Origin of the sequence: Spirosoma fluviale, from assembly GCF_900230225.1 — a bacterium.
GTDB classification, from domain to species: domain Bacteria; phylum Bacteroidota; class Bacteroidia; order Cytophagales; family Spirosomataceae; genus Spirosoma; species Spirosoma fluviale.
Window position 1 is genome coordinate 1,057,244 of record NZ_OCNH01000002.1, and the last position, 57,671, is coordinate 1,114,914.

The 57,671-nt window shown below is 50.0% G+C and carries 38 protein-coding genes (1 of these 38 cut by a window edge); 20 read left to right on the plus strand and 18 right to left on the minus strand.

Annotation, left to right across the window (positions count from 1 at the left end):
* From CRO74_RS14955 to CRO74_RS14975, 5 genes are all read right to left on the minus strand, one after another.
* Positions 1-157: the beginning of a C40 family peptidase gene (locus CRO74_RS14955; protein WP_097126830.1), read on the minus strand. It extends 461 nt beyond the left edge of the window; 157 of the gene's 618 nt are visible here — the first part of the coding sequence; its start codon is at positions 155-157; its stop codon lies beyond the left edge, outside the window.
* A 549-nt stretch (positions 158-706) separates the two neighbouring features.
* Positions 707-1,144, minus strand: coding sequence for a type VI secretion system tube protein TssD (gene tssD, locus CRO74_RS14960; protein ID WP_097126831.1), 438 nt, complete (start codon positions 1,142-1,144; stop codon positions 707-709).
* 8 nt (positions 1,145-1,152) lie between these two features.
* Positions 1,153-1,578: a type VI secretion system tube protein TssD gene (tssD, locus tag CRO74_RS14965; protein ID WP_097126832.1), complete on the minus strand. Its 426-nt coding sequence runs from the start codon at positions 1,576-1,578 to the stop codon at positions 1,153-1,155.
* A gap of 36 nt (positions 1,579-1,614) precedes the next feature.
* Positions 1,615-2,985, minus strand: coding sequence for a type VI secretion system contractile sheath protein TssC (locus CRO74_RS14970; RefSeq protein WP_097126833.1), 1,371 nt, complete (start codon positions 2,983-2,985; stop codon positions 1,615-1,617).
* 48 nt (positions 2,986-3,033) lie between these two features.
* The gene (locus CRO74_RS14975) at positions 3,034-3,495 is read right to left on the minus strand and encodes a hypothetical protein (RefSeq protein WP_097126834.1); all 462 of its coding nucleotides are present in this window, start codon (positions 3,493-3,495) and stop codon (positions 3,034-3,036) included.
* A 402-nt stretch (positions 3,496-3,897) separates the two neighbouring features.
* On the opposite strand from CRO74_RS14975, the gene CRO74_RS14980 reads away from it, so the two are divergent.
* From CRO74_RS14980 to CRO74_RS14995, 4 genes are all read left to right on the plus strand, one after another.
* Positions 3,898-11,208, plus strand: coding sequence for an Ig-like domain-containing protein (locus CRO74_RS14980; RefSeq protein WP_097126835.1), 7,311 nt, complete (start codon positions 3,898-3,900; stop codon positions 11,206-11,208).
* Between the two features lie 293 nt (positions 11,209-11,501).
* Entirely contained in the window at positions 11,502-11,801 is a 300-nt protein-coding gene (locus tag CRO74_RS14985) for a PAAR domain-containing contractile injection system baseplate protein (protein ID WP_097126836.1), read from the plus strand.
* Between the two features lie 50 nt (positions 11,802-11,851).
* On the plus strand, positions 11,852-12,730 hold the full coding sequence (locus CRO74_RS14990; RefSeq protein WP_097126837.1) for a TssN family type VI secretion system protein: 879 nt from the start codon (positions 11,852-11,854) through the stop codon (positions 12,728-12,730).
* 6 nt (positions 12,731-12,736) lie between these two features.
* Positions 12,737-13,891: a hypothetical protein gene (locus CRO74_RS14995; RefSeq protein ID WP_097126838.1), complete on the plus strand. Its 1,155-nt coding sequence runs from the start codon at positions 12,737-12,739 to the stop codon at positions 13,889-13,891.
* Here CRO74_RS14995 and CRO74_RS15000 read toward each other — a convergent pair.
* The 3 genes from CRO74_RS15000 to CRO74_RS15010 all read right to left on the minus strand — a co-directional run bounded on the left by CRO74_RS15000 (position 13,785) and on the right by CRO74_RS15010 (position 19,926).
* A complete protein-coding gene (locus CRO74_RS15000; RefSeq protein WP_097126839.1) occupies positions 13,785-16,745 on the minus strand; it encodes a DUF6531 domain-containing protein in 2,961 nt (986 codons plus the stop codon). The genes CRO74_RS14995 and CRO74_RS15000 overlap by 107 nt on opposite strands.
* Positions 16,746-16,885: 140 nt before the next feature.
* Entirely contained in the window at positions 16,886-18,160 is a 1,275-nt protein-coding gene (locus CRO74_RS15005; RefSeq protein WP_097126840.1) for a tetratricopeptide repeat protein, read from the minus strand.
* Positions 18,161-18,195: 35 nt separating this feature from the next.
* The gene (locus CRO74_RS15010; protein ID WP_097126841.1) at positions 18,196-19,926 is read right to left on the minus strand and encodes a type VI secretion system Vgr family protein; all 1,731 of its coding nucleotides are present in this window, start codon (positions 19,924-19,926) and stop codon (positions 18,196-18,198) included.
* 186 nt (positions 19,927-20,112) lie between these two features.
* Here CRO74_RS15010 and CRO74_RS15015 point away from each other — a divergent pair, with 186 nt between their 5' ends.
* From CRO74_RS15015 to CRO74_RS15025, 3 genes are read left to right on the plus strand one after another with little or no spacing between them, the layout of a single operon-like run.
* Positions 20,113-20,547: a GPW/gp25 family protein gene (locus CRO74_RS15015; protein ID WP_097126842.1), complete on the plus strand. Its 435-nt coding sequence runs from the start codon at positions 20,113-20,115 to the stop codon at positions 20,545-20,547.
* Positions 20,548-20,589: 42 nt separating this feature from the next.
* Positions 20,590-22,485, plus strand: a complete 1,896-nt coding sequence (locus CRO74_RS15020; protein WP_097126843.1) for a type VI secretion system baseplate subunit TssF — start codon at positions 20,590-20,592, stop codon at positions 22,483-22,485.
* 9 nt (positions 22,486-22,494) lie between these two features.
* Entirely contained in the window at positions 22,495-24,165 is a 1,671-nt protein-coding gene (locus tag CRO74_RS15025; RefSeq protein WP_097126844.1) for a hypothetical protein, read from the plus strand.
* Here CRO74_RS15025 and CRO74_RS15030 read toward each other — a convergent pair.
* On the minus strand, positions 24,162-25,109 hold the full coding sequence (locus tag CRO74_RS15030; protein WP_097126845.1) for a type VI secretion system baseplate subunit TssG: 948 nt from the start codon (positions 25,107-25,109) through the stop codon (positions 24,162-24,164). The two genes, CRO74_RS15025 and CRO74_RS15030, sit on opposite strands and share 4 nt — an antisense overlap.
* Before the next feature lie 69 nt (positions 25,110-25,178).
* Between CRO74_RS15030 and CRO74_RS15035 the strand changes: the two genes are divergently transcribed.
* The 11 genes from CRO74_RS15035 (at position 25,179) to CRO74_RS15085 (ending at position 36,283) form a co-directional block, all read left to right on the plus strand.
* Positions 25,179-25,673: a type VI secretion system TssO gene (locus CRO74_RS15035; RefSeq protein ID WP_097126846.1), complete on the plus strand. Its 495-nt coding sequence runs from the start codon at positions 25,179-25,181 to the stop codon at positions 25,671-25,673.
* A gap of 23 nt (positions 25,674-25,696) precedes the next feature.
* A complete protein-coding gene (tssO, locus tag CRO74_RS15040; protein WP_097126847.1) occupies positions 25,697-26,221 on the plus strand; it encodes a type VI secretion system TssO in 525 nt (174 codons plus the stop codon).
* Positions 26,222-26,225: 4 nt separating this feature from the next.
* The gene (locus tag CRO74_RS15045) at positions 26,226-27,113 is read left to right on the plus strand and encodes a hypothetical protein (RefSeq protein WP_097126848.1); all 888 of its coding nucleotides are present in this window, start codon (positions 26,226-26,228) and stop codon (positions 27,111-27,113) included.
* Positions 27,110-29,599, plus strand: a complete 2,490-nt coding sequence (tssR, locus tag CRO74_RS15050) for a type VI secretion system protein TssR domain-containing protein (protein WP_097126849.1) — start codon at positions 27,110-27,112, stop codon at positions 29,597-29,599. The genes CRO74_RS15045 and tssR overlap by 4 nt, the downstream gene beginning before the upstream one ends.
* 20 nt (positions 29,600-29,619) lie before the next feature.
* Entirely contained in the window at positions 29,620-32,106 is a 2,487-nt protein-coding gene (locus tag CRO74_RS15055) for an ATP-dependent Clp protease ATP-binding subunit (protein ID WP_097126850.1), read from the plus strand.
* A gap of 165 nt (positions 32,107-32,271) precedes the next feature.
* Positions 32,272-32,730, plus strand: coding sequence for a hypothetical protein (locus CRO74_RS15060; RefSeq protein WP_097126851.1), 459 nt, complete (start codon positions 32,272-32,274; stop codon positions 32,728-32,730).
* Positions 32,731-32,831: 101 nt separating this feature from the next.
* The gene (locus CRO74_RS15065; protein WP_245877853.1) at positions 32,832-34,151 is read left to right on the plus strand and encodes a DUF5458 family protein; all 1,320 of its coding nucleotides are present in this window, start codon (positions 32,832-32,834) and stop codon (positions 34,149-34,151) included.
* 37 nt (positions 34,152-34,188) lie between these two features.
* The gene (locus CRO74_RS15070) at positions 34,189-35,046 is read left to right on the plus strand and encodes an OmpA family protein (RefSeq protein WP_097126853.1); all 858 of its coding nucleotides are present in this window, start codon (positions 34,189-34,191) and stop codon (positions 35,044-35,046) included.
* A gap of 1 nt (position 35,047) precedes the next feature.
* A complete protein-coding gene (locus CRO74_RS15075; RefSeq protein ID WP_097126854.1) occupies positions 35,048-35,542 on the plus strand; it encodes a helix-hairpin-helix domain-containing protein in 495 nt (164 codons plus the stop codon).
* Positions 35,539-35,754 carry a hypothetical protein gene (locus CRO74_RS15080; RefSeq protein ID WP_097126855.1) on the plus strand — a complete coding sequence of 72 codons (216 nt, stop codon included), beginning with the start codon at positions 35,539-35,541 and terminating at the stop codon, positions 35,752-35,754. Before CRO74_RS15075 ends, CRO74_RS15080 begins: the two co-directional genes overlap by 4 nt.
* 61 nt (positions 35,755-35,815) lie before the next feature.
* A complete protein-coding gene (locus tag CRO74_RS15085) occupies positions 35,816-36,283 on the plus strand; it encodes a hypothetical protein (RefSeq protein WP_097126856.1) in 468 nt (155 codons plus the stop codon).
* Positions 36,284-36,322: 39 nt separating this feature from the next.
* Here CRO74_RS15085 and CRO74_RS15090 read toward each other — a convergent pair whose 3' ends face one another.
* The 6 genes from CRO74_RS15090 to CRO74_RS15115 form a co-directional block, all read right to left on the minus strand.
* Positions 36,323-37,213 carry a glycosyltransferase family 2 protein gene (locus CRO74_RS15090; RefSeq protein WP_097126857.1) on the minus strand — a complete coding sequence of 297 codons (891 nt, stop codon included), beginning with the start codon at positions 37,211-37,213 and terminating at the stop codon, positions 36,323-36,325.
* A 52-nt stretch (positions 37,214-37,265) separates the two neighbouring features.
* Complete coding sequence (locus CRO74_RS15095; RefSeq protein ID WP_179830202.1) at positions 37,266-38,405, minus strand: EpsG family protein; 1,140 nt, start codon at positions 38,403-38,405, stop codon at positions 37,266-37,268.
* Between the two features lie 372 nt (positions 38,406-38,777).
* Complete coding sequence (locus tag CRO74_RS15100; protein ID WP_097126859.1) at positions 38,778-39,983, minus strand: EpsG family protein; 1,206 nt, start codon at positions 39,981-39,983, stop codon at positions 38,778-38,780.
* A gap of 8 nt (positions 39,984-39,991) precedes the next feature.
* Positions 39,992-41,467: a lipopolysaccharide biosynthesis protein gene (locus CRO74_RS15105; protein WP_097126860.1), complete on the minus strand. Its 1,476-nt coding sequence runs from the start codon at positions 41,465-41,467 to the stop codon at positions 39,992-39,994.
* Between the two features lie 23 nt (positions 41,468-41,490).
* On the minus strand, positions 41,491-43,794 hold the full coding sequence (locus CRO74_RS15110; RefSeq protein ID WP_097126861.1) for a GumC family protein: 2,304 nt from the start codon (positions 43,792-43,794) through the stop codon (positions 41,491-41,493).
* A 24-nt stretch (positions 43,795-43,818) separates the two neighbouring features.
* The gene (locus CRO74_RS15115) at positions 43,819-44,544 is read right to left on the minus strand and encodes a polysaccharide biosynthesis/export family protein (protein ID WP_179830203.1); all 726 of its coding nucleotides are present in this window, start codon (positions 44,542-44,544) and stop codon (positions 43,819-43,821) included.
* A gap of 1,128 nt (positions 44,545-45,672) precedes the next feature.
* Between CRO74_RS15115 and CRO74_RS15125 the strand changes: the two genes are divergently transcribed.
* Complete coding sequence (locus tag CRO74_RS15125) at positions 45,673-49,128, plus strand: DUF4013 domain-containing protein (protein WP_218840218.1); 3,456 nt, start codon at positions 45,673-45,675, stop codon at positions 49,126-49,128.
* Positions 49,129-49,598: 470 nt separating this feature from the next.
* A complete protein-coding gene (locus CRO74_RS15135) occupies positions 49,599-51,218 on the plus strand; it encodes an FAD-binding protein (RefSeq protein ID WP_097126865.1) in 1,620 nt (539 codons plus the stop codon).
* A gap of 94 nt (positions 51,219-51,312) precedes the next feature.
* On the opposite strand, the gene CRO74_RS15140 is transcribed toward CRO74_RS15135, so the two are convergent.
* The 3 genes from CRO74_RS15140 to gnd form a co-directional block, all read right to left on the minus strand.
* Positions 51,313-52,788 (minus strand): DUF1501 domain-containing protein, encoded by a 1,476-nt coding sequence (locus CRO74_RS15140; RefSeq protein WP_097126866.1) that lies wholly within the window; start codon positions 52,786-52,788, stop codon positions 51,313-51,315.
* Positions 52,789-52,837: 49 nt separating this feature from the next.
* A complete protein-coding gene (locus CRO74_RS15145; RefSeq protein ID WP_097126867.1) occupies positions 52,838-55,591 on the minus strand; it encodes a DUF1553 domain-containing protein in 2,754 nt (917 codons plus the stop codon).
* Between the two features lie 412 nt (positions 55,592-56,003).
* Entirely contained in the window at positions 56,004-57,458 is a 1,455-nt protein-coding gene (gene gnd / locus CRO74_RS15150; protein WP_097126868.1) for a decarboxylating NADP(+)-dependent phosphogluconate dehydrogenase, read from the minus strand.
* Positions 57,459-57,671 lie beyond the last annotated feature (213 nt).

The following is a 57,671-nucleotide window of genomic DNA, read 5'->3' on the forward strand; positions in this document are numbered from 1 at the left end:
TATCAAATAGAATACCTGCGTGAACAATAGAGGAGAACAGGTGATCAGAGGTCAGCAAATACTGTCCATAGCTAATTGCAGCACCGACGATAGAATAACCATCAAACTCTTTGAGCATGATGTCTCCTCTCTGAAGATCGGCGAGTTGGAGTGGCATAGTTTTAACGGGTTAGAAGTTTATATGTTTGTAATTCCTATTTGGGCCAACCGGATGCCGTACTACATCGCGTTGTGCTTGCCAAATGCTGGTCTCTCCCGAAACAAAATCTTCCGCGCCAGTCTCAACTTTTCCTCCTTGCCCATGTGAAAACGGCCTAAAAGCACTCCATGCATTTGACGTAGAATGTCTTACACGGCTAATGAATCCGACTTCTTTGTACTCGCTTTTTTGAATTGATAGAAAATATTTCTTGGCATAATTTATAAAGTTTCTTGGGTGAAATTCTTTGGTACGCTGACAACTCTCGCTTAGGTAGGTACTTTTTGACTTCTTCCCCACATTGGACCACTCAAATTTTTATCTGATTGTCCTCTCCTTAGCATTGCTATTTGAATCTACACAAGAATTTTAAGAATGCCATTTTATAATTTCTCAAAATTACGGATCTATTTACTTAATTGATTGAGTAAATAGATCCGTAATTTTGCAGATCAAGTCCAAAGCTAAAGTTTCTCAATATCCCTAAAATCCCAGATAGATTTAGCTTTATCCCTTCTCGTCTTCCTCGTTTTCACCATCAGCTTTTGGCCATTCTGCATTATACTTTACTATATCGTTAATAGACACATGAGCTGCCGTGATTGTTATATGACAGCTAAATGTATCTCCGTAGAATGAAGAAAAGCTTTCAGAATAGCTTGTTATAAATCCTTTTTTAAAGATAACTGTACGCATCGTTGGGTCTTCACCAGCCTGGGTAAATATCAACGTACCTTTCTCGATGGCTACATTTTGACCGTTAATCATTGTAGCAGCTAATTTTGAATTATTAGCTAGTTCAATCGTCATTGACATTTGGCCAAATGTCACTCTAGTGGATGGACGTCCTTTGTGGTCAGTTCCTCGGGAAAATGAAAAACTAAAATCCAGAACGTCATATTCTTCTTTTTCCTTAATCTTAAGTTTACCTGTGTATCCGCTCATAATTATGATTAAAATTTATCATCGGTTTCTAATCCGGGCCAACGTTGGACTAATGTTGCTTCATCCCCCACTATTACCAATGCGGCAGTAATAGTAAAGCTACAACTATAGGATTGACCTTGAACGGAAAAGCTCTCTGAATAATTGACAATAAAAGCATTTTTAAATTTAAAAATTCGATGTACTTTTTTACTGGAACCACTATCAATCATTGTAATAGTTCCTTTTAACAATACATCGTCATTATTGACCATTTGTTGTAACAAATAGGTATCCTTTGTAATTAAGGCATTACAATTCAATTGTCCTCCCATTACGTGGCTTGATGGACGGCCCTTCTCGTCTACAGAACGACTAAAGGAAGTACTCATGCTTAATAAATCAATAATAGCATCATGCTTGTCAATTTTCAGCTGTGTTGAATAGCCAGACATAGTAGATTTAATTTAGAAATTAATAATCAATATGACTTATGCTTCCGTATAATCAGAAACCCACTCAGGACTCTCCACATCATCACCCCGGCGTCCATCGAGTCGAATGACGAAGCTTTTTGCTGGAAAATAAGGTGTAATACGAATATCAAGGTAAACCCGATCTTTTTGTTTGGAGTCGCGTTCCAGCCGTGTAATCCGAAAGTTTTCCACTAGTTTGGTTGGCCCCTTCACACTGTCGAGAAAATTTATAATCTGACGACGCAGATCGGACTCTACCAATGTATTCCAGTTTTCGAAAGCCCGGCGGTTGAGGAAGTCGAACAGCACTTTGGTGATGTGATCGAATACACGCACGACGGAGTAGGTTTGCAGCCCCAGGTTGTCGCCGTTGAAGAGCGTTTTGCCACCAAAGGCCATCACGCGGCTGTATTCGTACACCATCGGCACGAGGTTGAGCCGTTCGAGCGCCGATATTTCGCTCTTGCGGAGTTCGAAGCGTACAGCCGGAACCTCGTTCATGCCGCCGTGCTTCTTGCCCGCTGTCACCTGCGACATCAGGGTATAGTAAACTTTACCGGCCAGGGCCGAGGAGGGTGGTACAAAGAGGTCTTCTGTTTCGCCAACGGCCGCCAGCTTCTCGCGCCCCAGTGCCCAGTTACAGGTCATGATCACATTGGAGCGGAACAGCTCGGCGCCGGTCATGTCGGCGGTACTGAACAGGTCAATTACATCGTCGGGGCTATCCAGATCGGCAAAGTCGGTAAAGAGCATGGCCTTATTGGCATGGGCGATTTTTGCCCATTTTTCCAGCACGGCATTTGAGCCCATAAAGCCTGGTACCACCAGCAGGGAGTAGTTTTTGCGCAGGTCCAGACGGTCGTAGTTTTGCTTTAGTTCATCGGCAATGAAATCGATGAAGCGGGAGTTATCGAGGTCGGTCAGCTGCTCGAAGCTGGCATTGACGACCGTAATATTCGATAACTTATCGGCTTCCGCATTTTTGTAGAAGAGAGAGAGGGCGCGGTAGCTCACTTCGAGGTCGTGCGTAGCGGTCAGGGCTTTCCCCAGATTTTTGTTCAGGCTGGCCTCTACTTCTGCGGCTTTTGTTTTGGCCGTGTCCTGCATCTCGTTCTGGTTGTCGGAGGAGCTCAGAACATCGACCCATAATTTCAGTTTTTCTTTCAGGATGGCCCGATCTGTGGCTTTGGTGGGGTCGCTGAGGTAGATTTTTTTACGCGCCTTACGTCCGGGGTTCAGGTTCTGCGACCCTTCCAGAAACGTTTCTAAAAAGGCATAGCCCCCAAAGGACTGTAAAATATTCATTCCGGGTAATTCGCCGGTGGCAACGGCCACGGATGGTCTGGCATCCAGTTCCGTCTGTGGGGTCAGAGATTCGCTTTCCATTAGACAAAGGGGGGAAACAAAATGGGATAGTGGGTAAAAGGTGTACGCTTAGGCAGCTGCTGCTTCCTCGTTGGCTTCCAGTTCGGTAATCAGGGCCTGAAGCGTCTGGATCATAGCGGCTTTGGCTTCGGGCTGGTTGAGGGCCGTTTGCAGGATACGGTGGCTCTTGAGTCGAGTATTGATTTGCGCGTATTCCTTGTACTGGGCATCCTGCGAACGGAGGAAAGGGCTGTTCGTAACCATGTCTTTGGCCCGGAAGTCGGCCACACTCCGGAAGTTGAGGACTTCTTTCGTCGGCATGCCATCCAGGGCTTCAAACTCAACTTCTACGCTGGGTTCAAATTTCGCGAAGACATCGGCTACTGTTTTCAAGCCGTAGACTACTTCCGGGCTGATCGGGTCCTGCTGCGTTAATTTTTGCGCCAGTAAGGTTCTGTTGTACGGAATTTGAGCAATTCCTTCAGACGATTCCGGCTTGATCTCGTTACCACCAATTTCGAATTCAAACATAAACGGTTTGGGTTATAACATGTTAGAGTCCAAAACTAGAGGTTAGAAGAGAAATGGCAAATGTGAGGATAGTCCAGAAGGTACATTTTCAAACAAACGGTATAATTAATTTAAAAAGCTAGATTTTTTTCTTTATCGTTGATTAACAAGTATACCATCATTGTGTAAACGGCTTCATTACTATGGATGAATGCCCACAAAAAAACAAATGAGACTATTTAAGTCGGTTTTGGGTACAGTTTATATTTTATGCTTACTAGAATTATAATATAGCTACCATCTGTTTGAATTAGCTTGACTTTTTAGTCTTTAGAGGGATATATATGCAGGTTTAATGACCATAAGGTCGGATTTTCCTGCCTGCTTTCCGGTTGCACGTAACTTCCCTTAATCAATTAGTTCATGACTTTACATTTACGGATAGCCCTCCTCACCTTCTTTGTTTTATCCATAGTCAGTAAACCCTTACAAGCCCAAATTACAGTTACTTCGGTTACACCTGGTACGGTCTGCGCCGGGTCTACAATTACAGTTGCCTTCGCTTCTCCTTACGATGATTATGGAATCATCTCTCTTTATTTGTATGGACCCGGTTCAACGAATATGCTATTGGATCAACAGACAGTAGTTGACGCCAGTGGAAGTATAACGGCAACGATCCCGATAGATCGTGTCACAGGAACCTATTCCTACTTTTTAACCAGAACATCGTACTTCTTTGGCGTACCTACATTTACAGCTAGTAATAGTTTTGACATCAACGCACACCCTGTTGCACCGGGGGTTACGAATGTAAGTTACTGCCAGGATGCGACAAATATACCGGCGCTAACGGCTACAGGTCAGAATGTAAAATGGTATGATACCCAGCAGGGTGGTGAGGGTACAATAGCAGTACCAACATTACCAACATCAGTGGGCACAACTAATTATTATGTTAGCCAGACCGTGAACGGTTGTGAAAGCGACCGGGCTAACCTACAGGCAACGATCAAGCCCTTGCCCGACAAGCCGATAGTAGCCGCTTCGGTTACCTATTGCCAGGATGTAACAACGGCCACTCCCCTGTCGGCCACAGCCACCGGAACGCTAAACTGGTACTATACAGCCTCGGGCGGTACAGGACAGTCTTCGATTACGCCTTTGACAAACGCCACCGCCAATTACTTCGTGAGCCAGACAGTGAACGGTTGTGAGGGCCCCCGGGCTATGATTACCGTTACCATCAATGCAAAGCCTGGCATGCCTGCGGTGATGGCCCCGGTGGCGTATTGCCAGGATGCTACCGCTATTCCCCTAAGTGCCACGGTTAGTACGGGTAACTATTCGTTGCGCTGGTATGGCACGGATGCCACCGCGGGGACCGGCTCGACAATAGCCCCCACCCCCCAAACTGGCACGCCGAGTGTACTGAGTTACTACGTGACCCAACAAGACCCAGTCGGTTGCGAAAGCGATCGGGCATCCATTCCGGTAACGGTGAACCCAACCCCGGCAAAACCGGTCATAACGGACTTAAGTGTATGCCAGAATAGCACTCCGGTTTCTGTGCTTTCGGCCGTAACGGTCACCGGTATACTCAAGTGGTATACCGCTTCAACCGAGGGAACCGGCTCTACAGTCGCCCCTACACTTTCTACAACCACAGCAGGTCAAACTACCTATTATGTTAGTCAGACCGATGGGAATGGCTGCGAGAGTGACCGGGCATCAATCAAGTATACGGTTTTTCCGCTCCCGGTCACTCCAACGGTGGCTGCCGGGCCGCTCTTCTATTGTCAGGATGCGACGCCATCTCCCTTTGTTGCTTCGGCGGCAGGCATCTTGAAATGGTATACGACGTTAACCGGTACCGTACCGCTGGTGAGTCCAGTGCCTTCAACTTCCCTGGCCGGAAGTGCTACCTATTATGTTAGCCAGACCGATGGTAATGGTTGCGAAAGCGACCGTGCCAGTGTAACGGTAGTGACGAGTTCACGGCCCGCTTTGCCATCCGTCGTGTTGCCGCCAGCCTATTGCCTCAATACTACCCCGGCGTCCCTGTCGGCTACGGCTTTTCCCGGTAACACCCTTCGCTGGTATGGAATGGATGAGACCGGCGGAACAGCATCCCTTGTATCGCCCTTGCCAGCAACCGGTAGCGCTGGTGTTTTTCGCTATTACGTTAGCCAGGTAGATGGTAACGGCTGTGAGAGTGACCGGGCTGTTATTTCCGTTACGGTGAATGCGCTCCCGTCGGCTCCGGCAACCTCGCCAATTGATATTTGCCAGAACGCAACGGTGCCCTTGATCACCTCGGCTGTATCGGCCGCCGGTTCTCTGAAGTGGTATACTTCGCCAGCCAGCTCGGCTTCGACAGTAGCGCCTGTGCTCTCAAGCTCCAGTGTAGGAGCGACTACCTATTATGTCACGCAGACCGATGGGAACGGCTGCGAGAGTAGTCAGGCGTCTATTTTGGTGACCGTTAAACCATTGCCACCGGCTCCTGTTGTACCAACAAGCCCGATCATCCTCTGCCAGAGTTCCGTAGCGGCCCCGCTGTCGGCCACCGGAACCGGTACGCTCGTTTGGTACGACCCGGCCGGTAATCCTTTCCCTTCATTAACCCCTTCTACGGCAACGGTTGCTCCGTCAACGTATAAAGTGAGTCAGATCGTTAATGGCTGCGAAGGGCCAACGGCCAGCATAACGGTTATCGTCATCGCGAAGCCAAACTTGCCACTGGTGAGCGTCCCGGCGGCCTATTGTCAGTTTGAATCGCCTGTCCAGTTATCCGCTACGGGTCTTAACTTAAACTGGTTTACGGACCCCGTGGGTGGGTCACCGTCTACCGTAGCGCCCACCCCATCGGGCAGTACACCGGGGGTTACGAGCTACTATGTTACGCAGACCGACGGCAATGGCTGCGAAAGTGACCGGGCATCCATTGCGGTGCGGGTGAAAGCGAAGCCCGCCCTGCCGGGTACCGCCCCGGTTAGTTTCTGTGCCAATCAGGTTACGGCCTTAACCGCTACGACTGCCACGGGAGGGAGCCTAACCTGGTACGGCACCGATCCCGTTGCCGGGACGCCTTCGTCAACCGCCCCTGTGCCGGCAACGGCGGTGATCGGGGCACCCGTTTTGTACTATGTCAGCCAGACTGTAGACGGTTGTGAGAGTGACAAAGCCAGCGTTGCGGTTACGATCATTGGCCTTCCTCCCGCCCCAACGGTTAGCTCCACTCCGATAACATATTGTCAGGGAGTCGTATCCGTGCCATTATCGGCCACGGCAACCGGTACGGTAAGCTGGTACACCGTGCAGGCAGGTGGAACGCCTTCGGCAACCGCTCCATCTCCGCAAACCACAAGCAGCAACCCAGGCACGAGCTATTACTACGTTAGCCAGACGGTCAATGGCTGTGAAGGGCCCAGAGCCACGATTGCGGTTACCATCAATCCTAAACCGGCGCAACCCCTGGTTACACCGTCTGTGGTGTATTGCCAGAATGCACCCGCTACCGTACTGGCTGCTACCGCCCCTGGTTTGTTGCAGTGGTATGCCGATGCTACCGGAGGGGCCGCTATTGCTGCGCCCACGCCGATAACAACCACACCGGGGGTTACGAGCTACTATGTTACGCAGACCGATGGTAATGGCTGCGAAAGTGACCGGGCATCCATTGCGGTGCAGGTGAAAGCGAAGCCCGCCCTGCCGGGTACCGCCCCGGTTAGTTTCTGTGCCAATCAGGTTACGGCCTTAACCGCTACGACTGCCACGGGAGGGAGCCTAACCTGGTACGGCACCGATCCCGTTGCCGGGACGCCTTCGTCAACCGCCCCTGTGCCGGCAACGGCGGTGATCGGGGCACCCGTTTTGTACTATGTCAGCCAGACTGTAGACGGTTGTGAGAGTGACAAAGCCAGCGTTGCGGTTACGATCATTGGCCTTCCTCCCGCCCCAACGGTTAGCTCCACTCCGATAACATATTGTCAGGGAGTCGTATCCGTGCCATTATCGGCCACGGCAACCGGTACGGTAAGCTGGTACACCGTGCAGGCAGGTGGAACGCCTTCGGCAACCGCTCCATCTCCGCAAACCACAAGCAGCAACCCAGGCACGAGCTATTACTACGTTAGCCAGACGGTCAATGGCTGTGAAGGGCCCAGAGCCACGATTGCGGTTACCATCAATCCTAAACCGGCGCAACCCCTGGTTACACCGTCTGTGGTGTATTGCCAGAATGCACCCGCTACCGTACTGGCTGCTACCGCCCCTGGTTTGTTGCAGTGGTATGCCGATGCTACCGGAGGGGCCGCTATTGCTGCGCCCACGCCGATAACAACAACACCGGGGGTTACGAGCTACTATGTCATGCAGACCGACGGCAATGGCTGTACAAGCGACCGGGCTGTAATCAACGTTTCGGTGTTGGCTACCCCCGTTGCTCCGGCAACCACGCCGTTCGTCTTCTGCCAGAATACAGCACCAACTTCGCTAACGGCTACACCAAGTTCCGGGGGTATATTGAACTGGTATACAGACCCAACTGGTGGTGTGGGCACGATTACGGCACCCGCGCCATCTACGTTTCAGGATGGTACGTTTACCTATTATGTTAGTCAGTCGATTAGTGGTTGTGAGGGCCCCCGAAACCCCATGACCGTTACCGTAAAAGCGCTGCCAACGGCACCTGGTGTTACGTCTAATCAGGTGAGTACCTGCCTGAACGCTCCTTCTGTAGCACTGGCCGCTACCCCATCGAGTGGTGGTATTCTTAACTGGTACACTACGCAAACAGGTGGTGTGCCGACCTCTACCGCTCCCCTTCCTCCCACTAATCAGGAGGGTACGCTCATTTATTATGTTAGTCAGACCGTCAATGGCTGTGAAGGCTCCCGTACGCCCATTAACGTCGTTGTCAGAGGTTTACCCGTGGCTCCGGGTGTTAGTACGAGTCCGATCGTTTATTGCCAGGGCGCTACTACGGCTGTCGCGTTAACGGCTGTACAGACAAATGGTGCCACGTTGAACTGGTATGGTTCGTCTTCAGGCAGCGTGGCGTCGACAATAGCGCCAACGCCGTCAACGACCAGTACCGGTATATTTACGTTCTATGTGAGTCAGAGTATAAACGGATGCGAAGGGCCAAAATCGCTCATTCTGGTAATCATACAGACAACGCCGACGGCTCCAACGGTTAGCAACGTGCAGTTGTACTGCCAGGGTGGTACTGCTACACCCGTGTCGGCCACGGCGTCGCCGGGGGGGGTACTAAATTGGTATACGGCGGCAACCGGTGGAGGGTCCTCGTTAACGCCACCTACGCCGGCCTTGACTTCCAGTGGTAATGTACTCTATTACGTGAGTCAAAGCATAAATGGGTGCGAAGGGCCACGGACTCCGGTGAACGTAACGATTAAGTCGGCACCACCTGTTCCTACGGTAGCGGGATCGCCGGCCTTTTGCCAGGGCACTGTCGCCAGTCCATTAGTGGCCATTCCGGCTGCCGGAGGAACTTTAAACTGGTACACCGCGCAAACGGGCGGATCGGGCACATCGGTGGCTCCCAGTCCTGTAACGACGAGTGCCGGTATCGTTATATACTATGTGAGCCAGACCGATATTACAGGCTGTGAGAGCAACCGGGCACCGGTAACGGTTCGGATTAACGCCCTGCCAACGTCACCTACAACAGCATCGGTCAGCTATTGTCAGGGGGCTACCGCTCTTCCCCTTACGGCCCTGGCTAATAGTGGCAGTTCGTTAAGCTGGTATACGGCCCAAACCGGCGGAACTGCAGTAACCGTTACCCCCGTGCCCATTACGACAAATGCCGGTGTGAATACATACTTTGTTAGCCAAACGGATGCCAATGGGTGCGAAAGTAGCCGAAGTTTGCTACTGGTTGTTGTGACGCCAACGCCAACGGCTCCTTCCGTTACGCCACTGGCGCCTGTTTGTCAAAATAGTGTTCCGATCGTGCTACAGGCTTCCGGCCAAAATCTGAAGTGGTATGCCGATGCAACGTCCATAAATAACATGGGTAGTTCGGTTACGGTGTCTACTGCTCAGGCTGGGCCCTTTTCATACTACGTCAGCCAGACCATCAATCAGTGCGAAAGTCCACGGACGTTGGTGCAGGGGGTTGTCAATGCCTTGCCGCTTCCGCCAACCGTTGCCAACCTGAATGTGTGTCAGGATGTGCCTACGCAGCCACTTACCGCCGTTGGTACCGCGTTGCAATGGTACGATAGTGCCGATAATCCAATTGCGGTCCCTACCCCTGTCACGAAGGTCGATGTGAATCAGACGTATATCTACAAGGTGACCCAAACCCTCAACGGGTGTATCAGTCAAAAGGCAACGATGATTTATACGGTCAATGTAACGCCACCGCCAACGGTTGTTACGCCCGTTGCGTATTGCCAGAATGCCGTGGCCAAACCCCTGGAGGCAACCGGAACCAGCTTACGATGGTACAGCCCAACCGGTGCGATCACCACCGTAGCGCCCATTCCGCCTACGATCGTTGTCACAGCCGGTGCCAGCTATTCGGTTAGTCAGCTGAACGCGCTGGGTTGCGAAAGTCGTAAGTCAGAGATTAAGGTGACGATCAACGCGTTGCCTACTGCCAGACTGGCCGGAACGACTAATGTTAGCCTGGGGACCTCCGCTATACTCTCGCTGACGCTCACCGGAACAGGACCTTATCGGTACGTCTTGTCTGATGGAGCCGTTGGAACTGCCGAAACAAGTACCAGTTCTGACATTACCGTTAATCAACTAACCGTTACACCCAGCACCACAACGAGTTACTCAGTAGTGAGCGTGTCGAATGCCTGTGGGAATGGAACGGTAAGCGGTGTCGCTACTATATCCGTAGAGGTGCCGTCTATTCTTACGGGTACGCTGGGAAGTTCGTCGATCTGTACGGGGACATTACTAACCGTACCGTTTGCAACATCCGGAAAGTTTACTGCCGCAAACACATTTGTGGTAGAAATCGCCAGCGCAACCGGCGATTCGCTGAGCCGGAGATACACCCCTATTGCCAACGGCTTGTTACAGGGAAACACGGTTGTAACAACCATCCCGAACACAGTAGCGGCCAGTCTTTATTACATCAGGGTGAGCGCCACAAATGCCCCTTATGCCGTTGCAGGTATCCGAAGCCCGACATTGCTGACGGTTAGAGCATTACCAACGGCTTCGTTTAGTGCGGGCAAAAAGTTGATTTACAAGAGTGAAAGCACCGAACTGCTGTTTACCTTATCCGGTGATGCACCCTGGACTGTGTCGTATGGAGCTGGTGCAGAGGTCAGATCGGTAGGGGCAACGAAAAACTTATTCCCGGTGACGGTTACACCCGCCACGACAATAACCTACAAGCTGTTGTCTGTTTCCAATAACTGCGGTGTCGGAAAAATTGAGGGTACGGATACCACCACTATTCGCGTCGATGTGCTGCTGGCTGAAGCCGATCCCTTCGGGAATCTGGTGAAAGTTTATCCGGTTCCGGCCGATGAGGTGGTTACGGTCGATATTGATCTGCCGCTGCAAAAAGAACCGGCCCAACTGCAGCTGATTAGTTTTGACGGACACATAACCGAGCAGGTGTCGACCCGGCAAAAGCAGACAACTCTACAACTGGATAAGGCATCTGCCGGAACCTATCTGCTGTACATCACCATCGGAAACAAGACAACGGTGCGTAAGATTTTGAAACGGTAACTGGTAACTGGTTATTGAGTTAATGGTTCCGCAGGGTCTTTGTCCTCACCATAGCCTGTGTCCTTACAGACCGCTCACCCGGACGGCCAACGCTGCTGGCGCGTGTGAGGACACAGGCTATGGAGAAGCTACCGGGAAAACTCAGTGAATCTCTGTGTAACAACTCAATAACCAATAACTAATAACCATTAACCAATGATTGTTGAAATAAATACCGATTGTTTGAAAAAATAGGCGTGTTATTAAAATTAATATATGTTTGTTGACATGGCCTGCAACCAAATCGTCTTTTTATGCCCCCAGCCGCTCGTTTAACCGACATGCACACCTGTATGATGGTGCAGCCAGGCCCCGTTCCGATACCGCACGTGGGTGGCCCTATAGTTGGTCCCGGCTGCCCAACGGTGATGATCGGGGGCTTGCCTGCCGCTCGTGTTGGCGACTCATTGGTGTGCGTCGGGCCACCCGATACAATCGTTAAAGGATCCGTAACCGTACTGATTGGCGGGGCACCGGCCGCCCGGATGGGTGATTCGACCGCTCATGGCGGCACTATTGTGGCTGGTTTTCCAACCGTCATGATCAATGGCTGATTGAGCCCACTGAAAACGCAGCGGATGTACCCCGGATTATCTATTCTCTAATGAACGTCACATCGCCCTTTCTCATAAACTACATTATCCTATTGCTGATCGCTGTAGGCATGACCGCCTGGGCATTCTGGATTAACCGCCAGAATGAGCTAATGGCAAACAAACGATTTCTGTTGACGATTCTGATTGGTGCGTTAATCCTTACGCTCCCTGGTTTATTTGGTTTAATTGGCCTGGAGTTTATCCCGGTAGGCTATATCGTGGTGCAGGTCGTCAGCCTTATTTTGGGGATTCTTTTTTTAAGTCGGATGCTGATCGACATGGGACCGGCTTTTGCTACCAAACCGGCTTTTGTCATTTTACTGGCGGGCAGTATTATCTGCTTTGGTGCTGCGTTGTTTACCCCGGTGTTCTATTACCTGAGCAGTTTTTTATACGGCGTTGTTCCGTATGATCTTTGGGCGGCAACCAGCCTGCTTCCTTTTGTGCTGCCTATCCTGTTCGCGTATACGTTTAATGCGTTGGTGGCCGTTCCCAGCGAGATTTACAAACTCTGGTACTACCCACGAAATGCGGAGGATGTAGATATGGAAGAGGTTGATTATTTCCGGCTTACCCTGCTGGAAATTCAGATCCATAAACATCCCGGTCGTAAAGAACCACCCATCAAAGTAAAGGCCCGCTCAACGGGCAACATGGCTTTTGGGACGTGGTTTCAAAAACTTATTGACGATTATAATGTCAAATTTCCCAACGATCCCATAAAGACGTTCGATGAGTCGGCCCACGAGTATGGCTGGTCCTTTTATAGCATCAAACCGTCTTTGTTCAGATTTCGAAACTATATTGACTTTGAAAAAACAATAGCCGAGAATAACCTTAGCGAGAACCACCTGATTGTGGCCAAGCGGGTGGAAGAACTTGCCTAACTACCTATGTTATTCCCTAAAAATCACCTGCCGGTAAACTGGGTCGATGGCATGAAGCTATCGCAACAGCATTTTGTGGATACAGATCATCAGGTTCAGGATCTGGTCCGTGATTCGATTTCCCTGTTCCTGACCAGTTATAATTACGGCTTGTTGCCGCCGGTGCGGGGAACGTCGGTTGCCCATGAGTTCGACCTGCTCGAAAAGAATGGCAACTATGTGGAAGTGCGCCTGTTTCGCTGCAACGCCATTACGCAGGGAGGCTGCCGGATCGCTATCAATCCGGATGTGCTGAAGTTTACGGTGCAGACAGCCTCGTTTGCCATTATGCAACACACAGAAAATCAGCCCCCAATCGGGTATGATATTGTACTGGCCGTTAATCCGTTCGAGAAAGTACCCGTTGGCAACCCCAACCCGGACGAGTCACCGCTGAGGCATCCTTACACCGAGTATGGTTACGAACTGATGGTCGTGGCGTCTCAGCATGTCAATGCGGATGAGCTGGGCCAGCATCATTTAATTATTGGAAAAGCGATTTACCACGAAGGCCACTATATTATCGACAGCCAGTATATTCCGCCCTGTGCGTCAATTTCCAGCCACCCCCGCCTGATTCAGTACTACAAAAACTTTGGCTGGGGGTTGAACGAGATTCAGGTTAGTTCGTTCAAGATTATCCGAAAGGTTTTCGATCAGCAGCAACCGTCCGATATTGCCCGGCACGTTCAGAATCTTTGCAACCGGATACTGGATTATTTAGGGACGGTCTTTTTCGATTACCGCAACATGGACCACCAGCACCCGCCGGTGGTGCTGGTGGGTTACTTTGCCAACCTGACCAGTATTATCTATACCGGATTGTACTGCATGCCGAGTCGGCAGAAAGAAGAACTTCTGCATTATTTCTTCGAGTGGACAAACGTAACGCCGGGCCAGTTTGAAGAACTCCTGCTGCGCTTGCTGGAACACGATTATAACCATAATCAGATTGGTGTTTCGATGCACGCAATTGAGCAGTTTCTGGGCGTTTTTACCAAACTCTGGAACAAGCTCAGTACGCTCGAATATATCGGGCAGCGGAAAGAAACGATTCTGGTGCATGAGGAGGCTCCCATCCAGATCGCGCCCAGCCGGCGGGGCTGGAATATTCTGGACTAATGGGTAGCCCGGTTTCACGATCGAAATACTTGAAATTGTTGTACACTAACCCGGCTTCCTGATCGTCAAATTGACCATTGCCCAGGAAGGTGTGCCACCGTTGGGGGCCGGTTAGCGCGCGTTTTTTGCCGAACAGGCACCATTGCCATTCCCATACCGGATCGCCCTGCCCGTCGTGCATCGACAGGGGTTGCCCCAGGTAATTACAAACCACACTATACCGGGTTTGACCTATCCGAAGCATCGTGGTTTCGGTTCCCGCCGTGTACCAGGTGAGTTGAATCGGTTCGCTGCCTGTTCGCTCATGCCATTCGTGCAGCAGCCGGTTGCCATCCCACGCCCAGCGAACGGCGTGACCGTCGCTGGTTTTCCCAATGCGACGACCGAGGGCATCGTACTGGAATGTAACGACGCTGGCATCCGGGCAGATGATCTGCTGCAAACTGCCTGATTCGTGCCACTGAAACTGCCACACTTTTCCGGCTATCTGCTTTTCGCGCAGATAGCCGTCCGGGTCGTAATAAAAACGCGTTGGTCCAATTTGTATGAGTTGCCAGCCAATTTCGCTGGTTCGGGCGGCTGGCTTTACTAATACCTGCTGATAGCGTGCCCGTTGGGGAACCCAGCGATCGATCCACCCGGCAGAGCCGCTGGCTTCGATCGGCTCATTGTCCGAATCATAAAGCAGCGTAGCCGTACCGAAACGGGAATCCTGCAAACGGGTGAGCTGGTGCTGCTGCCACTGGTAGGTTTGCGACCGGGCGGCTTGCAGGCGGCTTCCCCAAAAAAGCTGATGACTGGTGGGAAACAGCCCCTGGTCATACTGCCAGCGACTGCGCAGATTGCCGGGCATCAGGCACTCCACCAAACGCCCCTGCCGGTCGTGTGTATAGTCCAGCTGCCAATCTTCGTGTTGCTGCCGGGCCAGAAGACTTCGGCTATCGTAGGTGTAGGCGGCACTGGCCTGAGCTGATGATTGCAGACCGATTCGATTCCCGGCCTTGTCATACACCGTTTCGACCACACTATTATCCGTCGTTTCCGTAACGATTCTCCCCAGCGGGTCGCGCTCGAATTGAATCAATGTGTTGGGCGTAGTGGCTTCAATGAGCCAGCCGTCCGGGCGATACGTATAATGGTGCCAGCTTCCGTCGGAGAACAGCACTTCGGTCATGCGTCCGGCTGCATCGTAATGAAAGCGAGTTGACCGGCCATCCGGTCGGCAATAGTCGCGCACTCGTCCGGCCGCATCCCTGACGAACTGCCAGCTGAGTTTGTCTTTGCTCCGAAGCTCAATGAGCTTGCCGTCGTTGCTGTAAACGGGTTGGTACTGGCTAGTCGCTTGCGTATTATTGGCGGCAATGGGTTTGGTGTGCGGACCTTCTTCGGGCTTCGGGTCCGTTAATTGCCCCAGTACGTTGAATGCCCAGGTTGTTCGTTGGCCTGTTTCGGTGGTTTCCTCGTTCGGATTCGCGTATGAGTCGTACGCCCATCGAGTCCAGCCTGCTTGCAGGCCTTTCCGTTCCCGAAGCAATCCGTCCTTGTTATAGCTGAAGTTCGTTTCGGCACCAACCGGATTCAGGCAGGCCAGGAGCTGCCCGTTTTCGGCATACGACCACTGCCAGATGCCATTGGCCCGATCGACCAGCTCAGTTAACTGGCCATCGTCGTTGTACTGCATCCGCATCTGCCCGCCATCCGGCCAGGCCGTTTCAATCCTATTGCCTTTGGGGTCGTAGGTATAGAATGTGGCGTTGCCAAGGGTATCCTGCTCACTCAGTAGTTCGCCGTATTCGTTGAAAAACCAAACACGCTGTTGACCGCCTTCGCTGATAAATCGCTGAACAACCCCGGCTTCGTGCGTGTACTGCCTGACCCGGTCGGCGGAGTCCGTAACCAGCGTACGACCCTCATCGGGCAGGTATTGAAGGCGCAGTGCAACCGCGCGCTCATTCCATTTTACCGTATGGCACCGGTGGGTAGTCTCGACTTTTTCGTAGGTGAAGAAGGCACTTTGTCCGAAACGGTCCGTCAGCCTGATGAGTCGATTCTGACGGTAGCTGTACTGAGCGGTGCGCTTACCCGACACCAGAACATCGGTCAGATTATGCGTTTCGTCGTACCCATAGGCTACCAGCGTGAATGCATTCATGGACTGGCCGGAAGCCGCAATCGCCAACCGGGTTATGCACCCCTGCGAATCCGTTGTGACATCGATAACCCGCTGAAAATCGTCGGTTATGCGCTGTAAATGCCCCGCGCTGGTATAACTAAACTGAATACGGCAGGGTAGGTGAGGGCTTTCGACCGAGATCAGCCGACAAATGTGGCCACCCGGATTCTGTGCAAAACGATAGTCCAGTCCGTCCGTTCCCCGGAGTCGGTAGCCGTGGTCGTCATAGCTAAGCTCAAGCTTTTCTGTACGGTGTAAATACGGTTCGCCTTTCGCCAGAACCGGGAAAAGGACGCCCCGATTATCCGGTAACCGGATCACAACCCGACCGCTGGCCTGATCTTCCAGCAAGGCAAAGTCGTACGAATGACGCCACCCGAAACTCAGGGGGGCGGAGGTTAGCTTATTGGATCGGTAAAGCCGTTTCCACTGGAAGGGGAGAGGCCCCGGAATCTCTACATCGACTTCCTCAACCATCACTTCGCCGGATGCTACATCGACAAAGCGGCCATTGAATGTCCGTCGCCCCCAGGGCAGCACCTGGCAATCATCCGGCGTTAACTCCAGCCGATTCAGGAGCTGGACCAACTGTTTCCCGTTCTCTTCGTTGGCAGGCAACGCAGCATTGACTGCCGGATAAAGCAATCGACGTAAACCAGATCGAAACGCGGTTGATTCCATGGGTAATTGGTTAATGAGTTATTGAGTTGTTACACAGACCGGTACGCCGGAGCGGATTCGCTAAAAAAAAAGAGATTCACTGAGTTTTTCTTTTCCATGGCCTGTGCCCTCACAGGCCTTAGAGAACTACTAACCAGCAATTAATCACCAATCACCATCATCCATCGTCTATTTCCGAGGAGCTGTGTCAATAACTCATCGGCTTTTCGCCTTTTTTCGGGGGTTTGCTGGCGCTGCCAGTACAATTTGCCTATCTCGGGTAGCCGGGCTACCGGGTGCTGCTCGGGCGGTAAGTGCTCGGCCAGCGCAAATAACCGGAGGTAATGCTCGTCGGCCAGGCGGCTGCGGCCACTGAGATCATGGGCCACGGCCAGTCGGCGGTGACTCTCAACCGCCAGTAGCCACTCGTTCAGGAATTCCGCCCGCGCACTGGCCAACCCGTATCCATCGATGGCTCGCTGCCGTTGTCGCATAGTTTCGTAAACCTCGCCCGCTCCCAGCCAGGCCATCAGGCTGATGCGTCCGGCAAGTACATCGCCCGTATCGAATAAAGGCTCCATCTGATTAACCGCGAGCAGGTAACGGGCCAGTGCCTCTTCGTATCGGTGCTGCTCTTTGTACGCCTGTGCGATGGATAGATGGATGCCGCCCTCAAGGCCAGTCCAGCGTTCCTGTTGACAGATCAATTGACATTTCTGTGCGAAATACAACACATCCCGCAGGTTTTGCTGACTGAGGGCTGTGGTCAGTTCGGCATGATACTGCCGAAATTTTACATCGGGTGCCGTAGGCGAACCGAGCGCGGCTACCTGATGAATTACTTTTTGAAACTGAAGGTTAATTGGGCTTGAGTGAACTTCTTTCCGAAAACGGCCGGGTAAGGTGGCTAGTTGTTCAACTCCAGTGGTATCCGTAATGAGCACACGAACCGTAGGTGAAAGGCCACCCATCAACAGGGCTGTTATCATCTGGTCCAGTACGATATTGCCCGCGTTTGCCTGAGGCAGAAGGCATAACACCAGGAAACCATCCGTATAAGCCCGAAGCCGGGTATCCAGCTGATTGACAGCCGTGACAAAGCGGGCGACCGGGTCCTGTTTGGTCCCTTTCGCTTCAGACGGCCACTGGATGGTAATAGTCTGATCGGCCAGCAAGGGCAGGTCATGCCCGATCTGTTCAGAAAGGTCGGTCAGTGCCTGTTCAAAAAATGCCTGCCAGTGTTGAACGGGCGTATCGAGGGTTATGAAAATATCATTGGAGATGGCTTGCGGGCCGGTCTGTTTTTCCAGGAACAGCGCCAGAAACCAGTGTTCGTTGGGGGCAAACAACCAGCGACACAGGCGGGTATCGGGCAGCCGTCGAAATTCCTGCCAAAGCCGTTCAAGAACGGATAGGCGCTGGCTGAGCGGATTCATTATAGGCTATGGAGCGGTCTGTGAGTTACGTATTTTCAGTTAATCATAACCATTGATCCTTTGATGGCCGTCATTCCTGAACTTTTGACGTTCAGCGTACCCGATCCTTCTACATCGGTCATGGCTCCCTTGATGTTCATCTGGGCGGTTGCTTCTACTTTAACCTGCGCGCCTTTGATATTGACCGCCTGCTTGGCGTCTAACGTAATGGTGGTTCCCGACAATACGATTTCGGGGGCTTCGATGGTCACTTTAGCGGTGGCTTTTACCACAATGTTTTTTGAGGAGTTAATCGTTATGTCGCCCCCCCCGCTCGGTACGGAGATCTTGATAAAGTTCTTCTCATCCACCTGCAGATGGATTTCTTTCACGCTGGGTTTTTCGATGAATGTCAGTGTACTGCCACTACCCACGCTAATGTGCTTTTCTTCCTCGGGCTTACTGGTATCGATGGCGCTGTTTTTACCATGCGGTATGGCTCCAATGACAAAGGGGCGTTCGGGGTTGTTGTATTCAAAGCCAACCATAACCTGGTCGCCAATGGCCGGGACAAACTGAAAGCCGCGCGTTTTTTTGTTATCGGTATACGACCCAAAATGTGGCTGGGTCATTCGGATAAAGGGGGTTGTCTCCGAGCCACTCATCCACAGCAGCTTAACCTTAACCCGCCCCATGCCTTTAGGATCTTTGTTGTCCGTAACTTCGCCGATCTGGGTTTGAGCCAGCGGCCTGACCAGTTTACGCATGGGCATAGCGGCTACATCGGCCGGAATAGCCCGAAACCGGTTTCTATACTCGCCAACACCACTGATATAATGAACTACATCGGTGACGAGGTAAGGGACCGATTGCCCGCCTTGGCCAGCGGGTGAATCCTTAACGATTACTTTACAGCCCGGAAACAAGCCAGGAATCGTGGCCTGCCCTTCCATGTATTTCTCCTCGGCGGTCAGGACGGCCCGTTGATTGTCGCGGTAATTGGGCATGTCGGCAGTCGTCTGGGCGGGATGTGGCGTAATGACGCCACTCGTTTTCGGTTTGCCGTAGGGGGCCTTATCCTGGGTTGTTTCTGACTCCAGCCGCCTGTTCTCCTCCGCTAAATAGTCATACTGTTTAACGTAGCTGGGTACGGCCCGTACACCCGTGCGAAACTGCGTTAAATTGGCACCGAAAGTTAAGTTCAGCTGAGACGTTGTACCAGGGCTGGTTGTAAAGTGGAGTACTGTACCATCATAATAGAACCAGGCACCAAAATCGTAAGCCAGCCGCTTCATGAAATGCCAGACCGACTCGGAGTACCGAACGCAAAACGGTAGTTGAGCCGGTTTTGCACTGCCCGCTACCTTCTTTGGCTGCGAATAGTTACTCAGGCACTGGTTTACGATATCGGTGATCGACTTATCGATGAACGTTTCGGTGCCGGGTAACGTGAGTAAGGATTCACAATGGCCATGCCCGGTCACGATCATCTGCCCCCAGTAGCCATCATCCTGTTGTTTTAACTCAGTCTGCGTAATCACACCCTTGAATTCCAGCGGAGGAACTTCTCTCGCTCCGTTAACGGTAAGCTCTATGGACTTTCGATTCAATTTGTCAAGCTGATCGGAGAACAACGTCACTAAGTTTTCAACAGCGTCATGCTCGAAAACCACCCGAAATTCATGCGTGGTATGAATAGACTGCTGCAAGGTTATTGAGTGAAAAGTCGGGATTATTTTTCCGTCAATAAGTAAGGTCGTTTTGACATCGGTAGTGTAAACTGGCATAGCAGGAAGAAGCGAATAAAAAGAAAGTTTGCAATCAGGTTTTGAGCCGGAAGCCTAAATATGGAGGGGGGGCGATTACTGGAATTAACCGCACCGAATGTAAGAAAACGCTTGTCGATTCACAACCTATTCTGTTTATTGGTTGACATTTGTTTGATGCATGGCCTAACTTGCTGTTAACTCTCTATGAATCAGGTATTTTACCGTCATCCAATTCGTTTTGGCTCCATCATGGCCGGGCAGGAAATGCCCACCTGCGGTGTAGGTACGTCAATTGCTCAGATGCTCTACCTGTTGCTTCATACGCAGTATGGAGAGTTACGAAGTGACCGCTCGTTCGGCTGTAAAATCTGGGATTTTGACTACGACTCTACGGTTAGAAGCAGCTACTGGATTGACCAGTTGTGTGAATCGCTGGAGACCGCCATCCAGCGTCATGAACGACGGTTGAAGAAGCCACAGGTGAGTGTGCAGTTCCAGCCGGTAGTGCATCGGCTGGATGGGCTGCCCCAGGATTACCAGCAACTGGCAACGGTAACCATAAGTGCTATCCTGCAAGAAACAGAGGAGCCATTTCGGTTTACAACCCAATTGCACCTTAGTCATCTGTCGACGCGCTAAAGTAGAGTTTATACGACACACCCACTACTCGAATTACCTCCTATGCCACTGAGCGACCAGCGGTCTTTTTTTTCTAAAGAGTCTATACAGCAGCGTTTGTTATTACACATTATGCAGATGTGGGGCATTCAGGATTTGAATCATCTTGATTCATTCGTGCAGATGCTGATCGATACACTGGCTAATGAGGTTTACCGGATTAGTAATGAGTTCATGGAATCGGAAGTGCGCGTTCTGGAGCGGCTCGCCGATTTGCTGACGCCCGATTTGCTAACCATGCCCCGCCCCGCCCATGCCATTGTGCAGGCCAATCCGGGTTTGCCCGTAGTTGAGTTGTCGCCGGTTCAGAGTCTCCTTTTTCAGCAGAAATATGCCTCTCTGCAATTGGGTGAGCTGGATAGTGTGCAGGATTTGTTTTTTTCGCCCGTTGAGTCCGTAAAACTTATCGATGGCCGGGTTGCCTACCTGGCGTCGGGGTCACAACTGCACGCCATTCACCCTCAACTGGGGAAACGCCTGGTAGCCCAGACGCTGCCCCTGCAAAAACTTGCCCCTAAAACGCTGTGGATTGGCCTGGAGCTAAACCCGGCCGTCGACTCACTCGACCGGGTAAGTTTTTTCTTTAACTGGCCCGACGATGTTGAACACCAGCCCTTGTTGTCATTGCTTACGTTAAGCCGTTGGTCTGTAAACGGCCATCCACTGGCAACGGGTGACGGTCCTACCTACAAGGAAGCCGGTCAAATTGACCTGGATGATGTGGCCCAGCTATTCTCCGAATATGAGATCAATTACCAGCTCGAAAATGACATCCGGCAGAATTACCAACGTCGGTTTATTCATATTGAACAGCCGGGAACGGATTCGTTAGCGGAGTTAGCACAGCCGTATCCACCCGCGTTCCTTACAGCTTTTGGTTCCCAAAAGTTGCAGCCACTGGAAAGTGGTGCGCTGCTTTGGCTGGAGGTTACGTTTCCCGCCCGCTTTACCGAAGAGATCCTGGAGAAAGTATCGGTTGAATTGAATGCCTTTCCGGTGATGAACCGAAAGCTGAATCGCATTCTTTACCGGACGCTGGCCAATTTTAACCTGCTGCCCCTTCGCACCGACCCCTTCGAAACGCTCCTGATGGTGAAGTCCGTGATGGATAGTAAGGATCGGATTTTTATCCCTCACCCGTTTCATAAGGCAGACGATATCCGCTCGGGCGGGTATACGATTCGGCGGGGGGGCGTGGAGCGTTTCGATGTTCGGAATGCCCGTGAGCAACTGACGTTTTTGCTGGAATTGCTGCGGGATGAATCGGTGGCTTTTGCGGTGTACGGGCAGGATACCATCCGGTTGCTGCTCACGCAGCTTCAGGACCAGATCGAGCGGCTTGAACGCAAAATTCAGAATACGAACGCGCCCCCACTGGTCATTAATCAATACGTGATTTTCAAGCCTTTCGAAGCGGGCGACTCCATGCAGGTTGACTTCTGGACAACTACCTGCGAGTTGGCCAATAATATTCCGGCCGGGACCTACTTACAGGCCTATAATACCAATACCCTGGCAGGCGATAGCATTAAGCTGTTAACCAGCACGACGGGTGGGCGCAACCGTCCGTCGGCGCTGCACCGGGTTCAAACTTACCGGTATGCGCTCATGACGCATCAGCGAATCATCACGCAGGAGGATATCCGGGCCTTCTTTTTCCACGAACTGGGTCCATTGTTAAAGGGGGTAACGATTCAAAAAGGAGTTGCCATTGGTAAAACAGTAAAGGAAGGGTTAATGCGCACCGTTGATATTATCGTAAAACCGGCTGAGGATTGTACCCTAACTGAATTGGAGTGGAAAGTTGTGATGGAGAGTGTTCACCAAAAGTTGATTCAACGCTCGGGTCAGGTCACTACGTACCGACTGTTTTTGGATGAAGTGATGCTACCTGTTTAACCCTTGGTAATGTACCTACGTATCGCCCTGTTACGCGCCCTTTTCTGGATTGTTGCCACCACTGCCCTGAGCACGCTACCCAGGCAGGCGGTGGCCCAGGACTCCCTGACGTATAGTATCGATAGTTCTCTGACACTTATGCCATCGACGGTGATCGATGCCGCCATTGCCGGAAAATGGCGATTGAGTACGTTTGCTGGCTACCAAAGGCTGTATGAAAAGGGTTTTTTAAATGAACTTTATGTAAAGCATGGATTGCACGCCAGTCTGGCAACGGATTATTTCTTTAATGAACATCTGGGGGTCGGGGCACTGGTTGGGTATCAAAGTTTACGGGTCGACGGCTCGTATAATCAAGATCCGTCCATTCCGGTTAACTCATTCGCCCGCGTGCTGCCATTAACAGCGCTGCACACGTTTATGCTGACAGTCGGACCGGCTTTATCCGTTAGCCTCAGCAAGCGATTATCACTAAATGCGAATCTCCGGGGAGGGTTGTTCTACCATAGCGTTCCGGTGTTAAGTGCGTATTCCCTCAGGTATACGGAAGGCGATTTGCTGAATGGCAAACTGGTTGCCACCACCACCATGCCCACCAGTCAACGGGCTCAACTGGGGGCGAATGGGACCGTGAGTCTTAACTATCAGTTTACCAGTCAGTTTAGCCTGGGGCTAGCCGCCAGTGCTTCGTTTAGTTCCGTTCGGTATGCACGGTTAAATATCGCTGGCGATTTTAGCCAAAAAACGCTGGAATTACCTACCTACGGGGCGCAGATTACGGCCTCGTTTCGGTTATCACCGTCGTCGTCCGCGTCGCCTTCATCAGCAGGGGTATCAAGCCAGCCGAAAGTGGTTGAGGCCGGCCAGCCGGTGCCGGTCTGTTACCCGCCTTTACTGGACCCGGCCCAGTCCAATCTTTTCAAAATAGGCGGTATTGAACGGCCGGTATTTAAATGGCGCAGTAGTGCCCCGATCTACACCGAAGGAGAACAGTATACGATTCAGATTTATACCTTGCCGGGCAATAAGAAGGTCTACGAAAAAGTGCTTAAGGAGCAGCAATTCGTATGGCCATCGCAACTGCCTTTGCCAGACACCGCATCTTTTTTCTTTTACACTGTATACACGAGCCGTATCAGTGAGTACGGTCATTTGTGCCGCAGCGAACCCGCTGCCGGAACCTTTTCTTTTTACAAAGGTCAGCCAACCAATCAGCCATTAATGACTCGGCCGTCGTTTCGGACGTATGCCATTAAACTGTACGAGCTACCCCCAATTACCGTAGCCCCACCCGATTTGCAGCGGGTTAATCTGTTGTTGCGGACGTTGCAAAAAGTTGGCCTGCTAATAAGTCCCCGGACATCGTCTGCCAGCCCCGCCGATTCTGCTCAGCTGGTCACTCAACTACCGCCTAAACTTATTTATGAAGCACCCGTGGAGCAGTCGCTGTTTGTCTGGCCTGCTGGTGTACCGCTGCCAGCCAGAGCAACTGCCTACGAATACACCATCAACGCGCTTGATAATCAGGAGGTCGTTCAGCGCAACTACCTTATGGTAGAGCCGGAAGGCTGCTATACGATCATTAACGAAGACACGAAGAATACCTTTTTACGGTACAGAGGGGCATCGGCGGCTGTTGTACCGCCAGATGCACTACCTGTAAAGAAGGAAGAACGCTAGAGAAAACTGGTATAACCCAGATAAACATCGGTTGGATCGGGCGCGTCCTGTTCCTTTGGTGAGGAAGTCAGGACAGTAACAGAAAAGTCAATAGAGACAGGAAGGAAATAATTAACGAGATTATGCAACAAGGCAATCGATTGAGAATGCGGCAAAAAAAGCGGAACCTGCGCATCCGGAACGGGACCAATCTGGATCTGTATGCCGTTGCGGCCATCGTCGAAACGGTTACCCATTACCGTATCGACGCCTAACCGACAATTGGCCAGCGTGGGTAAGTTATCCTCGGCCTGGGTTGGCTGGTGGCTTTTACGGCCACCTTCAACCGTTACGGGAACGGCAAAAAAGACTCGTAAAAACTGACTTAGCCAGACAAGGTTACTGCGAACCTGGTGCATCCAGGGCAGTATTTGCAAAAAAAGACCCGTCTGCGGCCGGTTCATGTCCTTAATAATGGGCCATTGTTCGGCAAATTGATCGATCAGAGTCCTGGCCGTATCCGGGTGTTCAACGGAATTTTCATGCTGGACCGCCAATGTCCGCAGGTAATTCAGTTCAGCATCGAAGGGCAGGAAGAAAAGACGGGCCTGCCGTTCGTTGTCCCGATCCTGCCGGATGGTATCGAGGGTCTGGTCGGTATCGGCAAGGTGGGCTAAGTCTTTCGGGGGGAAGAATAGGTATTGCGGCAACATATCGAATAAGCCCTCACGGGGCGTATCGATGCGGTTGTAAATAAAGGCGGACCCTTCCAGCAGCCAGTCGCCCATCTCCAGGATGTCCTTGGAGTAAGCCCGGTTGTAAAGTCCGGTTGGGTTAATGATAATTCGTTCTGGGGGTACCTGCTGATCGGCCAGGGAGGCTGCCAGAATTTCGGCTTTGAAATCAACATCAAGCAGATCAAGGAAATAAGGCTGTAAAGTTGACGATTGATTAGATATTGTCATGGATAGAGAAGCCAGCACTGTAAATGATTAACAAGTTACCTGTTTCTGCTAAAAGAACCTTTTAGGCAAATGAAATCATTAAATTATAAGGAAATAAATCAAGCGTTCAATCGATTTCTGGTCTGGTTTGCCAGTCTGTTATTGACAACGGTTGCCTGTGTGTTTTTGTACATCAAAGCGAGTTCGAATCAGTTTAACCGGCTGGTTCAGCAGAAAGAAGATTTCGACCAGATTTTTTACAAAGATGCGCTCCTGGCCGATAAGGTCGACTCGCTGTATACGTACATGAGTTTGCTCAATACCAGCCAGATTCGGGACGACCATCAAATGCAACGGTTGATTACCAGGAAAAAAGAAGAATACACCAAACTGGTCAATCAGGAGCTGAAAAACAGGCCCTACTTCCTGGTCTACAACCGGTTGTTCAGCCATGTCAACGAGATGCTTCTGCTGAAAGACTCCCTCAACAGAGCTATGGTTGAAGAAGGCGATATGCGGAGTGTACTGAGAGATTGTCTGCAACGGGCAGTAAACGAACATCGACAGCGTAAACGGGCAAATTGACGCGGCACTTTTAACTAACCAGAATGGAAACATTTTTTCGACTTACCATGCGTGAACGGCGGCTTCAGTTTATCTATCTGCTGGCGGCACTTTGTCTGTTAACGCTCTTTATAAGCTTCGTGGCGTTCAAAAATAACACCTATTCGAGTAGTGAGTCGAAGCGGGTGTCGAACAAGATTAAACAGCAGGAGCAAATCCTGAAAAGTCAACTCCGCAATATGCCCCTGCTGGACTCCGCTTACCAGTCTATTGTTGCGTTTCAGCCCCAGGTGAATGCTGTTTTTGTTGAAGTCGAAATAGAAGAGGACCTCAATGATATCAAACGACTCTCTACCTCCCAATTGGACAACACCCGTTCACGGTCATTTGGGCAGATAGCCGATTTTTATCGGATGATGTACATCGACAAAAAGATAGTCTGGAGCAAGCAGTCCAACATTAGTCTATTCCGAACACAATTGGATAATTGCAGCGTGGGGTTGATATCGAATGCCGCCCCGGCTCCCGGCCCAACTACCGTTGCCCAACCCACTACCAGTGACCAATAATCTCATGAATAGCAAAATGACCTTATCGGTACGGGCGTTGTTCTTTACCCTGATCGTACTCTCCGGGCTCTATCAATATACGGCAGAGCCCACGATTCGGGCTAAAGTGGACCCGATACAGCAAGTAGAAGGTCAGCCAATACACTATGCCGATAGTACGGATGAGGAGGGCAGGCGGCACTGGGAGTTTGGGAATGGGCAGGAGTCGAGGGTATCTAAAGGAGATTTTTACTATTACAAGGCCGGTACGTATCTGATTCGACTAACGATCGATAATAAACTGACGAAAACGTTTTCTGTCGTGATTACGCCAAAGAAAATCGTGCAGGCCCAGGATTCGCTGGTGAAGATCAAAGGGCCGTCATCGGGTTACGAACGGGAAAAAATGGTGTTCACCGCCGAAGGGGGAGGAGCCCGGCAGTTTTCCTGGCGCTTTGGCGCAAGTGGGCAGATCGACTCCCGCGACCAGACCGCAATCTATAGCTATCCTATGGTAGAAAGCTATACGCCCTTCCAAACCTACCGAATTGAACTCATGACGGATGTAACGAAATACCCGGTTGTTAAAGAAGTTCGGGTTTTTAAGGGGTTCAATAAATTCGCGCCAACCATCGATTCGCTCGACATTACGGGCAATGATGTTAAACGGCGATTGCAACTCATTGCGGATGGTCAATCCTTTAATGTTCACTACAACTACCTGCTAAAGAGATATTTGTGTGAGAAAAATAATACAATTGTGCGCATTAACGAGGCAAAAATCAACGACTTTTATTCGTATTGTATGGGCTTGCAATTCGATCGGGGCGTGCGTATCGACGGGGTAACGGTAACTGCCGATTCACTTACATCCTGCCTTGTGCGCTTAAACGTGACCCAGCATAACCAATGAAGCACCTCGTTCGTAATGGCTATTGTCAGCTATCCGGCTGGCCTCCGTGGTTCGTATTCCTTCGGCGGTTTTTCGGCCTGGTACTGTTCTGGCTGAGCTGTCAGGAAGCGGCAATGGCTCAACTGCCTTTTTTCATGCGGGTAGCCCGCCAGCCGTATAATCTGGTGCCGCATGCGGGTAGTTCGGGGTCAACAAAAACAGCCGTAGATGTAGCCAAAGATGGGGCCGACTTAACTTTTCAACCGGCCGGTGGTACCCCCTGGATCGTTTACTCGGACCGCGTCAACAACAATACGTTCCGAAGTTCTACTGGTACAGGCCCTTTTCGAAAAATGGGGTTTCTGGAAGCTTTTTACGTCTTAAAAGAGCGAAACGGGTATTTGAAACTCATTAAATACGACCCTAAATTACCCATCGGAAATAAGTTTTCCAGCCGGGCAGTTACCGACCGAAAGTCTGTGGTGTATTACGGCTGGGCACCTAAAACCCGGTTTCTGCTGGCTAACCAGAGTATCCGGTCGGCAGACCAGCGCCGGGCACAGGTATTTAGTGCCGTACTGGCTCAGCCGATTCTCATTGCCAATCCGAGCCAGTATTTCACCAAAGATTCCGTAAAACTGTATTCGGAGCCTACCCAGCAAGCCCTGGTTGGCGATAAGCTGAAGCTCTATGATCTGACCTATATTTATAAGCTCTCCGAAACCCGTCGGCAAGCCCTTATTGGCCGGGCGTCGTGGTTTCCAACCGACAGCGCGAAACAAATTCTTTTGGGCTGGGCTCCCATCGATTTGCTACAGGCCGTTGGGAATCGACTGTTTCTCGAACCCGACACCACTACGCTACAGCAACAGGCCCTTCCGCTTTACCGATCCGTAGCGGCAGCCACCCGAAAGCTGTCCGATTCGACGGTTGTCAGCAGTCCGTTTTCAGCCGTCTCCTGGAATCAGTTCGGTACTAAATTCCCGGTGCTCAATCAATTCAAGAATAGCAAAGACAGCCAGACCGTTGTGCAGACGAATGGGATGACCCCTTTGTTAATCAGGCGGCACGTGCCCATCCTGAATGTAAACGGCCAGCCAATCAGCAGTCAGCAGTTGGCCAGCATTCGAACCCATAGCAACAACTACAACCTGATTTATGTCATTGAAGGCAGCCCGGCCATGCAGCCTTACTGGGGTGAGATGGTAAATACCATTCAGTTCACGATCTCGCAGTTGTCGCAGGATACGTCGCGGGCTATCAGTCTGCGCGCGGGGGCTGTTGTGTATAACGAGTATAAAAAAACGGACGATAATAAGCTGCGGGGCAATGTTGATTTAAGCCCGCTGACTACCAATTACGTTTACCTGCTCAATGAACTGAGAAAGCTTATGCCACCGGCCAGAGTGCAGCCGGAGCCGGAGGCCAAAAGTGTGCGGTTTGGCATTGGCAAAGCCCTGGAGTTGTTTGCCGCTCACCCCAACGAAAACAATATATTGGTATTGGTGGGTATTAATGGAGATATGCAGTCCATCGTCGATGGAATTCTGGTTCCGGCTGCTCTGAAAAGTGTAGAATGCCGATTGCTCGCATTTCAGGTGTATGCGCCCGTGGGCGATGTGGCCAATAACTTCGTTCTGCACGCCCGCGAACTAATGGTGCAGATTGCCAATCAGGGTGGTGTTCTGAAGAAGACGAGGCTGGTTCGACCGGACATGGTGACGACTGTCAATGAGTTTACCCATCGAATAGGCGATCGCAATGAATATAGCCTGGCTTATCCGCAACGGAGCATGGTGCCCGGCTGGGTTCTTTTCCCGAGAAAGAATCAGGCCCTGCCGTTTAAGGAACTCTACGCAGCTACGGATAGCCTGTTCAGGCAAGTTACCCACGAATCCGAGACGATTATAGCCGCCCTGGAGAGTACATTTCAGCATTTAGAACTGCTGGGAGATCGGGTAAATCCGAAATTAACGCCAATTTATGCGTCCCTGGGGATGAGTTTACCGGCCGTAGCGTCGACATTGATGCCCCTGGAAGCGTATCCCTTTCTGGTGCGGGCCTATACGCCAACGACCCTTAGCGATGGTCACCGGTGGAAGTTTATTGCCCTGCTGCCTTTGGATGAGTATGAGAGCATAAGTCGCTGGCTGGAACAGTTGAGCAGCGAAGACCTGGACCCGGCCGTTTATTTCGACCGGCTTAGGCTCTACCGCCGTTACCATAAGACCATTAAGGAAATTGGCCTGCCCGTGGAGACGACCTTGACACTCGACCAGATCTTAAACGGAATTTTAGATCTGCCCGCTGCCAATCCCTTATTCAAGCGAATCACCGTGAGTCAGTTAGTGAATCGTAAGCAGTTGTCCGACGCCTTACTCAGTCAGGTTTTATACCTGCTCCGGGAACGACGTGATTACTTCCGGCGGATACCTACCTTCCGAAACAGCCGGTTTACGTCGAATGGGCGGACGTATTACTGGATCAGCGAAGACCTTTTTAAATAACCCATTCCTCAGCACTACCTATGCGTCAACTACCGCTTACCGAACCGGTCGAGAAGGCCCTGCATATAGCCCGCGCTTTGGCTCGTGAATACCATAATGAGCAACTTACGGCGGCTCATCTGTTGCGCGCACTTCTCCACGACGACGTAGGCGGCAGTGCGCTCCTGAAAGCCTTAGGGCAGGATGTGGCGTATATTTTCGACTGGGCCGATGTCTGGATCGAAGAACAACCCCGCTCGGCCCAGGTCATAACGGAGCCGTTACAGGACGAATCGGTCGACCGCGTTCTGAACGAAGCCGATTTCTTTCGCATCAAGCTGGGGCTCGATTACGTTGAGCTAATTTGTGTTCTGACGGCGCTCACCAAACCCGGCGTTGGCTTCACGGCCGAACAGCTTCGCTCCCTGCCTTTGCAGGAGCGCGACCTGCTGGATCGTTTTTTACGGGACCTCTCCGCCCCCCGCGCCACTGAGAAAACAAGCCCGGGTAGCAATGGCCAGCCCGCTTTTCCGGGTATGAAGGCAAAGGGGCAATTCAGCTATTGCATCGACAAAACGGCGCAGGCCCGCGCCCACAAGCTAGACCCTGTTGTGGGGCGCAAGCAGGAAGTACGAACGATGCTCGAAATTCTGGGTCGGCGTAGCAAACCCAACGTCATGGTTGTGGGCGACCCCGGCGTGGGTAAATCCGCCCTGCTCGACGGGCTGGCCCAATTGATTGTTGACGGCCAGGTACCCGCCCGGATGAAAAATGCCATTTTGCTCGAACTGGACTCCGGTGCCCTGCTGGCGGGAGCTTCGTATAAGGGCGAAGTGGAAGACCGCCTTAAATCGGTTCTGAAAGAAGTCCGGCAGCAGGAAATGTGTATTCTCTTCATCGATGAAATTCATACCCTGCTCGACCCCAAAGGCTCCGCTGGTAACGGAATTGCCAATCTGCTCAAGCCCGAGCTGGCTCGTGGCGAACTGACCGTGGTGGGGGCTACTACACTTGAAGAATACCGAAAGCTGATCGAGCCCGATCAGGCCTTAAGCCGCCGGTTCGAGCTGCTCACCGTGACCGAGCCCACCGAGCAGGTAGCCGAACGCATGATTCGGGGACTGATACCGGTTTATGAGCAGCACCACAAGCTGGAAATTCAGCCCGACGTGATTGCCGCCTGCATCCGTCTGGCGCGTCGATACAGCAAAGAACGCCGGTTGCCCGACTCCGCCCTCGATCTGCTGGACCGCACCATGGCGGCTATCCGGATCGCGATCGAAACATCGGATACAGAACTCAGCCGACTCGAAAAAGCCGTTCAGGAGCTAAGCCAAAGTGATTTGCCGCCGGGTGAGGCACTGGAAGAATACCGGTGGATTGATACGCAGCTTCACCACCAGATCAGCCCCGTTCTACTGGGAAACTGGGAAGATAAAATTAACCCGCTCGAACTGGAAACGCCCTTTGCCTACCATGATTATATCATGGCCAAACTCATGCGGTTTCGGGAATTGGCCGGTCAGCAGGTGCCGGTCGTTACGGCCAATGACCTGGTGGCGGTAGTGGCCCACAAAACGGGTATTCCCATGGGTAAGGTACAGGGGCAGGAGAAAGAACGGCTGCTGTCGATGGAGAGTTTTCTGCAACGGCGGGTGGTGGGTCAAAATCATGCTTTGCGGGCTTTATCAGACGCTATTCTGGAGTCGCGCAGTGGGTTGCAGCGGGCGGGCCAGCCCATTGGTTCCTTCTTTTTGCTGGGTCCCACCGGAACGGGAAAAACGGAATTATCGAAATCGCTGGCCGACTTTCTGTTCAACGATGAGCGGGCACTGATTCGGTTCGACATGTCGGAGTTCAAAGAAGAGCACTCGGCGGCTTTGCTCTACGGCGCTCCTCCGGGTTACGTTGGGTACGAAGAAGGCGGCTTGCTGGTCAATAAGATCAGAAAGCAACCCTACTCTGTTGTATTGTTCGACGAAATCGAGAAAGCGCACGGGTCCGTTTTTGATGTTTTTCTCCAGATCATGGACGAAGGGCGGCTGCACGACAAACTCGGCAAGGAAGGGGACTTCACGAACGCGCTGCTCATTTTCACCTCCAATATCAGCAGCGAATGGATAACCAACGAATTTCAGGCCGGTCGGATGCCAACGTCCCAGCAACTAATGACACGCATGACGGGCCAGTTCCGACCGGAATTTCTGGCCCGGATTACGGAGATTATCCCGTTCTCGCCCATACAGGAAGAGAATGTCGTGCGGATTTTTGAGATTCAGCTCGCTCATCTGCAAAAAAGTCTTGTACAGCAGGGTGTTACCCTGACATTGACCAAAGAGGCCAACCGGCAGCTGGCCTTGCAGGGCTTTTCGCCCCAGTACGGTGCCCGGCCGCTGGCGGGTATCATTCGGAATCAGCTCCGCAGGCCAATTTCGCGGCTGCTTATTTCGGGGCAACTGCAAAAAGGACAGGCGCTGAATCTGGACTGGAATGCGCAGACAAGTGAGCTGATCTGGCAGATCGGCTGAGTATGCTGGTAACTTTCTGGTACAAGTACCGGTCCGAATCCAGTTCAGCTTGTTACCGAAGGCTGTAAAAAAACGTACCAGTTGTTTGAAACTGCCCATTTCCAGCCTTGCGGCCAAGTGGCTTATTGATAGATTTGATAATTAGAACTGTTCGTCAAAATAGGCATGTTTGAGTTCGAAATTGGGGGTAGTGAGACCAAGCCCCGGGCGCTGGAAGAAATCAGTAATATTCCCTCGAACCGGACATTGCTGGTGCTCAAACTCACTCAAAATGACCCAGTGAGTCCAAAGACGCTGTATGGCCTGAATACGGTTGAGGACGTATTAAATCACTTCAGGCCTCAGGTTGAGGTGGAGATGGAATCGCCGGAGGGTATGCCAACGAAAGAAACCATCCGGTTTCGACGAATAGCCGACTTTCGGGTCAAGGAGCTGGTAGCCCAGAGCCCGTTTCTGCAATCGCTGGATACGCAGTATCAGGAGTACACCCAGGTTGGCCGCCGACTAAAGGGACACGCGCTGTTGCGAACTATGCTGAGCCATGCAGAAACGAAGGCGGCCCTGCTTAACACGCTGCGGGCTGCGGCCGATCAAATTACAAAAACCGGCAAATCTGGTCAATAACCGGCGCAACGATCCCGATCATTTGGCGTAAACTATTTCTCTGATCAATGGAAAGTGAATCAACCGTTCCCCCAATAAGACCGACATCCAGGTATTCTTCTGTGGTTGACTCGGGAGCGTCACTGTCCGACATGCTCTCGTTGCTGGAGAATCATGGTTTCGAGTTTATAGAGAGCCTCCTGGATGGCTCCTCAAACGGAAGTCTGGATGCTGTAAGTCGGGCAACCAATTCGTTTGATAAGCCCGTCACGGAAAAAGAACAGGCTGTTTTAAGGGATAAGCTAAAAGTCTGGATTGAGGTATTGAGTTCGGCTGACGGCCCGGACGAAATGCTCGCTATCGCCAACCAAAGAGCCGCCCAGACCGAGGAAAGCCTACGTAAAAACCTGTTGACAACCCTGGACGCTACCCACGAACTTGAGACCAACTACCGGGCGCTTTCTCTTTTTTATACCAATGCCGAAACGACGGAAATTCCCAACGTGTCGGTAGTGAGTGCGGGTTTAGAGCAAGTGTGTGATCTGGATAATTCGCAGTTCATTGATCACATTACCAGTGAATTAAGGCAGAATTATGATCGCCTTGACCTGCGGGATAACTATTCCCTTCTGGTCATTCCGGGCTTTATGCGGTCCAATGTCGTGCTGGAGAAATGGGCTAAAATTGCCCACGCCAACAAGGTCATGCTCTTTACCGACTTTGCTGATCTGGACGGCCCCGACGATGTACTCGATCTCTTGAGGACCGTCAATATGGCTGGGGCCGAGTTGTACCGGTCCAATGTGATCATGACCTGCAACTGGGTGGTTGGCCGCAGCAAGGTGGCGGAAGTCGGTGAAATGGATCACCTATATGTGCCGCCATCGGCAGCGCTGGCCGGAAAAACGTACAATACGCTGATGTCGCAGGTATCGGCGGGGAAACAGCACGGCGGAATCAGCGAAGTGCTGGGCGTTCGGTTTCGGCTCTGGAAAAATGAAATTTCCGTTATGGAACGGCTTAATCTCGTCCCGATGATTGATGAGTACGGCCGGGTAATGGCCTATGGCAGTAAAACCCTGTTCAACGGGCCAAATATTGGTTTGCAGACCTCCACGGTGGTTCGGGTCTTCGATTACATTGTAAAAGTGCTGTTTGACTTTCTGAACCGGCGGGCCTTTGAAAACTGGAATACGCTCATAGAAGGTGATTTACGTCGGCAGGTTGCCGGCTTCCTGGATAGTGTGAAAGGCCCCAACAAACTCATTGAACAATTTAGAATTGTCCGACTCGAACGGGATAGTAAAGTGAAAGATCGGGTCTACCTGGATATTCGCCTGACACCCTATTATCCAGCTAAAAGTTTTATCGTTCAGCTCGATGGCCGCCGGGGTGATGATACTGACAGTCCGGAATGGGCTTCCAACTACGAGCTGGTTTAACCCCCGTTTGGGCTGATTATGAAACAATTGATTTAACATGGGTAGGCTACTGGTCTTGTGGATCGTACTGGGTATGTGGGTAACCGCATCCGTTTATATACATGTGGCTTACATTAAGCGCATTGGGTTCGCGCCGGATCCGGTGTTGCCTGCTGTTCACGTTATAGATGGCCCCCGGTTACGCGTTAAACTGCCGGGAAGCCTGTTTCATAAGGCGGAGAGCACACTCAAACAGCTTGAGAAACCCTCAACGCTGGACACACTGGCCACCTATCTGATCAATCATCCGCGCCGGTTACTAACGGTGGTAGGGTACCATACTCCGGCTGAAAATAAACTGACGCTAATGCCCAATTTAGGCTTGATGCGGGCCGATGAGGTTCGGCAGTATTTACTAAACGCCGGGGTGTCGGAAGATCAGGTGCAGATTCAGGGGCAGGCATCGGACTTACTAAGCTTCATCAAGGATTCAACCAGTGCCCTGTCCTTCTCTTTTCAGTCGATCGTTATCAATGCCGACTGGCTGGCCCGGCATCAGAAATACACCGACTTGTTTCACCCGCTTCAGTTGTATTTTCCTACGGGGAGCACGGAATACATCGTAACGCCGGATAACGAGCAGTTTGTGCGGGAAGCCATTACATACCTGTACGATCACCAGACGGAACGACTCACCATTACCGGGCATACTGATAGCACGGGTACCGAAGCATTCAATCTCAAACTGTCGCGACTGCGGGCGATGGTCGTACGCGACAAGTTGATACAACAGGGCGCATCGAAACGCTGGCTTCAGGTAGTAGCAATGGGGGATAAGGTGCCCATTGCGCCTAATAACCTGACAGAAGGCCGTGAAGCAAATCGACGGGTAACGTTACTGGTAAAAAAACGATAGTATGTTCGACCTGAATCCGTTTCACCTCGAAAATGCCAGCCTGCTGCACTTTCTGATGCTTCAGGGAACCGCCCTGCTGGCTTATTTTATTTTTCAGGAGCGTTTTAAGCGGCAACTTGGTCGCCTGAACGATAAGTGCCAGCTGCTTCAGGCCGAAGTCGACGCCCAGGAAATTATCGAGCCGGAGGTTGAGGAGGTGTTTAGCGCGGCTCCGGGCCGGGATGACCTGAAAGAGATTGCGGGTATCAACGCAAAGGCCGAGGCTATTTTGAATGGAGTTGGTATTCATACGTTTACGCAGTTGGCCAATACCCCCATCACGACCATTCGGCGGGTGCTGGCCGAGCATGGCCCGTTGATTTACACCGATGATCCGGTTACCTGGCCAAAGCAGGCCTGGCTGGCTGCGGAAGGTCGCTGGGATGAACTCAGGGCATGGCAGGAACAGATGCGTAAGGGTATTTATAACGACTTTCAACCGACGCTTTTGTCATGAACCCACTCAATCCCTGGGTAGCCTTAACCGAGATGCTGTTCCTGTTAGCTGCCGCCTTTTTTATCGGTCACCTCGTTGCTTACGGTCAATACCGCAGCCCAATACGGTCCAGAAAGCTACTGATTGCTCAGTTACAGAGAAAGTTAATATCGCCAAACCAGACCGAATCCAAACCGGATCAGGTTGAGGAGATTATACCCGAAGAAGACTAGTAAGCCATATCACAGAATTTCCCTGAACTCCACCATATCGTCACTACCTACGCATAACTTCATGAAAACGACGCTGATTTCTTCGCTTCTTGCCTATTTCACTGCCCTGATTAGTATCAGTGGTTGTAGTACCACCCCACAACCGCCTAACTCTGAACGACTCAAGCGTTCCTATGCCTTAGTATCCGTAATCGAAAATGGCACCATTGTCTATCAGGAGGGGGCTCCGTCCAACATTAAACCCGGCTACGGGCAATTCTCACTCGATTTGTCTGTCCCGCCTACGGTTCGTTATCGTATTTCGGATGGTACTTCGGGCACCGATCTAACCACGTTTGTGGGAAGCTACCGGCTGCAAAACGACAACACGTTAATTCTGGAGGGCCTGAATCCTCAGCCTACCGGAACAAACGGCACCATTACGTTTACGATCTCGGACCTGATCGACGGTACATCCGTTACCCTGACGCGCACCACATCCGACCCCAAGACGGGCAACTCAATGAATGTGTATAAGCTGAGAGGGTAGGGGAGCAAACTTCGAGCTGTTACGCTCAGGCACATCGCGCTATTTTTTCGAGTACCTGGCCTTGAACAGGTTCAGGTACGCAAAGCTGTACAACTGCTTTATTTTAAAGTAGGTTTGCTGCTTTGGCTTGGGGGCGTAAAAGCCATAAACGGCATGTAGCCCAATCATCAGGACGGCCTTAACGCACTTAGCCAAAAATCGCGCTTTACTGCGCTGAATATCAATGATGCGTTCGCTTTTGCCCAGGTAATAGGCGTAGTCGAAAATGTAAGCTTTGTTCAGTTTGTTGTTAATTTTATGGTAGACGATCAGATCGGGACGATACAGAATCCGGTAGCCTAAATCGCTGGCCCGGTTCAGGTAGTCGACTTCTTCACCGCCCATTAAATTACTCCCTTTGCGGCCCAGCTCAACATTGTACCAGCCAATTTTCTGGACGGCTTCCCGGCGCATGGAATAGTTGGCACCCATCAATTTTTGGGTATAACAAGCCGAGTTACCAATGTCGAAGATGCTCATCAGGTAGTAAAATTGCTCAGGCATCCAGTCGGGAATGGCGGATTGATAAGGAAGTACTTTTCCCCCTACGATATGGGTGTTCGGGTCACTGTATATCTGGTCGCATATGTCCAGATAGTTTGCTTCAATATCAATGTCGTCGTCCAGGAAAATAAGAACGTCATTTTTGGCTTCTTTTATGCCTCTGTTGCGGGCATACGATAATCCCTGATTCGTTTCAAGAACATACCGAACCTGCGGGAAGCGTAGAAAAGGTTTTACAACTTCGGCCGTATTATCCGTTGACTTATTGTCAATAATCAACAACTCATAATTTGAATGATCTTTGAAATGTGATAGGAGAGAATCAATCGTCTCTTTAAGAAAATCGACTCGGTTATACGTACAAATAATGATACTGTAGTTAAGCATATCGTCTCTGTTTTAAAGGTTGACTGTTACGGCACCAAATGAATTATAGGTACTAATAATCGGATAACTTTTGCGGTCTTGTCTGGAGTCGATCTTCCATAAAGACAAAACGAAACGGCGAATTATCGGCAGCCCTATTATAGATAGCCTTGTAGAAAAAAGCGACCATAATAAACGAAATGGTGTAACCGAATATTCGCTTTACCACTTTTTGGGTTTGAGTATTAAAGAGAAAATAAAAAAAGAAACTCATGATTACCACCCGGAAGTTGAGTAGATAGTCGTTGGTGCGGGCCATAATAAAATTGTCGGATACGATTCGATCCAGAATAGCCCCTACAAAGTAGAGATTATAATATTTGTAAAAGTCATACTTTTTGAAGTTTTCTTTCAGCTCGGGGCTATACCACATAATGGCAATGTCGACCACAAAAAACAACGCATTGGCCGTTCCCGCCCCTACTTTACCCTCTGCCGTTATTTCGTACATGTAGTCCAGGTTATCAATATAATAGCCATACCCCATTAGGTTGACCAGCGGAGACACAGCCGCCAGTACGATGGTCAGAATGGACGAGGCCAATGCCGTAACCACCAGCAGGATACCGATCTGCACATACTTATTTTTGGCAATGTCGGTAAACAGCAGGGGGTAGGTAAGCACGCCAATGACCATCGTTTTATGGAAGCTGTAGCCAAAGAAAATACACACCAGCACCCAACCCCATTTTTTCTCAATGGCCAGGTTAAGTGCATAGAAGAAGACGAACCAGGCCAGCGATTGGCGCATGATGTTCATGCTGCTGAACATCATCAGGCTAACGAAGAAAAAGAAGGTAAACCAGGGTAAAATGAAGGGAAACTTCTCCAGCGCTTTGTAAAAAAAGAACATCTGAAAAAAAGCCATTATGATGAAGATGAACGTAAAGTGAACGTTCAGGTAGTTCAAAAATACATTTAATAGTTCGTAGCCAAACTCAATCTCGCGGGGTACTATGCCGGTTTCTTTGAGTTCGAGGAAGATTTCCACGTAGACTTTGTAGTCGATGCCCACGTAATAGCGGCAGCCGATAATAAAGCTGTACAGAATAATTAGGCCTACAAGATTAGGCCCCCAGTAGTGGGGAAACGTGATCAGTCCGGTGCGTTCATTAACAACCGCCTTTGCAGATGGTAGTGAAAATAAAAGCATCGACCCCATTAGCAAGGTATATAGTATATATGTTTCGGGCTCGACCATGCCTATTGTTAAAGCGCTACGATTCTTTTTTCAGTTGAGTTTTATATTCCTAACCGTTAGTTACCTGCGTTCGTTGTTGTGCGTATCTAGCCGGTTGTCTATTAGTAGATGTTATTGGGTTGCATTATTTTTATTAAATAAGATAAGGGATTCATTTTTTTATTTGCGTGTTTGTTTAATGTGCTGGTGAAATGAACTTTTGCTTTTTTATTGAACTATACCGGATGGCTAATCGGTGTTTAATAAATTAATTATTTTTTTTACACAGATTGTTAAGTGTTAATCTACGATTGCTAACTTTTTTCATTGAGAACGCCTTTATGTTTAATAATTTGATAACTTTTGTGGTCTTGTCTGGAGTCGATCTTCCATAAAGACAAAACGAAACGGCGAATTATCGGCAGCTCTATTGTAGATAGCCTTGTAAAAGAAAATAACCATTATTAAAGCAATAATACAACCAAATAATCGCTTCCCGGTTTTCTGCGTTTGGGTGTTGAAAAGAAAATAAAAGAAAAAGCTCATGATCACCACCCGGAAGTTGAGTAGATAGTCGTTGGTGCGGGCCATAATAAAATTGTCGGATACGATTCGATCCAGAATAGCCCCTACAAAGTAGAGATTATAATATTTGTAAAAGTCATACTTTTTGAAGTTTTCTTTCAACTCGGGGCTATACCACATAATGGCAATGTCGACCACAAAAAATAACGCATTGGCCGTTCCCGCCCCTACTTTTTTTTCTGCAGTTATTTCGTACATGTATTCCATGTTGTCGATGTAATAACCATAACCCAGCAAGTTGACCAGCGGAGACACAGCCGCCAGTACGATGGTCAGAATGGACGAAGCCAGCACCGTAACCACCAGCAGGATACCAATCTGCACATACTTATTTTTGGCAATGTCGGTAAACAGCAGGGGGTAGGTAAGCACACCGATGAGCATCGTTTTATGGAAGCTGTAGCCGAAGAAAATGCACAGCAGTACCAAACCCCATTTTTTCTCAATGGCCAGGTTAAGTGCATAGAAGAAGACGAACCAGGCCAGCGATTGGCGCATGATGTTCATGCTGCTGAACATCATCAGGCTAACGAAGAAAAAGAAGGTAAACCAGGGTAAAATGAAGGGAAACTTCTCCAGCGCTTTGTAAAAAAAGAACATCTGGAAAAGAGCCATTAGTATGAAGATGAACGTAAAGTGAACGTTCAGAAGATTTAAAACTTTATACATAAACTCAAAGCCAAACTCGATTTCTCTGGACACTGAGCCGGTTTCTTTGAGTTCGAGGAAGATCTCCACGTAGACTTTGTAGTCGATCCCTACGTAATAGCGGCAGCCGACAATAAAGCTGTACAGAATGATTAAGCCTGCAAGGTTAGATCCCCAGTAGTGGGGAAACGTGATCAGTCCGGTACGTTCATCAATGACAGCTTTTGCAGATGGTTGTGAGAACAACAGCATCGACCCCATCAGTAAGGTATATAGTATGTATGTTCCGGGCTCAACCATGCCCCCTGGCTGTCCCATATCTTCTGCTAAGCCTCCACACTATCTTTCTTGCCTGACCGGATATTCAAAAGGCCCGTAATCATGTAGAAATCATCTTTGGTATAGATGCCCAGAAGATAGCCAACGGGTACCAGGCCGAGTAGAATCACCGTGCGGATACCATAGCTCAGCAGGTAATTGGTAGCGGGTATGAATTTATTCAGCACAAACCAGCCCACGGTCAGGGCGGTAAAGAAGAGCACCGTTCCGGGATAGAAGAACAGTCGAATTTGGGGGTCTATTTTGGCGGCATCGCGGGTGAACAGCACTCGTTCGAACAGACAGGCCAGCAATAGGGCAACGGCAACCGAAATTGGCAGATCATTGAAGAAATTGAAGTGAGCCATTGTGGTTGAAAAAAAGATAATGGCTATAATGAACAGTATCGAATTGCGGTTAAACGCCCTGAAACGGTTATTGGCAAATAAGTAATTCTGGTAAGGGATGGTCAATATTTTGATATAAGCGAACAGAATCGACAGCATCAGCACCGGAAACGCTTCGAGGTAGCGGTTCCCGAAGACCAGTGTGATCAACTCGTTGCCAAACAGCCAGGCGGCCAGAACCGCCGGTAAGAAGCTGATGGTAATGAATCGTTCATAACTGCTCAACTGGCTGATTGTCTTGTCGTTGTTGTTCTCCGTTGCGTTCTTTGAGAAAACCGATAGCAGAATACTGCCAATGCTGATGCCTAACGTCATGAGCAGTAACCCGAGCCGGTTCCCTACGTTGTAGAAACCAATTTGTTCCGGCGAAACCTTGTAAAGCCCTAGCAGTACTTTATCGAAGCTGACCAATAGTCCGTAGGCAATCGTGGATGTGGAAATCGTCATAGAATATCGGATGTACTTCTTCACAACCGTCAACGAATAAAGTCCCAAGTCCGACCGGATCAAATTGATCAGTGGGTAAACAGAACTTAACGCGCAGGCTGCTATAATGTACCAGGCAATCCCTATTTCTGACTCTCCCAGCAGAACGGCGGCAATTTTGGCAATATTGATCAGTGTCTGAGCATAAAAATCAGTCATATTGGACCGGATAATATTGAGCTTCGACGATTGATCCGTTATGTAGATATAAAAGGGCGTCATTAAGTAATCCTGAAGGATAAAAATGACGATCAGCGAGATCTGAAGATCGGTAAAGGCGCCGTTGTGGCTGAAGTGATTCCAGAGAACAAAGGATAACACCAGCAACGATGTGAGGACATTGTACAGCACAAAAACAACCATGTAGTTCTTTAACCCTACCTGATTGTTTTCATTATACATTTTCAGGTGAACACTATTGACCGTATGGGTAAAGATTGACTTCATCAGAACCTGAAAGGACATAGCCAGCCCGATATTGCCCATGATGGTTGGTCCGCCAACCCGGGCAATAAACACTGAACTAAGGATGCCCAGCCCCATCGATACAATATTGATGATAAAATTCTGACCTATCTTTTTACCTAACATTATTTAGATGCACTTTACGGTGATTATTTCACTCGGTAACTATTCTCCTTCCGGGCGTCGTTCAGTACAATAAGCGGAAGTTTTAACTTGTTTTCCTGATGTACTTCTTTAAGGCTGTCGAGCTGCTCTACGGGGGTGTAATTGTAGCGCACGACAAAAAGAGTAGTGTCGATATGGTTAGCCAGGGCGAAGGTGTCGGCCACCTTACCCACGGGAGCCGAGTCGATAATGATGTAGTCGAAGCGTTCCCGCAGCTCGGCGATTAATGTACCCACCTCGGCATTCATTATAAATTCGGGCGCGTTGGCGGGCAAAGGTCCTGTGCCAATAACCGACAAATTGGGGGTGCCCGGAAAGGGGGTCAATAGCTTATTCAGGGAAGTAATATTGCCATTCAGGTAATCCGTAACCCCCACTTCAGTCGTCAAACGGAGGTTGGTTAGAATACCGGGATTTCGGAAGTTTAAATCCAGAAGGGCTACCTTCTTGTTCAGGAAGCTGAGGCTCAGGGCCAGATTGGTACTGAAAAACGTTTTACCTTCTTTGGCGATACCAGACGTTACCAGGATAACCTGATGCGGCTGATTAGCAACTGCAAAATGTAAGTTACTTCGTATCAGCCGAAACTGATCAACGATCGGCTTTTGGCTTTCCTGAGAAATAATAAAAATCCCTCTATTCCTGAAACGAAAAATCCCCCGCTTTTGATAGTGCATGATTTCGCCCAGAATAGGCACCGCCACAGCGGTCGATACATCGCTGCGCTGACGAACCGTACCGCTCAATAAGTCGGGGACGGTAATGAACGCGATGGGTAAGATCAGGCCCAGAATGAAGGCCAATGCGTAAACGACGGGCTTTTTGGGCGAAACGGGCGCTTTAGAGGCCGATGCCGGATCAATGACGCGGGTGTTTGAAATGGTTGCCGCCAGCGATAGCGACGACTCCTCCCGCTTTTGCAGCAGAAATGAATACAGGTTTCGCTTAACGCCCTCCTGCCGGTTTATGGCGTTAAGCTGCCGTTCGATATCCGGTACCTGGGTAATGTGCTCCTGTAAGGTGTTGGTTTTGGCCGTCAGGTCGCCCTGGGTGATGAGCAGACCCCGTTTTACGGTCCGTAAGTTTTCCAGGATAGACAGTCTGAAACTGGCCAGCTGTTCATCAATGTGTACAACCAGCGGATTTGTTGTTTCGCTGGTACGTAACATACGTTCCCGCTGGAGCAGCAGGTCGTTGAATTTGCCAATAAAGTCCTGTAGTGTGGGATCGCTAATTGTCAGATTGCTGGGCACCAGCTCATATTTCTGCCTTTGCCGTGACAGGTATCGTTCCAGCGATTCGGCAATGTCGAGCTGTATTTTATTGGCCGATAGCTGATTGTTATAAATTCTGGATTCTTCCAGATACCCGTTCGCTTCGGAGCGGACATCGGTTACCTGATTCCGACGTTTAAATGCCTCGGTCGATTTCTCTATCTCCGACAACTCGGCAGTAAGGTCTTTTAAACGGTCGTCAATAAAATGGATCGTATTGATGGCCAGTAAGTTACGGTCTTCTTTGTTCTCTTTGTTGTAAACCTCAATGAGCTTGTTCAGAATAACTTTCCCTTTTTCCGGAACAGCACTCTGCATGTATACACTCAGCACATTTGCTTTTTTATTGAGCTGAATTATTGCCGTTGCTTTACTGTAGGAGTCGGCCATATCCTCCAGGTTATTGAAGAAAATGAATATTTTTTTCGGTTGCCAGCGCATGGCCTCCGGATTTGCCAGAACGGTAAACGTGCCATAGGGTCGTTTAATAAGCTGGCCGAACTGGTAGGTATTGGCGGGCGGGGGGCCGTCCTGCAACTGAAACTCACGGGTATTCTTAATGAGTATCGCAATGGGCTTGGTATAAGCCGATTCGGAGAGCTCTTTTACAGACAAGCGAACAGGAAGATCATCACCAAAAAGCTCTCTCTTTTTAAATGAATCGGCTACGAAATAGCTCGTTTGCAAACCAAGTTCGGCTAAAACCCGATGCATTAGTGTCACCGATCGTAAGGCTTCGATCTCATCTTCAATACTGGTTGTCGAGTTTAAAATATCCAATTCTTTAAAAATCGGATTGCCCGGCCTAATGTCAGGACCTTTTTCTATGTCTTTGATTAATACGCTGATACTAACATTGTATTGAGGAGTGACTGATTTTAAGTAAAGGATTGCCAGTACTACACTAATGCCAATGCTGATTACAAACAAATACCAGAAGCGCCAGTATTTGTAAAGGAATCGCCTGAAGCCACTTTGTCCGGATGATACGTAACTTACTTCTCCCTCTGTCATAACGTTTTTTCTAAGATACCTTAGCTATCGAAAGAGTGATATAATCGTTAAAGCAGCCGATGATATGAGGGTAGTCCACAAGCCAATAAATCGGTTAGCAGGATCATTCTGGTAGACCTTCATTTTACTGTCGGGCTCCACATAAACGATGTCATTCTGGCGCAGGTAAAAGAACGGTGTTTCGAGGGCACTTTTGTTTGTCAGGTCAATTCGGTTGGAGGTACGGATGCCATTCTGGTGCCGGATAATCAGTACGCTTTCCCGCTTGCCGAACACGGTCATATCTCCCGCCATCCCCAGGGCTTCGAGGACGTTTACACTTTCCCGGCTTATCGTAAGCGTAGATGGACGCGTTACTTCACCGAGTACGGTTATGTTGAAGTTTATCAGCTTCACGCTTACAACCGGTCCTTTCAGGTATTTTGAGACATCGAGGGTTAGCTTTTGAGCGGCTTCTTCTTTGGTCAGATCGACCAGTTTAACCCGACCCAGAACCGGAAAATCAATGTACCCTTCTCGATCTACCAGATAGCCTTCCTTATCCGCTTTGTTAACAAGCGCATTGTTGACCATGCCCGGTTCGGTAGGGCTGGTACTGCTGGCGGCTAAAAGTCCTTTATTGAATAAAATCGTTGATTCTGGGTTTAAACTGCTTACTGTTATAGATAGCAGATCATCCGGCTGAATCCGTAAGGGAGCGTTATTTAAAACCTGGACCTTATCTTCGGCGAGGCCGCGCAAATCGCTCATATAGATCAGGTTACGTTTGGAGCTACATGCTATCAGGCCAAGAAAAGAGAAACAAATCAAAAGTAAACGTCTGAAAATCATTTGTTGATATGTAGTACCAAAAGGTGTTTGACAGAAAAAGAATGATAGTTAGAATAAGTAATAGGTTGGTAAGACTATAATTTAGTCAATCTCTGCAATCGATAAAGTCTGGGATTATACACTACCAGCGTTTAAAACAGGATGCGTTGAATCGAATAATCGTAGGATAGAAAATGGCTAATCTGCTCTCGGCCCATTGAAAGTATAACCGCTATACTTTTCTTAAAAACGAGAAATGATTAAAGGGTAATGGTAAGTTTTATACTGTTAATAAGCTACTACACTGTGTCCGAGGACGAATATAGGTAATTAGTTTAAGTTTTTTCATTTGTTTTAACAATAAGTTAATTAATATCCTGAATATGAACTCCTTGTGTCTTTGGTTGAGTTCTTTGAGCGTGTAAAAGAGTTGCTGTTCTTGTGGTTGCCTGGCTACTATGACTACGCTGAAATGAGCAAGTGTCATTAGCTAATTTTTTGTCTGTGAGGACAATATTCTGCAAAAATATTATAAAGAAATCAATTACAATAAACTACAGGTGTAACAGGTAAGCCTTTTAATTACCAGAATAAGAGATATAGGGTATTTCTACGTAACTAAGGGGATAATTTGATTGACAATTATCAAAAATACGGGAAATATCCCGTTGACTCCCGCCCGGAACGGGCAGTTATTTGCGGCAGTACATTCGTTACGACACAGATATTCTTCAGTAAACTGTCTAATAGCTTACTGACCTCCATTCATTACATGGCTGTTATACTCTTGGCACGTCTTTTTCGGTCGTATACGGGGCATAGGACTACTACTAATTGCAAGCTACGGTCGGCTTATAGGCTGGAATGGCACCGAAAGGCGTCCTTACCGTATAAATAGAACCAGCCGAATGAGATGAGTAAAAGCAAAATAATCTCCTCCTGAATAACACCTTTGACTATCCACAGAAAAGAAGAGTACAGATTGGTTTATGGGAGCAAAGACAAACGATTTTTCAGGAAACATTACCATTAAGTTGTACAGTCGGACCTGTTTTATCTGAAGTTGTCATGCCTAAGCCCCCAATTAATTATGTCAATCGTTCGCTTCGCTTCTGTGAAATGCTTGAGGAAGAGTATGACCATCTGTGCCAGGGCAATTATTTTCATGGTAATGGAAAATCAAAAAGCTCAATCAATAACAGTGAAAAACAACTTACTGAGATTGAACTTCGTAATACCGCTGAGTTATTGAAAGGATTGGAAAAGTGGTTTAGAGATGAAAATAAGAGTGTTATTCCCTCACCAAATGAAATCCGGTACAAAGAACTTGCAGAATGGCTTATGGCCCTTAAGCCCATAACCGGCGATATAACGTCAAATAAAAAGAAGTTAGTAAAATTCATTAAACAGATACTGGAAGGAAAGCTTGAGGAGGATCTGGTAGAAGTAAAACCCTGGATGCGCGATGCATCTCTGCGGCCTTACACCCGTGGTTTGCTTAAGCATTACGATCAGCAGCGGGCCAAAACGAAATCACCCAAGCCAGAGGAAAAAAAATCGTTGGTAGAAGATTGGCTACCGGATTGGGCAATACTAACGAAAGGGGCAGCAGTTGATAGAAAACTGCTGAACCGACTGTTGTTGGAGGATGCTTATGTAGGCTATATCCACCGGATAGATGACCAGCGATTGGAGAGAATCTTTGCGAAGATGTATGACAGGCATCATACTGCGCTTTGTCTGTCGGGGGGAGGTATCCGGAGTGCTACGTTTGCACTGGGGGTTGTTCAGGGGCTGGTTAAAAATAAAGTACTCGACAAGTTCACCTACCTCTCCACGGTATCGGGGGGTGGTTATCTTGGGTCGTGGTTAAGTGCCTGGATCCATCATGAAGGGTTTGACGAGGTGAACAAGAAACTCCGTTGTCATGCCGATACACCCATTGAACCCGAGGCTGCGCCTGTGCGGCATTTACGCCAGTACAGTAATTATTTAAGTCCGGAATTCGGATTGTTATCAGCCGATACCTGGACCTTATTTGCCATTTATCTGCGTAATCTGCTACTCTTGTGGCTCGTTATCATACCCTTTCTTGCCGCTATTACGGCCATCCCCTGGCTTATTGTAACCATTGTTAATCTAAAGGCCGGGTATTCTTCTGCGGGTGTTTTTACCACAAGTAGTCTGGCTGCCCTGTGTACTGTATACGGTACCCGTTTTATACATGAATACCGTCCCCGAAACATAGCGACGTACAAGAAGAAGCAGGTGCGCGAGTCAAAGCGGGATCAGTCTGCTTTTCTGCTCAATTGTCTATTGCCGCTTTGCTGCGCCATTTTTTTCTGGATGCTGGCCTGGCGGTGGTTCGAAAAGTTACCTCCCGATTCTTCTGCCTTTCTACAAAATATACATACCTCGCTTGATTTTAATGGAGCAGATGGTATACATCTCTTTAGCTATGGGGGATTTGTTATTATGATGGGAACCACCCTGGCGCATTTTCTGGGATGGCTGATTGCTATTCGGTTTCAACTTCAGCACAGCAAAGTTCTCGAAATAGTGGCCGTTGCCGTTACCGGTGCTATCGCCGGGCTTCTGCTTCTGTTAACGGGAAAATTATTGCTACTCAGTGGGCTGTCGTCAAACATGGTTTTGTACACCTGCCTGGCCGCGCCGGGCTTTATGCTCTCCTTACTGATAGCCGGTTATATATTTGAGGGAATTATCAGTCTGCGTACCGATGATGCCGAGCGGGAATGGACAGCGCGCTATAGCGGTTGGCTTCTTATCGTTGCAATTGGCTGGTTTATCATTACAGGCCTGGTCCTTTATGGACTCGATCTGACCAGAACACTAATTGTCGTGATAGGCCTGCCCACCACGGCGGGTGTTGGCATAGGGTCGGGTATACTGACGGCTTTTCTTGGTCAGAATTCAAAAACGAATGGTGATGAGAAAGACCAGGGTCATACCAACGTGATGAATTTAAGTCGCCTTCTTTCGAAACTGGCTTTGCCCATTGTTGCCGTCATTACAGTACTTGCTCTGTTTATTGGCCTGTCATTAGCTGATATGGCTTTAATCCGATATGTTGGTTTTCAACTCGATCCGCTCTCATTTAGACGTCTGGATAGCACTACATTATCGTACGCTTCACCCTGGCTTTCCTTCAGCGTGCTGGTTGTCTTGTTCTTAATTGGTAGTGGTTTCGGGCTGGTTGTCAGCACAAACAAGTTTTCCCTTCATGCATTGTATCGAATGCGGTTGATACGTACCTACTTAGGGGCTTCACGACCTCCTGGTGAACGTCAGCCTGATCCGTTTACGGGCTTTGACGAGACGGATAACATCGATATGAAAAAGCTAAGCACTCCTCCACCTTCGTTCGCCAAGTCTTCTCCAAAGGCGGGGAAAGAGAAAGCATCAGGTAGAAGAAACGCACCATTTCATGTCATCAACATTGCTCTAAATCTGGTAGCGGGGCGTAATCTGGCGTGGCAAGAGCGAAAGGCCGAGTCATTTACGGTGACGTCCCTACACGCGGGGGCCATGTATCTTGGCTACCGGCGCACTGGTCAGAAACACAGTAAGGTTGATTCCAGTGATGCTCGGTGTTATGGCGGAAAAACCGGAATAACGCTGGGTACCGCCATGACTATTTCCGGGGCTGCCGCCAGCCCTAATCAGGGCTATAACTCGTCGCTCGTTATCGGGTTTCTTATGACACTGTTCAACGTTCGACTGGGCTGGTGGTTAGGAAATCCCGGACCCGCCGGAGACGATACGTTCTATAAATCAGGTCCCATACAAGCCCTCAGGCCTATTTATGACGAAATGATCGGGAATACGGATGATGTAAACCCTTATGTATATCTATCAGACGGTGGTCATTTTGAGAATTTAGGACTATACGAGATGGTATCACGCCGGAACCGGGTTATTCTGGTTAGCGATGCCGGTTGCGACGAATCATGCAACCTGGAGGATTTGGGAAATGCCATTCGAAAAGTTCGAATTGATCTTGGTATATCTATTGATTTTCCGCTTGGATTTACCGTGCGTTCCCGAACGGCGGTCTCGCCCAAGCATGGAAAATATTTAGCCATTGGCCGAATTCGCTACTCGGAAGGGCCCTCACCCGGTGATGTACCTAAGAAAAATGCCAGGACAAAGCACTACTCAGCTAACGACGGTATACTCCTCTACATCAAGCCCGGCTTCTACGGACACGAACCGCGTGACATATTTAACTATGCATCCGCTAAAAAAGCTTTTCCCCATGAATCGACAAGTGATCAATTTTTTAGCGAGAGTCAATTTGAAAGCTACCGTGCCCTTGGCGCTTATGTGATCGAACGGGTAAAGGCCGATTTAAAAACAGATTTTAACTTAACGCTGGACGACTTTTTTGACAACTCGAAATGGGAAAACTGTATAGATGTGCTGAATCAGAAGATCAAAAACGAGGTGATAATAAAAAAGAAAAAAGAGTCTCCTAAGGCTAATCTTCCAAAAGTAGAATAAGAAATACGTTATGAACGATCTGTATTAAATCGGTCAGGAAGTGACTGGTTCAGCCTGACTGAAAAGTAGTCGACAGATTCAATGAGCGATTAATCACCCTTTTATTAATCCATGTATGGCGTATAACAAATTAACGTATAGACTATGCGTGTTGAGTCTGCTGGTTCTGCTTCAGGCTTGCTCGTATTCCGTAATTGTTTCTAACAAAAACGGGGTGCCACAGCCAGACCCGCTCCGGCAGGAATTAGGGTTTTACAACACCAAAAAAGTGCGGGATGTCAAGTTCATTAATCACCTTTCTTTACTGCAGGAAAGTGCTAGAGTCGTTGATTCGACCTGTACAGAAGGTTTTCACTCAATAGAGTATAAGATTACGTTTGGCGATATGCTTCGGAATACGTTCACGTTTGGCAAACGGAAAGCAGTAAGGGTTCGAATCGTGTGTATAAAACCGTCAAACCAATAAGATCATGGCGCATACAACCACCCACCACATTACGGAGTGGAACAACTATCATTTTAACGGGCCTTACCCAACAAAATGCCTGTTCAACATTGATACCGACCGAAACATTGTTTCGCTCATTGACCGGTTCAACGATAGCGCCAGTGGTATTCAGGCGTTGATCAAAGACAGCCTGGCCAACAACGAACGGTTTCGGGCGTATGGCAGCGCCTGGTCATTATCGAACGTAGCCCACCAAAGCGACCGGATGCTGTTTAATGCCAGCCTGAACATCAGACTGGAGGTAAAAGACAGTCAACTACACCCGGCCAAGTCTTATCTGTCGGAAAACCTTTTTCTGTTTCAATGCGGCAACACGATCAAAGAGATTTCTGAATTTCTCCAGAAAAAGGGTAAATCTTTGAAAACATGCGGGGCCAGCAATGGGCAAACCATAGCCGGGGCTATTTCTACGGGCGTTCACGGCTCGTCCATTGATGTAGGGTCTGTTCAGGACTGTGTTGTGGGACTCCAGCTCATCATTGGCCCCGGTGCGAATGATCTGATTTATATCGAGCGTGAAAGCCGCCCTGCTCTGGCGGATGAGTTCGCCCGACGTATAAAGTCAAGGGTTATCCGAAGCGATGCGTTATTCAATGCTGCTCTGGTGAGCTTAGGGGCATTTGGCGTCATTCACGGTGTCGTACTCGAAGCCGAGGATATTTACCTGTTGAAACGCTATGTCAAAAAGATCAGCAAAGCCGATGCGCTGCAGATTGCCGCCACGATGGATTTTACTAATGCCCGCTTCAAACTACCGGATGAAGTACTGCGGGACGGAACCGTAAATCGGCCATTCCATTATAAGCTGTACATAAATCCATATAACGCCAGCGAAGATTTCGTAACCGAAATTATCTACAAAAAGCCCTATCGAACTAACTACCCCAATCCGGTTCCGTTCGTGCAAAACGCTATCTTTAAAGACATACCCACCTGGGTATCGGCGTTTGCGGCTAAGCATAAGCGAATCATCCCCAAGATACTGGACGCGTTGAGGAGCGAAGCATTCCCGAAAGTGGATGAAGTGATAGAAGGTACTCTTGGCGAAATCTTCTGGGACACCTCACAGTCGAGCGCTGCGTTTGGCTGCGGCTTTGGCATCGACATCGCGGACTCGCCCAAAGCCCTCGACCTGTTCATTGACTTGATGAACGACAAAGGGCCAATACCGGGCATCCTGTCCATGCGGTTTGTGAAAGCGTCGGAAGCCACGCTGGGATTCACCCGGTTTCCAACCACCTGTATTCTGGAAGTAGACGGGGTGCCCTGGAAAGGCAATCAAAACATGATCTCGCTGGATGATTTTCTGACAGACGTGATCAAAACCTTCCGGGATAACGGTATAGGATTCACGCTGCACTGGGGCAAAAATGCACCCTGGTCATTCCCGAACCTGGTCGACCTGATGTACGGCAACGCCGACGACCAATGGAAGGATATGAGAAGTATATTACTCTCAAAGGAAATGGCGGATCTATTCTCCAATGATTTTTTAAATACCGTCAGACTAGCCGATTATCGCGTAAACATAGCGCCCAACTTCGTGGCCCTTCGCGATGCAATTGCCGCATCGGTTGTGTGAGTGAGGCAATTTATGGGGAGGGAGCGGTATACTTTTTTAGCGGTGTTAGGTTCTTCAACCCGACACCACACCGGCCGAATACCCTGATGACTGCTCAGGCTAGTATTTCCTTAACAACCTTACCGGCAGTATCTGTAAGACGGAAGTTTCGGCCCTGGAACGGATAGGTGAATTTCTCGTGATCGAAACCCATTAAGTGAAGAATAGTGGCTTGTAAATCGTGGACATGCACACGATCGTTTACGCCATAGTAGCCCAGCTCGTCGGTTTGCCCATGCGTGTAACCTTGCCTGGTACCGCCCCCGGCCATCCACATCGTAAATGCCTCCAGGTGGTGATCCCGGCCCATGTAAGGCATCACCAGGCCATTCCGGTTTTCCTGCATAGGGGTTCGGCCAAACTCGGCACCCCACACCACCAGCGTTTCCTCAAGCAGCCCCCGCATCTTCAGGTCTTGTAGCAAGGCCGCTATGGGCTTATCCGAGAGCCTGCATTTTTGCCGTAACCCACCTTCTACATTGTCGGCAGCCGATGTGCCGTGACCGTCCCAGCCCCAGTCGAAAAGCTGTACGAATCGAACATCCTTTTCAATCAGCTTGCGGGCCAGCAGGCAGTTCATTGCAAAGCTGCCGTCTCCGGGCTTTACGCCATACATATCCAGAATAAACGGCGGCTCTTTCGATACGTCCATCACGTCCGGAACGGACATTTGCATACGAAAAGCCATTTCATACTGACTAATCCGGGTTAGAATCTCCGGGTCCTGGGCGTCTTCGTAGGTCTGCCGGTTGATTTCGTTGATAGCCTCGATAGTCTTTTTGCGCATGTTGCGGTTCATGCCGTGAGGATCGGTTACGTAGAGCACCGGATCGCCACCGGTGCGACATTGCACACCCTGATAAACCGATGGGAGAAACCCGCTGCCATATACACTTTTTCCGGCGTCGGGCTGCCGGCCACCCGACGCCAGAACGATAAATCCGGGCAGATTCTGATTATCGGAGCCCAGACCATACACGGCCCACGCGCCCAGGCTCGGGCGGCCCAGTCGGGCGCTTCCCGTATGAAGCAGCAGCTGCGCCGGGGCATGGTTGAACTGGTCGGTGTGCATGGCTTTCAGAAAGGTAATCTCGTCGGCCATCGTTTGCAGGTACGGAAGGTAGTCCGACAACCAGGCCCCCGACTGACCGTACTGGCCAAACTTCCCCTGTGGGCCCAGCATCTTGGGAACTCCCTGAATAAAGGCAAATTGCTTCCCTTCCAGAAAAGCCGCCGGGCAGTCTTTACCGTGATATTTTTCCAGCTCGGGTTTGTAATCGAATAGTTCCAGTTGCGAAGGGGCACCTGCCATGTGGATATAAATGACCCGCTTTGCTTTCGGCGCAAAATGCGGCACATGCAAGGGAGCGTCCGAACGGGTAGCCGTTGTTTTCTCCCCGGATGGCCCGCAAGCATCCAGTAGTGAACCCAGCCCCAGCATGCCCAGCCCAAAACCGGCGGATTGCAGAAAATGGCGACGGGTATGCCGCTGTACGTCGGCATGAAGTAGTTCGTTCAGTAACTTGTTCATCGTCGATTCGTTGGTTTGGCTTGCAGAAATGGTATCTAAAATCGCAGAACTACTCTTTGGTTACCACCTTATCCAGGTTCAGCAGTACGTTGGCCGAAACGGTCAGGGCGGCCAGTTCCGGCGATTTTTCGCTTCCGTACCGCAGGATGTTAGTCACCTCGGAAGGGGAGGCTTTAAACGTGGACAAAGCGTCGGTATAGGTAGCCAGCAATACCTTCAGCTTCCTGCTCCCAATTGGCTGGAAGGTGAGCATCCGGTAACCCTCCCACAGTTGTTGAGCGGGTGTCTTTCCCCTTCGCTGCATTGTAGAAGCCAGCTTTTCGGCGGCTTCCAGGTACACCGGATCGTTGAGGGTGACCAGAGCCTGCAACGGGGTATTGGTCGCTATTCGTCTCGACTGGCAAAACTCGCGGCTGGGCGCATCGAAGGTCGTCATGGACGGGTAGGGGGCTGTGCGTTTCCAGTAGGTATAAATGGCACGTCGGTAGCGGTCTTCGCCCGTACTGGTTATCCAGCTCTCGCCACTGTAGGGCGATTGCCAGATTTTATCCGGTTGCGGAGGCATTACACTCGGGCCGTATTGTTTACGGGAGAGCAGCTCGCTACAGGCCAGGGCCTGGTCGCGCACCTGCTCCGCACTCAGCCGCACCCGAGGTCCGCGCGACAACCAGCGGTTGTACGGATCTTTTTCCGTCTTTTCGCGTGTGGTTTCCGAACGTTGCCGGTACGTGGCCGACAGCACCATTCGGCGGAGTAGTTTCTTTACCTGCCAATGGTCCTGTTCCATGAATTGCACGGCCAGCCAATCCAGCAGGGCCTGATGGGATGGTTCATTGCCCTGCGAACCAAAATCTTCCAGCGTTTCGACAATGCCCCGTCCGAAAAGCTGTTCCCAGAACCGGTTTACGATCACACGCGCGGTAAGTGCATTGTCCCGACTCACAATCCATTTGGCCAGACCAAGCCGGTTTTTTGGATAGTTGGATGGGATTGGAGCCAGTAGTTTGGGTACGTCCGGCCGAACCTCAGCCCCTTTAACCATCCAGTTGCCCCGCACGAAAACATGGGTCTTGCGGGCAAAGTCGCCTTTACCTTCCCAAATCACGGGCATGCTCTCAGCAGGTCGGGTTAGGGTTCCGGCATAGTCGGCAACTACCTTCGCATAGTTCGGCTGACCGGCACCCGGCAATGGTTTCTGAAAAGAAATCCAGTTTATTCGAACCCACTCCTCAGGCGATGCGGTACTTTTCAGCGAAAGGTAAATGTCATGTTTGCCGCGTACGGGCGTAATAGGGGCTATCAGGACCGTGTCGCGGTCCGGTACGTTGAAGGTCGTCAGCACCGGGCCGTTCAGCTTGTCGAGATACAGGGTCAGGACGGCATTTTTGGCTTTTGTCGTTAGATTCAAAACGACGCTGCCCGTTCCCGAAAGCGTAACCGGCAGAATCCGGGCATTGCCCTTGTCTTTAACGCCGTAGTAAGAGATCAGCAAGGCGGTCGATGCGTCTCCCTTGATAAACGAATGGGCGTTGATTTTGGGCTCCAGCACGCGCATGAACTGCGTTTTTTCGACCAGTTGCCCCGGATCGTACTGGCTGATCCACTGCTTGATCCGTTCGACCCGCGCGGAATCCTCCCCTTTGTAAAAGCGTAGCTTCGGCCACTCGTCCCACAGGTCTTCGTCCCGGGAGTTGTTGAAGTAGGCCATGTATTTGTAGTAATCTTCGTGCGGTATGGGGTCGTAGGGGTGGCTGTGGCACTGAACGCAGGCAAACGTAGTGCCCTGCCATACCTCCCAGGTCGTGTTTACCCGGTCGATTTGGGCGGCCACCCGAAATTCTTCGTCATTCGTGCCACCTTCGTTATTGGTCATGGTGTTGCGGTGAAAACCCGTGGCAATCAGGTTTTCTTCCGTCGGAAACCCGCCTTTATCGTTCGTCAGCAAATCGCCCGCCAGTTGCTCGATGGTAAAGCGGTCGAAGGGCTTATCCTGATTGAATGATTTTATGACGTAATCCCGGTAAGGCCACATGGTTCGGCCACCGTCGCTTTCGTACCCTTTCGTATCGGCATACCGGGCCAGATCCATCCACATCGCTGTCCAGCGCTCCCCGTAAGCGGGCGATTGCAGAAGTCGGTCAACAACCGTTTCATACGCGAGATCAGACGTATCCCGCTCAAAGTTCCGGACTTCGGCTTCGGTTGGCGGCAGGCCGGTCAGGTCCAGACTCACGCGCCGGATAAGCGTAGCTCTGGACGCTTCGGGCGAAAAGGAAAGTCCCTTTCCGGTTAGTTTTTCGACGACAAAGTGGTCAATTTCGTTTTTTACCCAGTTGAGATCACGGGTGTTCAACAGACCAAACCCATTACGGATCGACCGTAAAGAAGGAATGGTGGGTTCTTCAATGCGTTTGTAAGCCCAGTGCGTTTCCCAATTGGCTCCCTCATTGATCCATTGTTTGAGAATGTCCACCTCTTCCTCGTTCAGCGGTGTGCCCTTTTTAGGCATTTTCTCTTCCGGATCGTGGGATTGTATACGTCGGATCAGTTCACTGGCATCGGCATCTCCGCGTACCACCGGAATTTTCCCTGATTTCCCCGGCTGAACCAGTTCGTGCTCGAACAGAAAACTAACATTCCCGGCTTTTTTTACGCCCCCATGACAGCTCAGGCAATGCTTATTGAGGATTGGTTTGACATCCGTATTGTAATCAACCTGGTGACCGAACCAGGGTGGAGACCAGGTGAAGGACGTAATGACAACGGCCGCTACGCCGACACTAATCCCAATGCGTTTGTTCATGATCTCGTCGGTCAATTGGTTCCTATTCTACCGGCAATCAGCTGGGGGCTGTAGTATTCTTCTGTTGAGTATCAGTTGTAAGTAATCACGCGAAACTATAGTAACGTAATGTGTTGACTAGATCGAAATTTAGTCTGTACACAGCTTTTGTTCGGGTTAAATGGCTGGCCGACCGAAAAAAGGTTTAACCACAGAGACGGTCCGCCGTTGCGGCACAAAGCGCACAGAGGTTGATAAAGATACTCGCTTCCCCGCTCAACCTCTGTGCGCTTTGTGGCTCTGTGGTTAAAAAATGCAGTTTTGAGTTGACCTAAGTTCATCCTGTATACACCAGTATTCAGGTTCTCCCGACCTGTGTATGCCTGCTATACCCTGGGGACATGGCGCACATACGCAGGTCGGCGCAATTCGGTTAGTTATTGTAAGCCGTCGATACGGTGTTGCCCCCTTCGCCGGTCCAGTTCGTATGGAAAAATTGCCCGCGTGGTTTGTCGATCCGTTCGTACGTATGAGCGCCAAAGTAATCACGCTGGGCCTGCAGCAGATTGGCGGGTAACCATGCGCTTCGGAAGCCATCCAGATAACAGAGTGCCGATGTCAGCGAAGGAGCCGGAATGCCATTGAGCAGCGCAGCGGCACACACCCGACGCCAGCCATCCTGTGCTAATTCCACTTTCTGTTTGAAGAAATTGTCGAGCAACAGATGCGCAAGTGCCGGATTGGTATCAAAGGCCTTTTTGATATCGCCCAGAAACGCAGAACGGATAATACAGCCACCCCGCCACATCAGGGCAATACCGCCGTAATCCAGCTGCCAGCCGTATTCTTTGGCGGCTGCCATCAATAGGTTATACCCTTGTGCGTACGAAATGATCTTGGCCCCGTACAGCGCCATTTTTAAATCGTTCAGCATGGCCTGCTTATCGCCACTAAACTCAGGTTTTGGCCCACTGATTAGTTTTGAGGCCTCTACCCGCATATCTTTTTGGGCAGATAAAAAACGAGCGAATACCGATTCGCCGATCAGCGTAAGAGGAACCCCCAGTTCAAGAGCCGCCGAACCCGTCCATTTGCCCGTACCTTTCTGTCCGGCTTTATCCAGAATTTTATCGATCATTGGGCTGCCGTCCTCGTCTTTATACGCCATGATTTCGGCGGTAATCTCGATCAGATAGGAGTCCAGTTCTTCGGTATTCCATTTGGTAAAGACTTCATGCATTTCATCGGCGCTCATGCCCAGCAAATCTTTCATCACCTGATAGGCTTCGCCAATAATCTGCATGTCGCCATACTCGATGCCATTGTGAACCATTTTTACGAAGTGACCCGCCCCGTCACTGCCTACCCAATCGCAGCAGGGCACGCCGTTATCCACTTTGGCGGCAATCGACTGGAAAATATCCTTTACGAAAGGCCAGGCCTGGGCACTTCCTCCGGGCATCATAGACGGGCCGTGTAAAGCACCGATCTCCCCACCGGAAACGCCCGTTCCTACGTACAGTAAGCCTTTGCTTTCTACGTATTGGGTTCGGCGGATGGTGTCCGGGAAATAAGAGTTACCCCCATCAATGATTATATCGCCTGGCTCAAGATGCGAGATGATCTGGTCAATAAAATCATCAACGGGTTGTCCGGCTTTTACCAGCATCATCACCTTCCGCGGTCTTTCCAGCGAAGCGACCAGTTCTTCAATCGAATGGGCACCGATGAAGTTTTTACCGGCTCCCCGGCCGTTTATAAAGTTGTCGACTTTCTCAACCGTTCGGTTGTAGACAGCTACGGTATACCCCTTGCTTTCCATGTTAAGCACAAGGTTTTCCCCCATCACGGCAAGACCAATCAGGCCGATATCTGCAGTTTTTGTCATTACGTGAACTATACTTAGTAGTAGTGAATTGGTTTGATTTAAGTAAGTAGTACCTGCGGTTCCCCTACTCATTTGTAAAGGTCGTATTGTCCTTACCTTTTGGCAAGCCAAGATACGAGAATAGAGGGGTATGGAGGTTGATTGGCCTATCTCACTTTGTTCAAAGTTCGGACGGAGCCAATCTATTTGCAGGGAGTATTTGATTTTAGGATG

Bases quoted from the DNA above. Each gene is read 5' to 3' on its own strand.
- CRO74_RS15100 (WP_097126859.1), bottom strand. From the start codon at position 39,983: ATGGGACAGCCAGGGGGCATGGTTGAGCCCGGAACATACATACTATAT.
- CRO74_RS15090 (WP_097126857.1), bottom strand. From the start codon at position 37,213: ATGCTTAACTACAGTATCATTATTTGTACGTATAACCGAGTCGATTTT.
- CRO74_RS14990 (WP_097126837.1), top strand. From the start codon at position 11,852: ATGAACGTCACATCGCCCTTTCTCATAAACTACATTATCCTATTGCTG.
- CRO74_RS15145 (WP_097126867.1), bottom strand. From the start codon at position 55,591: ATGAACAAACGCATTGGGATTAGTGTCGGCGTAGCGGCCGTTGTCATT.
- CRO74_RS14995 (WP_097126838.1), top strand. From the start codon at position 12,737: ATGTTATTCCCTAAAAATCACCTGCCGGTAAACTGGGTCGATGGCATG.
- tssR (WP_097126849.1), top strand. From the start codon at position 27,110: ATGAAGCACCTCGTTCGTAATGGCTATTGTCAGCTATCCGGCTGGCCT.
- CRO74_RS15070 (WP_097126853.1), top strand. From the start codon at position 34,189: ATGGGTAGGCTACTGGTCTTGTGGATCGTACTGGGTATGTGGGTAACC.
- CRO74_RS15005 (WP_097126840.1), bottom strand. From the start codon at position 18,160: ATGAATCCGCTCAGCCAGCGCCTATCCGTTCTTGAACGGCTTTGGCAG.
- CRO74_RS15000 (WP_097126839.1), bottom strand. From the start codon at position 16,745: ATGGAATCAACCGCGTTTCGATCTGGTTTACGTCGATTGCTTTATCCG.
- CRO74_RS15075 (WP_097126854.1), top strand. From the start codon at position 35,048: ATGTTCGACCTGAATCCGTTTCACCTCGAAAATGCCAGCCTGCTGCAC.
- tssD (WP_097126832.1), bottom strand. From the start codon at position 1,578: ATGTCTGGCTATTCAACACAGCTGAAAATTGACAAGCATGATGCTATT.
- CRO74_RS15095 (WP_179830202.1), bottom strand. From the start codon at position 38,405: ATGCTTTTATTTTCACTACCATCTGCAAAGGCGGTTGTTAATGAACGC.
- CRO74_RS15085 (WP_097126856.1), top strand. From the start codon at position 35,816: ATGAAAACGACGCTGATTTCTTCGCTTCTTGCCTATTTCACTGCCCTG.
- CRO74_RS15140 (WP_097126866.1), bottom strand. From the start codon at position 52,788: ATGAACAAGTTACTGAACGAACTACTTCATGCCGACGTACAGCGGCAT.
- tssD (WP_097126831.1), bottom strand. From the start codon at position 1,144: ATGAGCGGATACACAGGTAAACTTAAGATTAAGGAAAAAGAAGAATAT.
- CRO74_RS14980 (WP_097126835.1), top strand. From the start codon at position 3,898: ATGACTTTACATTTACGGATAGCCCTCCTCACCTTCTTTGTTTTATCC.
- CRO74_RS15015 (WP_097126842.1), top strand. From the start codon at position 20,113: ATGAATCAGGTATTTTACCGTCATCCAATTCGTTTTGGCTCCATCATG.
- CRO74_RS14970 (WP_097126833.1), bottom strand. From the start codon at position 2,985: ATGGAAAGCGAATCTCTGACCCCACAGACGGAACTGGATGCCAGACCA.
- CRO74_RS15115 (WP_179830203.1), bottom strand. From the start codon at position 44,544: ATGAGCGATTTGCGCGGCCTCGCCGAAGATAAGGTCCAGGTTTTAAAT.
- CRO74_RS15110 (WP_097126861.1), bottom strand. From the start codon at position 43,794: ATGACAGAGGGAGAAGTAAGTTACGTATCATCCGGACAAAGTGGCTTC.
- CRO74_RS15105 (WP_097126860.1), bottom strand. From the start codon at position 41,467: ATGTTAGGTAAAAAGATAGGTCAGAATTTTATCATCAATATTGTATCG.
- CRO74_RS15060 (WP_097126851.1), top strand. From the start codon at position 32,272: ATGTTTGAGTTCGAAATTGGGGGTAGTGAGACCAAGCCCCGGGCGCTG.
- CRO74_RS15025 (WP_097126844.1), top strand. From the start codon at position 22,495: ATGTACCTACGTATCGCCCTGTTACGCGCCCTTTTCTGGATTGTTGCC.
- CRO74_RS14975 (WP_097126834.1), bottom strand. From the start codon at position 3,495: ATGTTTGAATTCGAAATTGGTGGTAACGAGATCAAGCCGGAATCGTCT.
- CRO74_RS15055 (WP_097126850.1), top strand. From the start codon at position 29,620: ATGCGTCAACTACCGCTTACCGAACCGGTCGAGAAGGCCCTGCATATA.
- CRO74_RS15030 (WP_097126845.1), bottom strand. From the start codon at position 25,109: ATGACAATATCTAATCAATCGTCAACTTTACAGCCTTATTTCCTTGAT.
- CRO74_RS15035 (WP_097126846.1), top strand. From the start codon at position 25,179: ATGAAATCATTAAATTATAAGGAAATAAATCAAGCGTTCAATCGATTT.
- CRO74_RS15045 (WP_097126848.1), top strand. From the start codon at position 26,226: ATGAATAGCAAAATGACCTTATCGGTACGGGCGTTGTTCTTTACCCTG.
- CRO74_RS15020 (WP_097126843.1), top strand. From the start codon at position 20,590: ATGCCACTGAGCGACCAGCGGTCTTTTTTTTCTAAAGAGTCTATACAG.
- gnd (WP_097126868.1), bottom strand. From the start codon at position 57,458: ATGACAAAAACTGCAGATATCGGCCTGATTGGTCTTGCCGTGATGGGG.
- CRO74_RS15125 (WP_218840218.1), top strand. From the start codon at position 45,673: ATGCCTAAGCCCCCAATTAATTATGTCAATCGTTCGCTTCGCTTCTGT.
- tssO (WP_097126847.1), top strand. From the start codon at position 25,697: ATGGAAACATTTTTTCGACTTACCATGCGTGAACGGCGGCTTCAGTTT.
- CRO74_RS15010 (WP_097126841.1), bottom strand. From the start codon at position 19,926: ATGCCAGTTTACACTACCGATGTCAAAACGACCTTACTTATTGACGGA.
- CRO74_RS14985 (WP_097126836.1), top strand. From the start codon at position 11,502: ATGCCCCCAGCCGCTCGTTTAACCGACATGCACACCTGTATGATGGTG.
- CRO74_RS15080 (WP_097126855.1), top strand. From the start codon at position 35,539: ATGAACCCACTCAATCCCTGGGTAGCCTTAACCGAGATGCTGTTCCTG.
- CRO74_RS15135 (WP_097126865.1), top strand. From the start codon at position 49,599: ATGGCGCATACAACCACCCACCACATTACGGAGTGGAACAACTATCAT.